Here is a 56874-nt window from a genome sequence, read left to right as displayed (position 1 = left end):
GGCCACCGAGTGGTCGCCGGGCCAGCCCTTGCCGATGTCGTGCAGCAGCGCGGCGACCAGCAGCAGGTCGGGGCGGTGGACGCGGCGGGTGAACTCGGAGGCGCGCACGGCCGTCTCGATGAGGTGCCGGTCGACGGTCCAGATGTGCACGGCGTTGCGCTGGGGGCGGCAGCGCACCCGCTCCCAGTCGGGCAGCAGCTGGGTGATCAGGCCCTCCGCCTCCAGGGCCTCCCAGACGTCGACGGTCGAGGGGCCGGAGCCGAGCAGGGTGACGAGCTGTTCGCGGGCCTCGGCGGGCCAGGGCGTGGGCAGCGGACGGGCGTGCGCCGCCATGCGTCGCACGGCGTGCAGGGAGAGCGGGAGTCCGGCCTGGGCCGCGGCGGCCGCGGCGCGCAGCGGGAGCACGGGGTCGCGGTCGGGGCGGGCGGCCCGGGCGAGGACGACCTCGCCGTCCTGCTCCACCACGCCTTCCGCGAGCGGGGAGCGCTCGGGGACCGGCTTGCCGCCGCCGAGCATGGCGCGCAGGCGCGGCCGCACGGAGCGCGACCTGAGCACGCGCCCCACCTCGCGCCAGGTGACGTCACTGGCGTAGGAGATGACCCGCGCAGCCTCGTAGACCTGGCGCAGCAGGGTGTCGGCGTCCAGCAGGCCGAGTTCGGCGGCGACCTGGTCCTGTTCCTGGAGCGCGAGCCGGTCGGTCGCGCGGCCCGTCGTCAGGTGCAGGGCGTCCCGGACGTCGAGCAGCCGGCGCCGGGCGTCGTCGAGGCCCTCGCGCGGGGCGTCGGCCAGCCAGGAGGCGGCGACGGCACGCAGGGCGGTGGCGTCCCGGAGTCCGCCGCGGGCCTCCTTGAGGTCGGGCTCCAGGAGGTACTGGAGTTCGCCCTGGCGCTCGGCGCGCTCGGCGCACAGCTCCTGGAGTTCGGGGAGGCGCTTGGGCGCCTGGTTGCGCCAGTCCGCGAGGACGGCCGTGCGCAGCCCGGCCGTCAGGCCCAGGTCGCCCGCGAGGTGCCGGGCGTCCAGGAGACCGAGCTGGACTTTCAGGTCCTCCCCGGCCGTCTTGCGGGCCTCGCCGGGCGTGCGCACCGAGTGGTCGAGGGCGAGGCCCAGGTCCCACACCGGGTACCAGATGCGGTCGGCCAGGGCGGCTACCGCGGTCGGGTCGCTGCCGTCGTGCAGCAGGACCAGGTCCAGGTCGCTGCGCGGGGACAGCTCGCCGCGGCCGTAGCCGCCGACGGCGATCAGGGAGACCCCGCGCGGCTGCTCGGAGCCCGCGGAGAACAGTCCCGCGAGCCAGTCGTCCGTCAGCTCGGAGAGGGCGGAACGGCGCGGCGGCCCGGACCGCGCCCCCTCCTGGAGGAGGCGCAGCCGGGCCGCCGCGTAGCCGCTGGGTCCCGAGTCCTCTACGTCCTTGTGCACGTCCGTGCTCGTCACCCAGCAGCTCCTGTTCTGTTCTTCGGTCAGAGCGCGTCCGGGCCGCGCTCGCCCGTGCGGACCCGTACGGCCGTCTCGACCGGCAGGGACCAGACCTTGCCGTCACCGATCTTGCCGGTGCGGGCCGCCTTGACGATGACGTCGATCAGCTGCTCGGCGTCGTCGTCCTCGGCGAGGACCTCGATGCGGATCTTCGGGACCAGGTCGACGGTGTACTCGGCACCGCGGTAGACCTCGGTGTGGCCCCGCTGACGACCGTAGCCGCTCGCCTCGGTGACCGTCAGGCCGTGGACCCCGAAGGCCTGGAGGGCTTCCTTGATCTCGTCGAGCCGGTGCGGCTTGACGACGGCGGTGATGAGCTTCATGCGTCCACCTTCTTGGACTCGGCAGCGGCCGCGACGGCGACCTTGGCGGAACCGCCACCGGCACCGCTGAAGTCGTATGCGGTCTCGGCGTGCTCGGCCTGGTCGATACCGGAGACCTCTTCGTCCTCACTGACCCGCATACCGATGGTCTTGTCGAGGAGGAAGGCGAGGATCGCGGAGGCGATCAGGGAGTAGGCGAGGACCGCGAAGACACCGGCGCACTGCTTCCAGAACTGGTCCATGCCGCCGCCGTAGAAGAGGCCCTTGACGTCGGACTGGCCCTTGCCGCTGGCGAAGAAGCCGATCAGCAGGGAGCCGATGACACCGCCGACCATGTGGACACCGACGACGTCCAGGGAGTCGTCGTAGTTGAAGCGGTACTTCAGGCCGACGGCCGCGGCGCAGGCGACACCGGCGATGGCGCCGATGCAGATCGCGCCGATCGGGGTGATCGCACCACCGGACGGGGTGATGGCGACCAGACCGGCGACCGCGCCGGAGGCGGCACCGAGGGTGGTGAACGCGCCGTGGCGGATCTTCTCGTAGAGGAGCCAGGCGAGCATGGCGGCCGCGGTGGCGATCTGGGTGTTGACGAACATCAGCGAGCCGACGCCGTCGTCGTTGCCCAGCCAGGATCCGGCGTTGAAGCCGAACCAGCCGAACCACAGGAGACCGGCACCGAGCATGACCAGCGGGAGGCTGTGCGGACGCATGGGGTCACGCTTGAAGCCGACGCGCTTGCCGATGACCAGGATCACGCCGAGCGCCGCGGCACCCGCGTTGATGTGGACCGCCGTACCACCGGCGAAGTCGATCACACCGAGCTCGAAGGCCCAGCCGCCGGTGCCCCAGACCCAGTGCGCGACCGGGAAGTACACGACCGTGGCCCACAGCAGGACGAACAGCGACCAGGCGGAGAACTTCACGCGGTCGGCGAGGGCGCCGCTTATCAGGGCGGGCGTGATGATGGCGAACATCATCTGGAAGACGGCGAAGGCGAAGACGGGGATCGTGTACCCCGACCAGATGTCCGCCTTGTCGATGCCGGTCCAGCCGAAGAAGTCGTTCTCCCAGCCGATGAGCGAGCCGTGGTCCGTGCCGAACGCCATGGAGAAGCCGTAGACCACCCACAGGATGGTGACGATACCCATGCTGATGAAGCTCATCATCAGCATGTTGAGGGTGCTCTTGACCCGGACCATGCCTCCGTAGAAGAAGGCCAGGCCCGGGGTCATGATGAGCACCAGGGCGGAACAGATCAACATGAAACCTGTGTTGGCCACGGACAGCTTGTCCGCGGCGAGCGTGATGGCTGGTGCCATCGGCGTCTCCTCGTCGTTGGTACGGCCCCGTGCGGGCAGAGCCTGAGCGGTCTTTGAGGGGGTGGACCGGTTATGCGCCATGAGATTGGCGCAGCGCGGTTTCGGTGGAAGCCCCTCGTTGTTTCGCCGCCATGACGAAGGTGCCTGGTGTGTTACGCGTCGATGAACTGGCAGATTCGGGGCGCGTCGATCGTTATCGTGGCGCAACCTTCGTAGAAGGAAAGAAACCGGCCGCGGTCGGCCTTCCGATGACCTGGCATGGGGGAGCCGAGTCGGGCAGTTCGGGAGGGCCAGCCGCGGCCGGGGTTCCGGGGATCCGCGGGCCTCAGACGGCTTCCGCGGTCTCGGGCAGTTCGACGGCGAGCTTCTCGGTCAGGTCCACGACCTCGGCGAGCTCACCGAAATCGCGTACGGCGGTGTCGACCGTCTTTCGAATACGAGTGTTGACGCGCTCGGAGCGGACTTTCTTGGCGATGTGCATGGCCTGTTCCACCAGCCCGGCGCTCTGCTCGGGCTCACGCCGCAGCAGGTGCACGGTGGCCATGCCGACGAGATTGAGTGCGTACGACCGCTGGTGCTCGGTGTCGTCGGAGAAGAGCTCCACGGCCCGCTGCATGAGGGGTTCCGCCAGCGAGGCGTAGGTCGGGCTGCGACCGGCGACGTAGGCGAGGTCGCGGTAGGAGTGGGAGTTCTCGCCGTACAGCTCGGCCTCGGAGAAGAAGCGGATCCAGTCGGGGTCCGGCTCGTCCCAGTCGTCGGCGTCGGCGAAGGTGTCCTCGGCCATCCGGACCGCCCGCTTGCACTTGCCCGGCTGCCCCATGTTGGCGTAGGCGCGGGCCTCCATCGCATACAGCATGGACTGGGTGCGCGGGCTCGCGCAGTCCCGGCTGCCGTACTGCGCGAGGTGGATCAGCTCCAGGGCGTCCTCGGGCCGCCCCAGGTGGATCATCTGGCGGCTCATGCTGGACAGGACGTAGGAGCCGAGCGGCTTGTCGCCGGCCTCCTTGGCCGCGTGCAGGGCGAGGACGAAGTACTTCTGGGCGGTGGGCTGGAGCCCGACGTCGTACGACATCCAGCCCGCGAGTTCGGCCAGCTCGGCGGCGACCTTGAACAGCTTGCGGGTGGTCGCCTCGGGCTGGGGCTCCTGGAGCAGGTCGGTCACCTCGTGCAGCTGGCCGACGACGGCCTTGCGGCGCAGTCCGCCGCCGCACTGGGCGTCCCACTGCCGGAACATCACGGTGGTGGACTCGAGGAGGTCGAGCTCGGGCCGGGAGAGCCGGCCGGCGCGGCGGGCGGCGGCCGGGTCGGGCTCGCGGTGCGGGGTGGCCCCGGGGCCGGGGACCAGCCAGCGCTGCATGGGCTCGATGAGGGACGGACCCGCGGACAGGGCCAGCGAGGTTCCGAGGAAGCCGCGCCGCGCCAGCATGAGGTCGCTGCGCGAGAACTCGCTGAGCAGGGCCACGGTCTGCGGGCCCGTCCAGGGCAGGTCGACCCCGGTCGTGGACGGCGACTGGCGGGCGGCGCGCAGTCCGAGGTCCTCGACGGAGACGACGCATCCGAACCGCTCGGAGAACAGCTCGGACAGGATCCTGGGGATGGGTTCGCGGGGGTTCTCGCCGTCCAGCCAGCGGCGCACTCGCGAGGTGTCGGTGGAGATGTGGTTGGCGCCCAACTGGCGTGCTCTGCGGTTGACCTGGCGGGCGAGCTCGCCCTTCGACCAGCCGCTGCGCGCGAACCAGGAGGTGAGCAGCTCGTTGGGTCGCTTGTCGGGCTGCGCGGCGCTCCCGGTGCCCGTCCCGCTTCCGCTGTTGCCGCCCACTGGAACGCCCCCATCCCTGAGACCACTTGTCGCCGAGTGCGCCAAGCCTTATCAGAATGCCGGTAAATACGGCCGTTCGTCCGGCAGTTGTCAGCCTTCGAACGGGGAACCTACTTGCCTCCGGCATACCCACAAGTGCATGTGCCCCCAGGACTCGTGCACTCAAAGTAATCCTACGATCACGCGTCCAGCCATGGCGATCCCGGAAACGCCACCATTCGCCACCCCTTCGAATGAACTCACGGTCGCCTCCACACGATTCACTTGACATAGACCGAGCGGGGGTGGGCGGAGCGGTGCATGCAGGGGCGCGCAGCACCCGGCACACCACCCGGGGCACTTCCGGGCGCCGCCATCGCCCGGAAGAGGAAACGGAGAGTGACCGGCCGCGTCCGTTTCGTAACCACCGGCGCGGTGAACCCGTTGGAGGGGGCATGGGCTTCACGATCGGCGGTATTCGGGAGATGCGTACCGGTACGCGCAGGCGCGGCCGCTCCTCGGAGTGCACCGCCGTCGCCGAGTTCACCGGACTCTGGGGCTGGGACGTCGTCCCGGGCGCGCGGGCCGCTGCGGGCGCCTGCTCCTGCGGACGCCCGGACTGCCGGCTGCCGGGCGCCCACCCGCTGGACTTCGCACCCCAGGTCCCGGCCGGGGCCACCCTCGACGACGTGTCCAAGGCGTGGTCCGAGTTCCCCGGCGCCTCCGTGATGCTGCCGGTCGGGCGGGCCTTCGACGTCATCGAGGTCGCCGAGCCGGCCGGGCGCCGCGCCCTGGTCCGTCTGGAGCGCATGGGCCTGCCCCTGGGCCCGGTCACGGCCACGCCCGAGGGCCGCGCCCAGTTCTTCGTCGCCCCCGGCGCCGCGGCCGACCTCGGCGAACTCCTCTACCGCATGGGCTGGGACGACGCGACCTCCCTGGACCTGCACGGCCTGGGCCCCGGTGCGTACATCACCGCTCCCCCGTCGGACCGCGGCGGTCTGGGCCCGGTGCAGTGGCTGCGGCCGCCGTCCCTGGACACGGCCACGAAGCCGCCGGCGGCCCGTCTGCTGCTCGGCACCCTGGCGTACGTGGCACACCGGTCGCGCGCGTAGCCGTACACCTCTCGCGCACACAGCCGTACACAGCGAAGCGCCCGCTCCCCACTGCACCTGGGGGGGCGGGCGCTTCTTCGCCTACAGGGGCTTCTCAGCCGCCGACAAGGTGTGTCACTCGCCGATAAGCGCATCCACGAACGCCTCCGGCTCGAACGGCGCCAGGTCGTCCGCGCCCTCGCCCAGCCCGATCAGCTTGACCGGCACGCCCAGTTCACGCTGGACCGCGACCACGATGCCGCCCTTGGCGGTGCCGTCCAGCTTGGTCAGGACGATGCCGGTGATGTCGACGACCTCGGCGAAGACGCGGGCCTGCACCAGGCCGTTCTGCCCGGTGGTGGCGTCGAGGACCAGCAGCACCTCGTCGAGCGGCGCGTGCTTCTCCACGACCCGCTTGACCTTGCCGAGCTCGTCCATGAGCCCGGTCTTGGTGTGGAGGCGGCCGGCGGTGTCGATGAGGACCACGTCGACCCCCATCTCCTTGCCCTCCTTCACCGCGTCGAAGGCGACGGAGGCGGGGTCGCCGCCCTCGGGCCCGCGCACGGTGTGGGCGCCCACCCGCTCGCCCCAGGTCTGGAGCTGGTCGGCGGCGGCGGCACGGAAGGTGTCCGCGGCACCGAGGACGACGGTCCGCCCGTCGGCCACGAGCACGCGCGCGAGCTTGCCGGTGGTGGTGGTCTTGCCGGTGCCGTTCACGCCGACGACCATCACGATGCCCGGCTTGCGGTCGTCCGGCTCGGTACGGACCGTGCGGTCGACCTCGGTGCCGACCAGCTTGAGCAGTTCCTCTCGGAGCAGTCCGCGCAGTTCGTCGGGGGTGCGGGTGCCGAGCACCTTCACCCGCTCGCGCAGGCCGTCGACCAGCTCCTGGGTGGGGGCCACGCCGACGTCGGCGGTGAGGAGGATGTCCTCGATCTCCTCCCAGGTGTCGTCGTCGAGGTGCTCACGCGACAGGAGCGTGAGCAGCCCCTTGCCGAGCGCGTTCTGCGAGCGGGAGAGCCGGGCCCGCAGCCGGACCAGACGTCCGGCGGTGGGTTCCGGGATCTCGATCCCGGCCGCCGCCGGGAGCTCTTCGGTGACGGGCGGCGCGGAGCCGTCCGGGAGATCCACCTCCTCAATGGTCCGGCGCGCTTCGTCGCGCGGCGTCTCGGCCTCGTCGCCGACGTGCGGCTCGGCCGGAGGGGCGGTGATGTCGGGCGCGGCGGGGGGCGGCGGGGGCAGCGGCTTCTTGCGCCGGCTGCCGACGACGAGCCCGCCGAGCACACCGAGCACGACCACGGCGATGACTACAGCAAGGATGACGGTTTCCATAACCCGTCCAGTATCCATCCCTGCCTCCCGGGGGAGGGTCAGCGGCCACGCCCGGACAGCGGAGCGGACGGCGGCGCAGGCCCACGGACCGGTCCACGGCTCACCCGCGGCCGTGGCCATGTCCGCCGAAGGCACCCGCGGTCATGACCATGGCCATCTGACGTACCGTCAGCTACCGTCCCCCGCACCAACCGCCCGGTGAAGGAGGCCCCCCATGCCCGTCACGGTCGTCCGGTTCAACCTCGTCGAGCCCGGCGCCACGCCCGCCTCCCTCAGCGCCCGCTACCGGGCCGCGCTGGACATGGCCGCGTACGCCGACGAGCACGGCATCACCACCGTGCAGACCGAGGAGCACCACGGCGTCGACAACAACTGGCTGCCCTCGCCGTTCGCCTTCGCCGGCGCGGTGTTCGGGGCGACCCGGCGGATCGCGGTCACCGTCTCCGCGATCATCGGTCCGCTCCACGACCCGCTGCGCCTGGCCGAGGAGATCGCCGTACTGGACCTGCTGAGCGGCGGCCGCCTGGTGACGGTCGCCGGGATCGGGTACCGCCCCGAGGAGTACGCCCTGTTCGACGTGGAGTGGCGGCGCCGGGGCCGGATCCAGGACGAACTCCTGGAGACCCTGCTCAAGGCCTGGACCGGCGAGGAGTTCGAGTACCGCGGTCGTACGGTACGGGTCACCCCACGCCCTCTGACCGACCCGCACCCGCTCCTCCTGGTCGGCGGTTCCTCCAAGGCCGCGGCCCGGCGAGCCGCCCGGCTGGGGCTGCCCTTCTTCCCCAGCGCGCATCTTCCGGAGCTGGAGGCGTACTACAAGGAGCGGCTCGTGGAGTACGGCACGGAGGGCTGGACCATGATGCCGACCGCCGAGACACCGCTGCTGCACATCGCCGAGGACCCGGACGAGGTGTGGGACCGGCACGGCGAGCACTTCCTGCACGAGGCCCGCACGTACGCCTCCTGGCAGTCCGGCGACATCCGCTCGGCGGTGCGGTCGGCGGCCAGGTCGGTGGACGAACTGCGCGCGGAGGGCGTGTACCGCATCCTCACGCCGGACCAGTGCGTGGAACTGGGCCTGGACAACCTCGTCCTGCATCCCCTGGCGGGCGGGATGCCGGTGGCGGAGGGCTGGCGAAGCCTGCGGCTGTTCGCGGAACGGGTGCTGCCGGCGCTGGGTGGCTGAGCCGGGGGTATGCGCTCGGCGTACGACGGCGTGGGGCCGGGAGTGAGTGCGTTCGCCCGGCGCGCGCTTCCTGCCGGGGAGAAGTGCGTTCGTTCGCCCGGCGCGCACTTCCTGCCGGGAGATCAGCGGCGGTGTCCTCGTCCGGTGACCCGCGCGGCCGCGGACATGACTCCGCCGGCCCCGGTCCGGGCGGTTGCCTGGACCGGGGCCGGCGGACGGTTCGGGAAGAGGGGCAGCGGGGTGTTGGCCCCTCCCCCCGGGCTCTTGGTGGGGCCGCAGGCCCCGGGCTCGGCGTGGGCCGTCAGCCCATCTCCTCCAGCTTCTTGCCCTTCGTCTCCTTGACGTACTTGAGGACGAACGGGATGGAGAGCGCGGCGAAGACCGTGTAGATCACGTAGGTCGCGGAGAGGTTCCAGTCGGCCAGCGACGGGAAGCTCGCGGTGATGGCCCAGTTGGCGATCCACTGCGCGGACGCGGCGACGCCCAGCGCGGCGGCGCGGATCCGGTTCGGGAACATCTCGCCGAGGAAGACCCAGACGACGACACCCCAGGACAGGGCGAAGAAGAGGACGAACACGTGGGCTGCGATCAGCGCGGTCCAGCCCTGCGCGGCCGGCAGCTTGCCGTCGACGAGGTCGAAGGAGAACGCCCAGGCCTCCAGCGCCAGGCCGATCACCATGCCGACCGAGCCGATCAGGGCGAGCGGCCTGCGGCCGACGCGGTCCACGAAGATCATCGCGATCACGGTGCCGACGATGTTGATGATCGACGTCGTGAAGGAGTAGAAGAACGAGTCCGTCGGGTCGACACCGACCGACTGCCACAGCGTCGAGGAGTAGTAGAACGCGACGTTGATGCCGACGAACTGCTGGAAGACCGACAGGCCGATACCGATCCAGACGATCGGCTTGAAGAAGAAGGAGCCGCCGAGCAGGTCCTTGAAGGTCGACTTGTGCTCGCTCTTCATCGCGTGCTCGATCTCGGCGACCCGGGCGTCCAGGTCGACCTTGTCGCCCTCGACCTCGGTGAGGATCTCCCGGGCACGCTCGTGCTTGCCGACGGAGATCAGGAACCGCGGGGACTCCGGGATGGCGAAGGAGAGCAGCCCGTAGAGGACGGCCGGGACCACCATGACGCCGAGCATGACCTGCCAGGCCTCGAGACCCATCAGCTTGCCGCGCTGGTCGCCACCGGCGGCGTTCAGCAGCCCCCAGTTGACCAGCTGCGAGATGGCGATGCCGACGACGATCGCGGCCTGCTGAAAGGACCCGAGACGGCCGCGGTAGGCCGGCGGGGCGACCTCGGCGATGTAGGCGGGGCCGATGACCGAGGCCATGCCGATGGCGAAACCGCCGACGATCCGCCAGAACGCCAGGTCGTACAGCGCGAAGGGCAGTGCCGAGCCGACGGCGCTGGCCGTGAACAAGACGGCGGAGATCTGCATGCAGCGGATACGGCCGATGCGGTCCGCGATGCGTCCGGCGGTCGCCGCGCCGATCGCACAGCCGATCAGGGCGATGGCGATGACCTGCGCCAGGGCCGCGGACCCGATGTCGTAGCGGTCCCGGATGGCCTCGACCGCGCCGTTGATCACGGAGCTGTCGTAGCCGAAGAGGAAACCGCCCATCGCGGCCGCCGCCGCGATGAAGATGACGTGCCCGAGATGATCGGGATGAGCCGCTCCGGCTCCTGACTTCTGCGCCTGCGCTGTGCTGGTCACGTTCAACTCCTAAGGCCATCGGCAACGCTGCCTGACAGCAAGAACAAACGATGACGACCCTATGCCTTCAAGTTCCGAAAGCAACAGCTGGAGACGTGTGAGAAAACAGGCACAGATGAGGAGGCTGAGTTCAAGGAATGAACGAATCGAAACGGGGTACCCGAAGGGGCTAGCGCAGCCGCTGGCTGATCACCTTCGACACCCCGTCGCCCTGCATCGAGACGCCGTACAGCGCGTCGGCGACCTCCATCGTCCGCTTCTGGTGCGTGATCACGATGAGCTGCGAGGCCTCCTGGAGCTCCTGCATGATCCGGATCAGCCGCTGGAGATTGGTGTCGTCGAGCGCGGCCTCGACCTCGTCCATGACGTAGAACGGGCTGGGCCGCGCCTTGAAGATCGACACGAGCAACGCTACGGCGGTGAGGGACCGTTCGCCACCGGAGAGCAAGCTGAGCCGCTTGACCTTCTTGCCCGGCGGCCGCGCCTCGACGTCCACGCCGGTGGTGAGCATGTTGTCGGGGTCGGTGAGGATCAGCCGCCCCTCGCCGCCCGGGAAGAGCCGGCTGAAGACGCCTTCGAACTCCCGGGCGGTGTCCCGGTACGCCTCGGTGAAGACCTGCTCGACGCGCTCGTCGACCTCCTTGACCACCTGAAGGAGGTCGGCACGGGTCTTCCTCAGGTCCTCCAGCTGCTCGCTGAGGAACTGGTGCCGCTCCTCCAGGGCCGCGAACTCCTCCAGTGCGAGCGGATTGACCTTGCCGAGCTGCTGGTAGGCCCGCTCGGCCGCCTTGAGCCGCTTCTCCTGCTCGGCCCGGTGGAACTGCCTCGGCCGGTTGCGGGGGTGCTCGGGGTCCTCCGGCAGCTCCTCGCCCTCGGCGGGCAGGGAGGGCGGCACCAGCTGGTGAGGGCCGTACTCCTCGACAAGGCCCGCCGGCTCGACGCCCAGCTCCTCCAGCGCCTTGGTCTCCAGCTGCTCGATCCGCATCCGCTTCTCGGCACCGAGCACCTCGCCCCGGTGCACGGAGTCGGTGAGCTTGTCGAGCTCGGCCTTGAGGTCCCGGCCCGCGGTGCGGGCGGCGGTCAACTCCTGCTCCCTGAGCGCCTTGGCGGCGTCGGCGGCGGTCCGCTCCTCGCCGGCGCGCGCGAGGGACACCTCGACGTGCGCGAGCAGCTGCCGGGCACCGGAGGCGACGGCCTCCGCGACGGCGGCCTCGTGCCGCAGCCGGGCCCTGCGCTGTTCGGCACGCGCGCGTGCGTCGCGCTCCGCGCGGGCGGCACGGTCCAGGGAGTCGGCCCGGCCCGCGAGTCCCTTAACCCGTTCCTCGTGGGTACGGACCTGGAGGCGGGCCTCCATCTCGGTCTGGCGGGCGTTGGCGCCGTCGGCGGCGAGACGGTCCCGTACCGAGGTGTCGGGCTCCTCCTCGACCGGCATCTCCTCGGCGACGGCCAGGCGCTCGGCGAGCTCCTCCACCTCTTCGAGGGCCCTCTCCAGGGACTCCTGCGCACGCGCGGCCGCGGCGGTGGACCGTTCGGCCTCACCCGCGGCACCCTTCGCCTGGCCGGCGAGCCGGCCGAGCTGCTGGGCCACGGCCGACTTCTCCCGGTCAGCGGCCCGGCGCCGCTCCCCCAGCTCCTCCACGAGGGCGGCGCCTGTCCTTCGGTTCTCCACGGCCGTGTGCTGGGCCTCGGTGAGCTCCTCGCAGCGGATCGCCAGCTCTTCGAGCTCGGCCGCGGCCTCGTCGACGGAGGCCTGTACTTCGAGGAGGCTCGGGGCGCCCGCGGAGCCGCCGTGGGCGAAGTGGGCGCCGAGGAGGTCGCCTTCGGCGGTGACGGCGGTGAGGTGGGGGTTGGCGTAGACGAGGTCCTCGGCGTCTTCGAGGGTGCCGACGACGACGATGCCGTGGAGGAGGCGGCGGACCGCGGGCACCAGGTCGGAGGGGGCGCGGACGAGGTCTGCCGCGTGCTGATGTGTGGCGTCTGCGGGGCCGTCGTGGCTGGTCGCGCCCCGCGGCGGAGCCGCAGATTCACGCAGCCCCGCGCCCCCAGAAGCGCTCTCCGGAGCGCCCGCCAAGAGGAGCGACGCCCGTCCCCCGTCCTGCTTGCGCAGCAGGCGGATCGCTTCTGCCGCTGCCGAAGGCGAGGTCACCGCCAACGCGTCCGCCGCCGCGCCGAAGGCCGCCGCCAACGCCACCTCGTGGCCCGGGGTCACCGTCAAGAGCTCTGCCGCCGGGCCCAGCAAGCCCGTAAGGCGGTCCTTCGCACCGAGAAGGGCTCCGGTTCCGTCCTTGCGACGCAACCCCAGCGCCAGTGCTTCGTGTCTCGCCTGCGTCGCCGCGCGTCTGCGTTCCGCCGCCGTGGCCGCCTCCCGGGCTGCGGTGAGGGCTGCTTCCGCCTCTGCCAGCTGCCGCTTGGCCGCCTCGTGCTGTTCCGCCAGCTCCGCGTCGCCCGCGTCGAGGCCGTCCACCTCGGCCTTGAGCGCCTCGTACTCCTCCTGCGCGGCGAACGCCCGCTCCTGGGCCTCGTCCCTCGCCGCGGCCAGGCGGTCGATCTCGGCCTGGGCGGAGGCGGCGCGCGAGCGGGCCGCGTTGACCTGGCCGTTGAGACGGGCGAGGCCCTCACGGCGGTCGGCGATGGCCCGGGCCACGTCCTTGAGCCGCCGCTCCTCCTGCACGAGCTCGCGCTCCAGTTCGGAGCGGTGCGCGACCGTGTCCTCCAGGGCGTGCTCGGCCGCTTCCAGGGCGGCCTCCAGCTCGGCCTCCTGCTCGCGGATCCGCGCGGCCTCGCGCTCCATGTCCTCGGGGTCGCGCCCCCGGCGCTCCTCGGGCGGCGTCGAGGTCGCGCTCTTCACGCGTGCGTCGGCCAGCGAGATCGTGCCGCGGACCCGCTCGGCGAGCTGGGAGAGCTCGTACCAGGTCTGCTGGGCCCGCTGGAGCCGGGGCGTGAGCTGCCGGACCTCGTCCTCCAGGAGCGCCTCGCGCTGGAGGGCCTTCTTCAGTTCCTGCTCGGCGGCCTCCTTGCGCTCCTTGAGCGCGGCCTCGTCGGCGACCTCGGTCCTGAGCGCCTGCCGCAGCCGTACGAGATCGTCGGCGAGCAGGCGCAGACGGGCGTCCCGGAGGTCCGCCTGGATGACGGCCGCCCGCCGGGCCACCGCCGCCTGGCGTCCGAGCGGCTTCAGCTGGCGGCGCAGCTCGTCCGTGAGGTCCTGCACGCGCGCGAGGTTGGCCTGCATCGCGTCCAGCTTGCGGAGCGCCTTCTCCTTGCGCTTTCGGTGCTTGAGGACACCGGCGGCCTCCTCGATGAAGGCGCGGCGGCCGGTGGGGTCGGCGTGCAGGACGGAGTCGAGCTGGCCCTGGCCCACGATGACGTGCATCTCGCGGCCGATGCCGGAGTCGGAGAGCAGGTCCTGGATGTCGAGGAGACGGCAGGTGTCGCCGTTGATCTGGTACTCGCTGCCGCCGTTGCGGAACATGATCCGCGTGATGGTGACCTCGGCGTACTCGATGGGCAGCGCCCCGTCGGAGTTGTCGATGGTCAGGGACACCTCGGCGCGGCCGAGCGGCGGGCGCCCGGTGGTGCCGGCGAAGATGACGTCCTCCATCTTGCCGCCGCGCAGCGACTTGGCGCCCTGTTCGCCCATGACCCAGCTGAGGGCGTCGACGACATTGGACTTGCCCGAGCCGTTGGGCCCCACGACACAGGTGATCCCCGGCTCGAACCGGAGCGTGGTCGCCGAGGCGAACGACTTGAACCCCCGGAGGGTCAGGGCCTTGAGGTGCACGCCGCTGGACTCTACCTTCCGGGGGTGTCTCACTCCATGAACGCGCTCTCCCCCGCGGTTTCACCGTTGAACATGCAGGGCACACCAAACGTTAAGAGGGTGAAAGGATGCGCGGGGGAAAGAAAGAAGGGACGCCGAAGCGTCCCTTGCAAACTCTGACAACTTAGCGGTTGGTACGAGCCGCTCGACCACTGCGTGAGCTGTCGTGGAGCAATGCAGCGATCAGGTGAGCGCAGGCTCCGCCTGGTGTGCGTCGATGCTCTCCATGATCCTGTCGTGAGAAGCGGCAGCCGCGAGCGCGTCGTTCTCGGCCTGGATCCGTACGAGCTCGGATTCCAGGTCCTGGACGCGCTGCTGGAGCCGTCGCATCTCGGCGAGGAGTCGAGGGTCGGAGCCGCCGACGTAACCGAGAAGCGCCTTTGCCATGATGGATGGTCCTCCACACTGAGTGACCGACCGAAGCGGTGTGGGTCGTGAGGGATTCGCACCCGCGGTGCTTGACACTTTTGAGTTCATGCTGCCGTTCAACCATGCCAAACAGCTAAGGTGCGCGGGGTGCTTTCAGCGTCTCACCAAAAAGTTTGACGGTCAACACGATCACGCCCCGTATTGGCGGCAACCCGGTCCGGCGCGGCCTGGAACGGCGGCGCGACGGCACTCTCGGGACCCCCGGGGCGTGGCGATCAATCTTAGGTGCGGAGCCTGCCATGGCGGGCGCTTCTTGGCAACCACCAGCATCTTTCCGCTGCGGGCGGGTGCCGGTGGCTCATCCCTCCGCTTCCGCCCGGGCCGTTTCGCGGAATCGGCTCATCGGATGGCGAAGCCGTCGTAACCCCCGCGAGGTGTGTCCCAGATCTCGGTGACGCCGTCCACGCGACCGGGCGTGTCGTCACCCAGGAGCCAGTCCAGGAGCCCTTGGCAGCCCGCGCGCGGTCCCTCCGCGACCACTTGGACGCGTCCGTCGTCCAAATTGAGAGCAAAACCACTCAGGCTGCCGATCTCGAGAGCCTTGGCCCGCGTGAACCAGCGGAAACCCACACCTTGGACGCGTCCGCGCACCCACGCGACCAGTCGTACATCCTCGCTCATGGGTGCAACCTAACCGGCCAATGTCTCTCCGGACACACCCTCCCCTGGCGCCATGCGGTACTGTCCGCAGCCAATGAATCTCATACGAAACTCACTCCATCGTGTGGGTTTTGTGACTTTGGTTGACCGGGGGGACGCGTCGACCTCAAGAACAGACGAGGAAGGCAAGGACATGGGACGCCACCGACGCTCCGCCGCCGGCCGCGCCGCCACGGGCCGCGCCACGGGGGTCACAGAGACGTACAGCTCCCACCGGAGCGGCTTCGACCCGCAGGACTCGTACAACTTCGCCTCGGCGAGCACCACCACTTACTCGAGCCACGTCGAGCCCGACCCCTACGCGCGCAGTGACGCCTACCTGTTCGCGTCGGAGGAGGAGTACGCGCTGTACCGGGGCGAGGACTACACGCCCGCCGACGGCGCCCGGCCCGGCCGCTCGCACCGCCGGCGCAAGAAGAGCCTCGTGACGCCGGTCAAGACCGGTCTGCTCGGGGTCTCCGCCGCCGTCGCGATCGGCACCGTCGCGGTCGCCACCGGGGTCGTGCCCGGCCTGGACAACTACAAGATCGGCGGCAGCACCAAGACCGGCGGCGATGTGCAGGCGGCCGGCTCGCCGACCAATACGCCCGCCGAGCAGGGCGGCGCCTCCGGCGGCGCCGCCGAGGGCCGTGAGGACGGCAGCTCCACGAGCCGGGACGCCCAGCGTGCCCCCTCCCCCGCGCCGTCCTCCCCGTCCGCCTCGACGGCCGCGCCGACCGAGAAGCCGACGGAGAAGCCGCAGGCCACGCCCAGCAAGAAGCCGGAGGCGACGCCCTCCCAGAAGGAGCGTGAGCCGGCCAAGAAGGAGACCACCGCGCCGGTGGAGGTCTCCACGGAGGCCGCTGCCGCCGCCGAGGTCCTCCAGCTCGTGAACGTCGAGCGGGCCAAGGTCGGGTGCAGCCCGGTCTCCGCCAACAGCGCGCTGGCGGGCCTGGCCGAGGACTTCAGCAAGGCCATGGCCGCCCAGGGCTTCTTCGACCACACCGACCCGAGCGGCGCCTCGCCGTGGGACCGGGCCGCACTGGCCGGGATCACCAACCTCGGCGGCGAGAACATAGCCAGGGGCCAGTCCGACCCGGCGGCGGTCATGGAAGCCTGGATGAACAGCCCGGGCCACAAGGCCAACATCCTGAACTGCGACTTCAAGACGCTCGGCGTAGGCGTCCAGTTCGGGACCGGCGGTCCCTGGTGGACCCAGGACTTCGGCTACTGACGGGATCCCCCTCCCAGGTTGCACTAACTATTGGTTAGTGCAACCTGTGGGTTAGCGCTGTACGCTGGTGATATGGACACCACGCAGCAGCCCGTGGAGCCGCAGCTCCCGTACGACGTGTTCGCCAAGGCCTGTCCCTCGCGCGGCACCCTGGAGCATGTGACGGGCCGCTGGGGCGCGCTCACGCTCGGCGCCCTGTACGAGGGCTCGCTGCGCTTCAACGAGCTGCGCCGCCGGGTCGACGGCGTGAGCGAGAAGATGCTCTCCCAGACCCTCCAGTCCCTGGAGCGCGACGGCCTGGTGCACCGCGAGGCCCAGCCGACCAACCCGCCCCGGGTGGACTACGAACTGACCCCGCTCGGCCACGAGGTCGCCGAACGCCTCCTGGGCCTCATCCACTTCGTGGAGGGCCGCATGGACGACGTCCTGGCCGCCCGGGAGCGCTACGACGTGACGCGCGGCGCCCGCTGACACTGCGGGCAGAAGTAGCTGGACCGGTTCATCCAGGGCCGTCGGCGCATCGGCGTACCGCACCGCTTGCAGGGCAGCCCCTCACGGCCGTACGCGTCGAGGGACCGGTCGAAGTACCCCGACTCCCCGTTCACGTTGACGTACAGGCTGTCGAAGCTGGTGCCGCCGACGTCCAGGGCCGCGGTCATCACCTCCCGCACATGGCCGAGGAGTTCGGCCGTGCGCGGGCGCGTGAAACCGGCGGTCGGGCGCTCGTAGTGGATGCGGGAGCGCCAAAGCGCCTCGTCCGCATAGATGTTGCCGACCCCGCTGATCAACGACTGGTCCAGCAGGGCCCGTTTGATGGTGGAGCGCTTGCGGCGCAGGGCCTGGTGGAAGGCCTCGTCGTCGAAGAGCGGGTCGAGGGGGTCGCGGGCGATGTGCGCGATGACGTCGGGCAGCCCGTCGGGGGTGTTGTCGTGCAACGACAGCCCACCGAAGGTGCGTTGGTCCACGAAGCGCAGCTCGGTGGCGCCCGCCGCGGTGGCGGCTGTTGTCAGCGTGTCGGCGAACCTGACGCGGATCCTGAGGTGCTTCTCGTCGGGCGCGGCGTGCGGCTGCACCAGCAGCTGACCGCTCATGCCGAGATGCGCCAGGATCGACTGGTCGGTGTCCTCCAGCGGCAGCCACAGGTACTTGCCCCGACGGCTCGGGGTGCCCAGGCGGTGCCCCTTGAGGCGGTGCGCGAAGTCGTCGGCGCCGGCCAGGTGACGCCGTACCGCACGCGGATGCAGCACCTCGACCTCGGCGACCGTGCGGTGGGCGACCCACCGCTCGAGACCGCGCCGTACGACCTCGACCTCGGGCAACTCGGGCATGGGGCTCCCCCGTCACGGACCGGTGTATGAGCCGAGCGCCCGCCCCGGTGTACCGGGACAGGCGCTCGACTGCGCTGTACTTCCAGACGCTCTGTTTCCCGGCCGCCTTGTCTCAAGGCGCCCTGTTTCCAGGCGTCAGGCGGAGACGGACGACGGACCCTCGTCGTCGGCCTCGGAGGCTTCGACTGCTTCGGCGACTTCGACAGCCTTCGCTGCCGCCGCCTTGGCGCGCTCGTCCGCGGCGGCCCGGATGGACCTCCAGGCGGACTCCGCGGCCTGCTGCTCCGCCTCCTTCTTGCTGCGGCCGGTGCCGGTGCCGTACGAGACGCCTCCGACGCGGGCGGCAGCAGTGAAGGTCTTCTCGTGGTCGGGGCCGGTCTCCGTGACCAGGTACTCGGGCACGCCGAGTCCTTCGGTCGCGGTGAGCTCCTGGAGACTGGTCTTCCAGTCCAGGCCGGCACCGAGGTTGGAGGACTTCTCGATCAGCGGATCGAAAAGCCGGTGGACGAGCTCGCTCGCCGCATCGAGACCCTGGTCGAGATAGACAGCGCCGATCACCGCTTCCAGGGTGTCGGCGAGGATGGACGCCTTGTCCCGGCCGCCCGTGCCCTCTTCACCACGGCCGAGCCGGATGAAGGAACCCAGGTCGAGCCCACGGCCGACCTCCGCCAGCGCACGCGAGTTGACCACCGCGGCCCGCAACTTGGCCAGCTGGCCCTCGGGCAGGTCGGGGTGGGTGGTGTACAGCGTGTCCGTGACCACGAGCCCCAGCACGGAGTCCCCGAGGAACTCCAGGCGCTCGTTGGTCGGCAGACCGCCGTTCTCGTACGCGTAGGACCGGTGGGTCAGCGCACGCACCAGAAGGGCGGACTCGAGCTTGTACCCGAGCCGCCCTTCCAACAGCGTGTGGGACGAGGCCTGATTGTCGACCGAGTTCTTCTTCGGAGTGGACACAGTGCCTCTCACCAGCCGCTCAGACCTCGAGGACCTGGCGCTTGTTGTAGGTGCCACAAGCGGGGCACGCGATGTGCTGCAGCTTGGGCTCGTGGCAGCGCTCGCACGCAACCAGGGTGGGGACCGCAGCCTTCCACTGCGACCGGCGGTGGCGCGTGTTGCTGCGCGACATCTTCCGCTTCGGAACAGCCACGGCTACTTCTCCTGCTTCTCGTCGACGCCCGCTTCCGCGTCAGCGCCGCTCATCTCGTCCTTCTCGCCGTCTTCGAGTGAACCGGCGAGTCCCTGCAATGCCGCCCAACGGATGTCGACGGCGTCATGGTGGTGGTCCGGGTCGTCCGTGAGCCGCGCTCCGCACTCGGAGCACAGACCCAGACAGTCGTCCTGGCACACCGGCTGCATCGGCAGTGCGAGCACCACCGCATCACGCAGCACGGGTTCGAGGTCGAACAGGCCGTCCTCGATGAAGAGCCTGTCCTCGTCTTCCTCGGCGTCGTCGGCCGGTTCCGCTTTCACACGGCCCCGGTCGTCGGCGTCAGGGTACGAGAACATCTCCTGGAAGTCCGCTTCGAGCGCCAGCTCCAGCGGCTCCAGACACCTTACGCACTCCCCCTTGGCCTGTGCACGGGCGGTGCCTGTGACAAGCACCCCTTCCATGACCGACTCCAGGCGGAGTTCGAGCTCGACCGGGGCGCCTTCCGGCACTCCGATCACTCCCTGGATCCCGAGATCCTTGGGAGCGTCGATCTCGCGGGTCAGGCGCTGGAGCGCGCCAGGACGCCGCCCCAGCTCGTGTGTGTCGAACACGAGAGGGTTGCGGTGGTCGAGGCGCGCGTTGGGAGCCATTCCTGCTTTCGATCTTCGAGCTCAGAGGGACGCCGCCCTTCGGTGTTCCCGGGCAGCGTTGATCGCGGACGTACGCGCGACCGAAGAGCCAGGATACTGGACCTTTCGCTCACGGCCCAATCCGGTGCTCTCCTACCGGTTCCTCACTGGCCCCGACCCTGCTCGTAGGCCCTCAGCTGCTCCGGCGTGATCATGCCGGTGTCGAAGAGGCTGGTCTCGTCCAGGGCGTAGGACTGGTGCGCCTGCTGAGCCTGCTGGACCTGGTTCGGGTCGTAGGCCTGCTGCTGGTCGTACCCCTGATAGCCGGCGGCGTACGGGTCGGCCTGCTGGTAGCCGTACGGGTCCTGCTGCTGGGCGTACGGGTCGGGCTGCTGCTGGTAGCCCGCGTAGGCGTCGGTCTGCTGCTGGTAGCCGTACGCCGCCTGCTGGGCGTAGTCCTGCTGCTCGGCCGCGGCGCCTGCCGCCTGGGCCGCCGCCTGGCTGTCCCGCTCGGCGAGGGCGGCGAGGTCGGCCAGGTAGTCGGCGTCGCTGGAGTGCTGGACCGTGGACAGGTCGTCGGCGAGGGCGCCGAGGTCGTCCGTGGCGATACGGCCGTGCAGTTTCTGCCGGCCCCGGCCGACCGCCTCCAGGGTCTTGGCCAGGACCGCCTCGAAGGCCCCGAGCTTGGCGTCGACGTAGGTGTCGGCGTCCTTGCGCAGGGTCTCGGGGTCGTGGCTGCGCTCGGGGGCGTCCTCGTCCTCGTAGCCGTTCTCGTCGAGGCCGGGACCGGTGCCGAGGAGCTTCTCGCGGCCGCGGCCCACGGAGCCGAGGGTCTTGGTGAGGACGACCTCGAAGTTGGCGAGCTTGGAGTCGACGTAGTCGTCGGCCTCGGCGCGGACCTCCTCGGCCTCCTGGCGGGCCTCGTTCAGGATCCGGTCGGCCTCGGCCTGGGAGCGGCGGGCCACCTCGGTGTCGGAGATCAGCGAGCCGCGCTCCTGGTGTGCCTGCCCGATGATCCGCTCGGCCTCCTGGCGGGCCTGCTCGACCAGCTGCTCGCGGTCACCGATCAGCTCCTGGGCCTGCGCGAGGGAACCCGGCAGGGCCTGGCGCAGCTCCTCCAGCATCGCGAGCAGTTCGGCGCGGTTGACCATCACCGAGGCCGACATGGGCATCGACCGGGCGCCGGAGACCGTGGCCACGATCTCGTCGAGCTTCTTCTGCACGTCCACCTGTGCTCGCCACTCTCTACAGCTGTGTTGGAGACGGACGGGACGACTGTAGCCCCATCAGCCTTTGCGGAGGCGCTCGTTCAGCGCTTCCAGGACCCTCGGGGGTACCAGGTGGGAGACGTCTCCGCCCCAGGTGGCGACCTCCTTGACGAGCGAGGAGGACAGGAAGCTGTAGGTGGGATTGGTCGGCACGAAGAGGGTCTCGACACCGCTGAGGCCGTTGTTCATCTGGGCCATCTGGAGTTCGTAGTCGAAGTCGCTGACCGCGCGCAGGCCCTTGACGATGGCCGGGATGTCGCGCTCCTTGCAGTAGTCGACGAGGAGGCCGTGGAACGCCTCCACGATCACGTTGCCGTACTCGGCGGTGACCTCGCGGATCAGGTCGATCCGCTCGTCGATCTCGAAGAGGCCCTTCTTGGACTTGTTGATCATCACCGCGACGTAGACCTCGTCGTACAGCCTGGAGGCGCGGGAGATGATGTCGAGATGTCCGTTGGTGATCGGGTCGAACGACCCGGGACAGACGGCGCGGCGCACTTGAGATCCCTCGCTCTCCGGTCCGGTCATCGTGCGTCTTCGCACGTAGAGGCGTTGTCGCCCGTGGCGGCGCGACCGTACCAAAACGTTCCCTCGCCGTAGCGACGGGCCTTGACCGCCTCGAAGCCGGGCGGCCAGGCGAATTCGCCCCCTCTGGTACTGCGCTCAACGGTGACCAGGGCCTCCGGCGCTAGCCAGTGTTCCGCCCGGAGTGTGAGGAGAATCTCCCGAAGATCGTGATCCGTGACGCGGTACGGCGGGTCGAGGAACACGATGTCGTACGGCTGCGCCGGCGCCGGTTGCTGGATGATCTGTTCCGCTTTGCCCGCGCGCACCTCGGCGCCGGGGAGACCGAGGCTCTTGACGTTCTCCCGGATCGTGCGGGCGGCTCGCGCGTCGGCCTCGACCAGGAGGGTGTGGCTCGCGCCGCGGGAGAGGGCCTCCAGACCCACCGCGCCCGAGCCCGCGTACAGGTCGAGGACCCGCTCGCCGTCCAGGGGGCCGCCCAGGAGGGACTGCCAGGTGGAGAGGAGCCCTTCTCTGGCGCGGTCGGAGGTGGGGCGGGTGCCGTTGCCCGGCGGGACTGCGAGTCGGCGTCCGCCGGCCCGGCCGGCGATCACGCGGGTCATCTTCGGTCCTTGTTCGGGGAGTGGTTACGGAGTCAGTTTCTCAGCCCTTCTCCAGGTACTGCTCCCTCTCCTCGTCCAACAGCGCGTCCAGGGCCGTGCGCAGACCGGGCAGGCCCTTCAGCTCCGGGTCCGCCTCCACCACCGCGGTCGCCTCCTCCCTCGCCTCCGCGATGATCTCCTCGTCCTCGATCACGGCGAGGACGCGCAGGGAGGTCCGGGCGCCGGACTGGGCCTGGCCCAGGACATCGCCCTCCCTGCGCTGTTCCAGGTCGATGCGGGAGAGTTCGAAGCCGTCCAGGGTGGAGGCGACCGCGTTCAGGCGCTGGCGGGCGGGGCTCGCCTCCGGCATCTCCGTGACCAGCAGGCACAGGCCCGCCGCGGAACCGCGGCCGACCCGGCCGCGCAGCTGGTGGAGCTGGGAGACGCCGAAGCGGTCGGCGTCCATGATGACCATCGCGGTGGCGTTCGGGACGTTGACGCCGACCTCGATGACCGTGGTGGCGACCAGGACGTGGGTCTCCCCGGCGGCGAAGCGGCGCATGACCGCGTCCTTGTCGTCCGGGTGCATACGGCCGTGCAGGACCTCGACCTTGAGTCCGCTGAGCGGGCCCTTGGTCAGCTGGTCGGCCACCTCCAGGACCGCGAGCGGCGGGCGCTTCTCCGCCTCGTCCTCGGCGGACTTCTTCCGGCCGGACTTCTTCGGGTCGTCCTCCTCGTCGCCGATGCGGGGACAGACGACGTAGGCCTGGTGGCCGTTCTCCACCTCTTCACGGACCCGCTCCCAGGCGCGGCTGAGGAAGTGGGGCTTGTCGGCGGCGGGGACGACATGGCTGGCGATCGGGGAGCGGCCGGCCGGGAGCTGGTCCAGGACGGAGGTCTCCAGGTCGCCGAAGACCGTCATCGCGACGGTGCGCGGGATGGGGGTGGCCGTCATGACGAGGAGGTGGGGCGGTTGTTTGCCCTTGCCGCGCAGGGCGTCCCGCTGCTCGACCCCGAAGCGGTGCTGCTCGTCGACCACGACCAGGCCGAGGTCCTCGAACTGCACCTTGTCCTCGATCAGCGCGTGCGTGCCGATCACGATGCCCGCCTCGCCGGTGACCAGGTCGAGCATCGCCTGCCGACGCGCGGCCGTCCCCATCGAACCGGTGAGCAGCACGACCTTGGTGGCGTGCTCGGCCCCACCCAGCATGCCGCCCTCGGCCAGCTCCCCCATCATCTCGACGATGGACCGGTGATGCTGCTGGGCGAGCACCTCGGTGGGAGCGAGCATGGCGGCCTGCCCACCGGCGTCGACCACGGCGAGCATGGCGCGCAGGGCCACCATCGTGTTGTGGGTCACTGTGAAGTTGTCGGTGACGTAGGCATGGCTGGGATGGGCGACGCTGATGCACTGCACGGGCTTACGTCCCACGTACTCGACCGCCCGAACACCCCGTCGAAACGTGTTGTATTTCGGGCGAGGGCCCACCCGTTCGGCCTTGCGCCTCAGCCTGAACGGGACGTACTCGTCGGGCAGAGAGACGAAGACGTTGAACGCGCTCCGCCTCGGCAGGATTCGCGCCCGTCCGCCCAAGGAACGGACCAGCCACGCGACGTCTTCCGCGAGCCTCCGTGAAGCGGAGCAGAACGAGATGCTGAGGCCGGCCTTGTCGACAGTGCCGTCCGTGTCCATGAGCCCTTGCAGCACGGCAAGACGGTTCTTGATCGACGTGTTCTTGAACTCTCCCGGAATGAACTTGCCGTGCGACGTGACGCCCCAGAGGTTCAGGTCCCGCAGGGCCTGAATCACCGAATTGCGCACGCCACCCGCGCGGCGGGTCAGCTGGATCGTGTAGTCGCACCGGGAACCGCTCACCGGGACCAGTCGGCATTCCGGTGCCACGGCGGTCTCGACCGCGTCGCGGATCTCGGCATCGACCGTGAACAGACGCAGGTTGTGCCGGAAGGAGCCGTCGCCCAGAAGAACGCCGAACAGGTACGGGTCAAGGGGCAGCCCGCAGTCGTCTCCGAGATCGACAGGGGTGGCGGCCGGGAGGTACCACTTCGCCGATCCGTTGGCCTTGAAGGTGTCCAGCCGAATCTCGCGAGTCGTCATGACCTTGGGGGCCTGACCACGATGCCACCCGCAACTCGTGCCGACGATCCACAGATGCTCGTCGTCGCACTCGACGGAACTGCCGTCCGAGAGAACCAGCCGCCAGACATCGCGCTCGCCTTGTGGGAAGACGCCGTCGACCAGGGCAATCTCCCCGTCAGGAACGACGATCTTGTCACCCACCCTCAAGTCCCCCATACGGCGGAAACCGACAGGTGTCAGGACGAGCGAGTCGAGGGGCTGGGCCTTGCCCGATCCGACCTCTCCCTGGAGCAGGCGGTGCATCGGGTGGGCTGTCGCCAGGTCGTCGAAGATCTCCTTGGAGACCTTCTGCTGGCCTTCGGTGAGGGTGAAGGGGAGGCGGTCATCGAAGGCGGTCAGGAGGCCGTCCGGGGACGGTTTCCTTGGGACCGCGGGGAGTTGGGCGTCCGCGTGGCGGCGGCGGGCCAGGGCCACCTGGAGGACGAAGGCCTCGTCCCACTTGAGGCGGGCGTGGGCGTCGGCGATGTCGGCCTTGGTGTGCGGGCGGTGGATCTTGAGGAGGGCTTCGGGGAGGGTGACCAGGCCCCGGCCCTCGCGCAGGGACTCCGGAAGGGGGTCGAGCGCCTCCTGCACACTCGGCAGGACGGTCTGGATCGCCTTGCCGATCTTCCAGGACTCCAGTTTGGCGGTGGCGGGGTAGATGGGGATCAGGGCGCCCGCCCAGGTCTCCACCGACTCCGCCGCCTCGTCGTCGGCGCCGCGCAGCAACTCGTAGGCGGGATGCGCCAGTTGGAGGCGGCGGTTGAAGAGGGAGACCTTGCCGGCGAACATCGCGCGGGTGCCCGGCAGGAGTTCCTTGTGGGGCTTGTGGACTCCGCTGCCGAAGAAGACCAGTTGGAGGCGGCCGCTGCCGTCCGTGATGGTGACCTCCAGTCGCTGGCCCTTGCCGCGCGGCGCCTTGGCGGAGGCGAAGCTGTGCAGCCGGGCGTCGGCGACCTGGGCGACCACGGTGACGTGCTCGTCCAGGGGGAGGTCGGCGAGGTGGGTCAGCTGCCCCCGCTCCTCGTATCGGCGCGGGTAGTGGTGCAGGAGGTCGCCCACGGAGTGCAGGCCGAGGTGCTCGGCCATCACCTTCGCGGTGGCGGGGCCGAGCACCTTCTTCAGTGGTTCTTCCAGTGCGGGCACGAGATCCATTGCACACCACGCCACTGACATTCCCGTATACGTCCTGGGAAACCCCTGGTCAGACGGCTGGTTGGGGACTTAGGATGACGCGCTCCGGCCATCCCCCGCGGTCACCGCCCCACCCGGGACCGCCCGACCCCGCGCCGCGCGAACGTTCCCCCCACCGGCGCTGCGACGATGGATTCCCAGACCTCACAGTCATCACAGACACCCCAGGTACCTCAGCAACCTCATACGTTCCAGGTCGACCTGCGCGGTCTGGTGGACCTCCTCTCCCATCACCTGTACTCCAGCCCCAAGGTCTACCTGCGCGAGCTGCTCCAGAACGCGGTGGACGCCATCACGGCCCGGCGGGCCGAGGAGCCGGACGCCCCGGCCAGAGTGCGGCTGTACGCCGGGGAGGGCACCCTGCGGGTCGAGGACTCCGGGGTCGGGCTCACCGAGGCGGACGTGCACAACCTGCTGGCCACCATCGGGCGCAGCTCCAAGCGGGCCGAGGGGCTCCAGGAGGCGCGCTCGGACTTCCTCGGGCAGTTCGGCATCGGTCTGCTGGCCTGTTTCGTGGTCGCCGAGCGGATCCGGGTGGTCAGCCGCAGCGCCCGTACGCCGGACGCCCCGCCCGTGGAGTGGACGGCGAGCGACGACGGTTCGTACCGGGTGCGGACGTTGCCCGCCGACGCCCGTCCGGAGCCGGGGACGACCGTGTACCTGGTCGCGCGGGCGGGCACCGGTGAGTGGCTCGCACCCGAGCGGGTGCTCCAGCTGGCGCGGGACTTCGGCTCCCTGCTGCCGTACGACGTCCGGGTCGGCGAGGAGGCGGTCACCGATCTGCCCGCGCCCTGGGACCGTCAGTACCCGTCCCCGGCCAACCGCAGGGTGGCCCTGGCCCGGCACTGCCACGACCTGTTCGGCTTCACCCCGCTGGACTCGATCGAGCTGAACGTGCCGCTGGCGGGCGTCCGTGGCGTCGCGTACGTGCTGCCCTCCGCCGTGAGTCCCGCCCAGCGGGCGACCCATCGCGTGCACCTCAAGGGCATGCTGCTGACGGAGCGGGCCGAACAGCTGCTGCCCGACTGGGCGTTCTTCGTGCGCTGCGTCCTGGACACCGACAGCCTGCGGCCCACGGCCTCGCGCGAGTCGCTGTACGAGGACGAGACGCTGGCCGCCGTACGGGAGGCGCTCGGGGAGCGGATCCGGTCCTGGCTGACGGGGATGGCCGCCGGGGACCCGGAACGGCTCGGGGCCTTCCTGTCCGTGCACCACCTGGGCGTGAAGTCGCTCGCGCGGCACGACCGGGAGATGCTGCGCACGATGCTGCCCTGGCTGCCGTTCGAGACGACCGACGGGCGGCTGTCCCTGGAGGAGTTCGCCCAGCGGCATCCGGTGGTGCACTTCACGCGGACCGTCGAGGAGTACCGGCAGGTCGCGCCGATCGCCTCAGCGCAGGGCATCGGGGTCGTCAACGGCGGCTACACGTACGACAGCGACCTGGTCGAGGCGTTGCCCTCGGTGCGGCCGGGGACGGTCGTCACCGAGCTGGACGCGGACACCGTCACGGCCCACATGGACCTGGTCGATCCGGCGGAGGAGCTGGCGCTGTCCGGGTTCCTGGCGGCCGCGCGGGCCAAGCTGGATCCGCTGGGCTGTGACGTGGTCCTGCGCGCCTTCCGGCCGCTGTCCGTGCCCGCGCTGCACCTGGACGACCGGGACGCACGGCACGAGCAGGCGCGGGCGGACGCCGAGGAGCAGGCCGACGACCTGTGGGCGGGCATCCTCGGCTCGCTGCGCGGCAGCGCCCCCCGCGCGCGTCTCGTGCTGAACCACCTGAGCCCTCTGGTACGGCGGATCGGTGCGCTCGGCGATCCGGAACTGATCGGCACCGCCACCGAGTCCCTGTACGGGCAGGCGCTGCTGATGGCCCAGCGCCCGCTCAGGCCCGCGGACTCGGCGTTGCTGAACCGAGCCTTCATCGGCCTCCTGGAGTGGGCCACGAACGGCGAGGAGGGCCGCTGATGAGCGGATTCGACGGGGCGGCGGCGTTCGACGGCGAGGCCGCGTTCGACGCGCTGCGCCGCGCGATGGCGGAGAACTCCGAGGAGCCGGAGGGTCCCGCCCGCAACGCGCGCGCGGAGCAGCTGCTCGCCGAGGCGGAGAAGCTGAACATCCCGCTCGCGGTGATCGAGGCGCTCGGACACCAGCTGAAGGTCTACAACTACAGCTCCGAGAAGGCCAAGATGTTCGTCCCCTTCGCGCGGCTGCTGCGCATGTGGGACGAGCGCCCCGAGGACTTCGACGAGTACGAGACGCACTCGCTGCACTGGGTCTTCAAGTGGATGACGGCCGGGATGCTCGACCAGCCGCACATCCCGCTCGCCGCGATGGAGAAGTGGCTCGGCGAGATGGAGCACCGCTACCGGCTGGCGGGACACTCCGAACGGGCCGTGCGCAGCGCCGAGTACAGCGTGGCCGCGCACATCGGGGACCGGGCGCGGGCCGAGCGCGCGTACGCCGCGTGGCTGGCCGCGGACCGGGACGCCATGGCCGACTGCCACGCCTGCGAGCTGCACGAGCAGGGCTGGTGGCAGGTGCGGCAGGGCCGGGACGCGGAGGCGCTCGACCTGTGGGCGCCGGTCCTGGAGGGCGAGTTCACCTGCGCCCACGAGCCGCACGCGGCCCTCGCCTCCTCACTGGCGCCGCTGCTGCGGCTGGGGCGCCTCGAGGAGGCGCGCGCCAACCATCTGCGGGGCTTCCGGCTCGTGCGGTCCATGGAGAGCATGCGCGGCGCCTACGCGGACCATGTCGAGTTCTGCGCGCTCAGCGGCAACGAGGCGCGCGGCCTGGAGCTGCTCGCGGAGCGTCCCGCGTACTTCACGGACGACGGTCATCCGCGCAGCAGGCTGGACTTCATGGCGGTGGTGGCGCTGCTCATGGACCGTCTCGTCGAGCTCGGTCCGGCCGACCGGCCGGTGCCGGGGCCTTCGGGCCGGTCGTGGACCGCGGCCGAACTCGCCGCCCACGCGCGCGAGGAGGCCCTCGCGCTGGCCGCCCGCTTCGACGAGCGCAACGGCACGTCCCATGTCGGCGAGCGGGCACGCGCGCGCATGGCGCAGCGGCCGCTGGTGGACCGGCTGCCGCTCGGGGTGCGGGCGGTCCGGACGGTCGCCGCTCCCCCGCCGGCTCCCCCGGCCCCCGTCCTCGCGCAGGAGCCCGATCTGCCCGCGCTGATCGCCGAGGCCCGACGGTTGTCGGACACCCTCCAGCCGAACGCCGTGGAGGCGTGGGCGGCGGTCGCACGGGCCGCGCAGGACGTCGAACTGGACCCGCGCGACCGTGCCGAGATAGCCGACCACGAGGCGATGGACCGCGGCCCCGAGGGCACCGGGCTCTTCGAACAGGCCGCCGAGCTGTACGCGCAAGCGGGCGACCCCGGCGAGGCACTGGCCGCACACGCGCGTGCGGCGTACGTCCGGGCCCTGGCCGGAGAGATCGACGAGGCACTCACGGCGGTCGCCGGGCCGTACGACGAGGTCCTCGCGCTCTACGCGGCGGACGGCACCGGCGTACGGCAGACCGCGTCCGTGGTGATGTCGCGGGCGCGGATCCTGATGCGGCAGGTGCAGGAGGCCGGAGAGGGCGGTGAGGGCGAGATCCTCTCCGAGGCCGAGCGGGCCGTGCGGGAGGTGCTTGCCCTCGTGGAGGGGCGCACCGAGGACGACGTACGGCTCGCCGCGCGGGTCGCCGAGGCCCAGGCGATGCTGGCGGAGCTGGCCGCGCGGACCGGGGACGTGGAGTCGGCGGCGGAGCTGTTCACCTGGGCCGCGGTCGGGTTCGTGGAGGCGGGGCTGCCGTGGTTCGCGGTGGAGTACGAGGCCCGTCTGGCCGGACTCCTGCACCACCTGGGCGACCTGGCCGGGACCGAGCGGGCGCTGCGGGCGGCCCTGGAGCACGGCGGGCCGCATCTGGAGCCGGTCGGGCGGGCCCAGCTGCGGCTCCAGCTCGCCGAGGTCGTCGGGGGCCGGGGACTCGCCGAGGAGGCCGCCGAGCACGCCCTGGAGGCGGCGCACTGGGCCGACGAGGCCGGGGAGGGCCGGACGCTCGGGGCCTGGGCCCGGCACCAGCTGGGTGGCTACCTGGTGCGGCTGGGGCGGTGGGCCGAGGCCGCGGAGGTCCTGGAGTCGGCGCTGCCCGACCTGCGCCCCGAGACGCACGGCGACGGGGTGGTCGTCCAGACGCAGTGGTGGCTCGGTGACTGCCTCAGTGAGCTGGGCGAGCACCGGGAGGCGGCCGAACGGCGTCTTCAGGCCGCGGAGATCGCCCGGCACTGGCCGGAGCAGCACGACCACGCGACGCTCGCCCACCTCGCCGCCGAGTCCCTCGGGGCCGCGGGGCTGCCGGCCGAGGCGGACCGGGCGTACGCCCGCGCGGGTGGCCTGTGGCGCGAGATCGGCAATGTGCACGGCCTGATCCGCTCCCTGCGGGCCCGGGCGTGGCTCGCGCTGCGGGCCGAGGACGGGGCGGACGCGGCGCGGGAGTTGATGGCGCAGGCGGTCCAGGAGTGCGAGGCCGCGCTGGGTGACGTGGGGAGCGACGAGGAGGCCCGGGCCCGGCTGGTCGGCGAACTCGGGCACACCCACCGGCAGTTCGGTGACCTGCTGGCCCGTTCGGTGTCCGAGGACGCCGAGGACGACTCGATCCGGGCGGTGCTGGAGGAGGCGCTGACGCAGGTGGCCGAGTCGATCGTGCTGTTCGCCTCGCTCGGCGGGGACGCCCTGGACGCCCGGACCGGCGCCGAGCTCGCGGCCGGCTGGCTGGCGGCCGACCTGAGCCGCCCGGAGGAGGCGGCGGCACGCGCGCGTGCGGTGCTGGCCGCCTACGGCTCCGACGGCTCTCCCTCCGGCGACGACACGACGGGACGGGATCGTCGCGACGCCGACGGTGGGACGGAACCGACCCGTCGCGACGCCGGCGACGCGACGGCACAGGCCCGTCGCGCCGAGGCCGCCCAGATGCTGGCGCTCATGGAGGAGCAGATGGAGGAGCAGCAGGACTGACCCGTGCCGCCTTCCGGTCCCGGCTCCCGGCCTACTCGACCCCGATGAGCAGCACGGCCCCCTGCCGCCCGCCCCGGTACACCACGGTGTCCACCGCGAGGTACGCCTCCCGCACCCGTGTCTCCAGGTGGTCGGCGACGGTCTCGGGGGCCTCGTCGCCGAGGACGAGGGTGACCAGTTCACCGCCGGCCGAGAGCATGCGGTCGAGGACGCTCTCCGCGGTGGCGGTGACGTCCGAGCCGATCACGGCCACGTCCCCGTCGATGAGACCGAGGACGTCACCGGCCTGGCAGATGCCGGCCATGGTCCAGGACTGGCGTTCCGCGACGACGACCTCGGCATGGCGGGTCGCGCCGGCCGCCGAGGTCATCTGGACGACGTCCTCGTCGAACCGCCGCTCCGGCTCGTGCACGGCGAGCGCCGCGATGCCCTGGACCGCGGACCGGGTCGGGATCAGTGCGACCCGGATGCCCTCCGCGCGGGCCTGCTCGGCCGCCGCGGCGGCGGTGTGGCGCAGGTCGGCGTCGTTGGGCAGCAGCACGACCTCGCGCGCGTGGGCGCGCCGTACGGCCTGCACGAGCTCGCCGCTCGCGGGCGGCTCCCCGGGCCGGGCGAGCACGGTGGTCGCGCCGGCCTCGGCGTAGAGCCCGGCCAGGCCCTCGCCGGGCACTACGGCGACGACGGCCCGCTGGGCGCGCTCGCGGGGCGGCCGTTCGGCGCCGGTGGTGTGGACGTCGCCGACGCCGAAGTGGGTGATCCGTATCCGGTACGGCCGGCCGGCCTCCACGCCCGCCTCCACGGCGGCGCCCGCGTCGTCGACGTGCACATGGACGTTCCACAGTCCGTCGCCGCCGACCACCACGAGGGACTCGCCGAGCCCGTCGAGCCGCTCCCGCAGCCGCGCCACGGCGGTGTCGTCGGCCTCCAGGAGGTAGATCACCTCGAAGGCGGGGCCGCCGGTCTCCGGGCCGTCGGCGCACTCGTCCAGGGGGGTCGCGGGGACGTCGGACACCTCCGCGACGATCTCGGGGGACGTGACGGCCGTAGCGCCCGCCCCGCGCGCGTGCTCCGGACCGGCCGCCCCGCGCGCGTGCTCCGGACCGGCCGCCCCGCGCGCGTGCTCCGGATCGGCCGCCACAGGAACGGCCCTCGGCGTCTCGCCGGTGAACGTCTCCACCAGGGCCGCCAGTACCGCCACCAGCCCGCGTCCGCCGGCGTCCACCACTCCGGCCCGCCCCAGGACTGCCAGCCGGGCCGGGGTCTCGGCGAGGGCGGCGCGGGCCCCGTCGTAGGCGGCCCGTGCGACCGTCCCGCAGTCGCCGTCCGTGCGCTCGGCCGCGTCGGCGGCGGCCGAGGCGACCGTGAGGACCGTGCCCTCCACGGGGTGGGCGACGGCCTGGCGGGCGGAGTCGGCGGCCTGCCGCAGGGCGAGTCGCAGTCCCTCGCCGTCCGTGTGAGGCGTCTCACTGTCGGCGGCCAGCACCTGGGCCATGCCGCGCAGCAACTGGGCGAGGATCGTGCCGGAGTTGCCGCGGGCGCCTATGAGGGCGCCGTGCGCCATCGCGCGCGCGGCGTCGGCGAGTGCGGGTTTCCCCAGCTCATGGGCAGTGTGGGCCTCGAAGACGGCCTCCACGGCCGCGGCCGCCGACTCCGCCGTCAGATACAGGTTGGTGCCGGTGTCCCCGTCGGCGACGGGATAGACGTTGATCGCGTCGATCTCCTCGCGCGCCCGACCCAGCGCCCGCAGCGCGAGACCGCACCAGGTGCGCACCGCGAGAGCATCGAAGAATGTCTGCGGCACCTGCGCCACCTGCGCCTCCTCGGGCTGCTGGACTGGACGCAGCGTAGACCCCGGGCGGGCGTCCGCCGGAAGAGGGCCGGGAGCGAGTGCCTGATCAGCCATGGTAGTTTCGTTCTACTGGCGCAGTCGTTGTATGCTGCTCCGGTTGCCCGATCCCGATCGGGCCATTCCCCTGGCAGCGCCACTCAGATCTTTGATCCTGCGATCTCGATCCCGGCCCGCCGGGATCCCACCGTAAGTGCATCTGAAGTCTTTGGAGTGACCCGTGGCTGCCAACTGCGACGTCTGTGGCAAGGGGCCGGGCTTCGGCAACAGCGTGTCCTTCTCGCACCGCCGTACGTCCCGTCGCTGGAACCCGAACATCCAGCACGTCCGTACCGTGATCGGCGGGACGCCTAAGCGCCTGAACGTCTGCACCTCGTGCATCAAGGCCGGCAAGGTCTCGCGCTGACGCACCGCTGAAGCGCGCGGCCACTGCTGGTTCGCTGCAGAGCCGGTCCACCGGAAGGTGGGCCGGCTTTTTGCTGTGTTCATGGACTCCGTGGTCATGGACTCCGTATTCATGTATTACGCGTCGGTGTCCTGACGGAACCGCCATCCGTGATCCACCGGTCCGATCCCGCCGCCCAGCGCGAAGCCGGACGCGATCGCGCCGGTGACATAGTCCTTCGCGTCCGCCACCGCCTCCGGGACGGACCGGCCCTTCGCGAGCTGGGAGGCGATCGCGGAGGCGAGCGTGCACCCCGTGCCGTGCGTATGGCGGTTGTCGTGGCGGGGCGCGCGCAGCCAGTGCTCCTCGGAGCCGTCGGTGAGCAGGTCGACGGCGTCCCCGCTCAGATGGCCGCCCTTGATGAGCACCCAGGCCGGCCCGAACGACAGGACGGCGTCGGCGGCCTCCCTCATGCCGGACTCCGACTCGACGCGGACGCCGGTGAGTTGGGCCACCTCGTCGAGGTTCGGAGTGGCGACCGTGGCCACCGGGAGCAGCTTGCGCCGCATGGACTCCAGGGCGGTCGACGCCAGCAGGGAGTCCCCGTGCTTGGAGACACCGACCGGGTCGACCACGGTCGGGACACCGGTAGAGCCGAGCAACTCGGCGACCGTCTCGACGAGTTCGGCCGAGGCGAGCATCCCGGTCTTGACGGCCTGGACGCCGATGTCGTCCACGACACTGCGGTACTGCGCCCGGACCGCCTCCACCGGCAGCTCCCAAGCACCCTGCACACCAAGGGAGTTCTGCGCGGTGACGGCGGTGACCACGCTCATGCCGTGTACACCCAGCGCGAGCATGGTCTTCAGGTCGGCCTGGATGCCGGCCCCGCCGCCGGAGTCGGAGCCCGCCACCGTGAGCACCAGCGGCGGCCTCACGGCTCGATGTCCTCGCCGAAGTGGTCCCAGCCGCCCTTGCTCGTCCAGGGGGCGCCGTCCACCGTCACCTGGGGCAGCGCCGAGGGGTTGAGGACCTCGCCGATCACCTTCCAGCGGGCCGGCAGCTTCACGTCCGGGTGGAAGGTCGCCACGATCGCGTGGTCCTCTCCCCCGGTCAGCACCCACTGGAGGGGGTCGACCCCGACGGCCTGCCCGATGTCGTTCATCTGCGAGGGGATGTCGATCGCGCCGGAGCGCACGTCGATGCGGACCTTGCTGGCCTCGGCGATGTGTCCGAGGTCGGCGATCAGCCCGTCGCTCACGTCGCACATCGCGGTCGCGCCGAGCGCCGCGGCGGCCGGGCCCGCGTGGTACGGCGGCTCGGGGCGCCGGTGCGCCTCCACGAACGCGCGGGGCGAGCGGAAGCCCCGGGCGAGCACCGCGTACCCGGCCGCGGACCAGCCCAGCCAGCCGGTCACCGCGACGAGGTCGCCGGGCTGGGCGCCGGCCCGGGTGACGGGCTCCTGGCCCCGCAGATCGCCGAGGGCGGTGATGGAGACCATGATCGTGTCCCCTCGTACGACGTCCCCGCCGACCACCGAGGCGCCGGCCACCTGGCACTCGTCGCGCAGGCCGTCCATGAGCTCCGAGGGCCAGGTCACGGGGAGTTCGGCGGGCACGACCAGGCCGAGCAGCAGGGCGGTCGGCACCGCGCCCATGGCGGCGATGTCCGCGAGGTTCTGCGCGGCGGCCTTGCGGCCCACGTCGTAGGCCGTGGACCAGTCGCGGCGGAAGTGCCGGCCCTCCAGGAGGATGTCGGTGCTCGCGACGACCCTGCGGTCGGGTGCGGCGACCACCGCGGCGTCGTCGCCGGGGCCCACCCGGACCGCCGGGGTGGTGGTGAGACGGGAGGTGAGCTCCCTGATGAGCCCGAACTCCCCGAGCTCACCAACAGTGCCCTTCATGGCGCTTACGCCCCTTCTGTGCCGTGTCGTGCCCGGTCGCGCGTCATCAGTGTCCTCGATACGGTCGAGGGGACCGTGAACTTCTGTCGTGTCCGCACCCCGGCGCGGGCGTCCACGCCCCCGCGGGTCTCCCCGTGGTGAGCGACGACGCGATACCGTGGCGTTCCTTTTCCCCACATGATCCTCGTGGCCGCCCTGGAGGTTCCGTGGTACAGGCGTACATCCTGATCCAGACGGAGGTCGGCAAGGCGTCGACCGTCGCCGAGACGATCAGCAAGATTCCTGGAATCATCCAGGCCGAGGACGTGACAGGACCGTATGACGTGATCGTCCGCGCGCAAGCCGACACCGTAGACGACCTGGGCCGGATGGTGGTCGCCAAGGTCCAGCAGGTGGACGGCATCACTCGCACCCTGACCTGCCCGGTGGTCCATCTGTAGCCCCCGTCTACCCTTGGCCGGTGATTGATTTCCGTCGCCGGCTCATCGGCCTGCCCGCGCTCCTCACGCTGATCACCATTGCGGGCTGCTCCTCAGCAGACGACGGCACCCGGGCCGCGGTTCCCAGCCCGGGCACGGAAGTCACCGAGCTGTGCGAGAACCTCGACAAGGCGCTGCCGTCCAAGGTCGACGGTCAGGATCGCCGGGACCCCGAGCCGGCATCCGCGCTGACCGCGGGCTGGGGTGACCCGGCGATCATACTGCGGTGCGGTGTACAGCGGCCCTCGAAGATGGACGATCCGGAGGCCGACGGCGTGGAGGTCAACGGGGTGGGGTGGCTGCTGGAGAAGCAGGACGACGGCTCGTTCCGCTTCACCACGACCCTGCGCAAGGCGTACGTCGAGGTGACGATCCCGAAACAGCGCACCGGGAACGGCATGGCACCGCTCGTGGACCTGGCACCGGCCGTCAAGAAGACGATCCCCGAGGGAATCGCCGACTAGCCACCGAGGCCGGCCCACGGCATCTGCTGCGCCGATCGGCCGCGGGCCCGCGGACAGCGGTGACGGTTACTGGCCGAGGTGGACCGCTCGGACGCCGGTGCCGATCAGTCGAGGGCCTCGGTCAGCTTCGGCTGTGTCAGTTCCGCGGCCTCACGTGGCAAGTGCTCCGCCGAGGTCACAGGGAGGTCCAGGTCGAAGGAGACGTCGTTGAGGGCCCGTAGCACGACGCGCTGCCGTCTGACGCGGGGTCCGGGCCGGCCGAGCGGCTGACTCCGGGTCCGGACCGGCCGAGCGGGTCACGGAGGGCTGACGCGAGAGCGCACTGGCCGAGCGGGGGTCACAGACGGCTGACGTGAAGCCAGACTGTCCGAGCGAGTCACGGACGGCTGACACGGGGCACGGCCCGACCGACCCGAGCCGCAAAGCGGTCAGACGCGAACCCTGCCGACGACGTCGCCGGCTCGAACTCTCGGCCGACGGACAGGAGCCCACCGCCCAGCCGGCACAAGGCCCGCCGACCCAGCCGAACCGAACCCTCGACCAGCCGACGCACGACCCGCCCATCGGCGGCCGCAGACCTGCACCCGCCCGACGCGAGCCTCGACCGGCAGCCGCAGACCTGGCACCACCCGACACGATCCGCCGACCGGCGCCCCAGACCCGCCAACCCGGCTGCCCCGCACCCAAGACCGCGACCACGACCAGCCCACACGAGCCCACCGCCCAGCCGACGCCACGCCCAACCCAGCCGACGCCAGGCCCAACCCGGCCGACGCAGGCCCAGGCGCAGACCCAGCCCCAGGCCCACGACCCGCCGGCCGAGCCCCCGCTACCGCAGCCCCGTAGACCTCCGCAGTGCCGCCTCGATCAGCCTGCTCACCAGTTCCGGGTAGCTGATCCCGCTCTTCTCCCACATCTGCGGGTACATCGAGATCGGCGTGAAGCCGGGCAGGGTGTTGATCTCGTTGATGACGAACTCGCCGTCCTCGGTGAGGAAGAAGTCCGCACGGACCAGCCCCTCGCAGGAGGCCGCGTCGAAGGCGTCGACCGCGAGCCGCTGGACCTCGGCCGTCTCCTCGGGCGTGAGCGGCGCCGGCACGATCCCCGGGGTCGAGTCGATGTACTTCGCCTCGAAGTCGTAGTACGCGTGCTCCTGCGGCGGCGGGATCTCGGCCGGGACCGACGCGCGCGGGCCGTCCTCGAACTCCAGGACACCGCACTCGATCTCGCGCCCCCGCAGCGCCGCCTCGACGAGGATCTTCGGGTCGTGGCTCTGCGCCTCGGCGATCGCCTCGTCCAGGCCGGAGAGGTCGTCGACCTTGGTGATGCCGATCGAGGAACCTGCGCGCGCGGGCTTCACGAACAGCGGCCAGCCGTGCTCGCCCGCGAAGTCGACGATCTTCTTGCGGGCGGCGGACTCGTCCCGCTCCCACTCGCGCGGCCGGATCACCACGTACGGGCCGACCTTGAGCCCGAAGGAGGTGAACACCCGCTTCATGTACTCCTTGTCCTGGCCGACGGCCGAGGCGAGCACGCCCGAGCCGACGTACGGGACCCCGGAGAGCTCCAGAAGGCCCTGGAGGGTGCCGTCCTCGCCGTAGGGGCCGTGCAGGACGGGGAAGACGACGTCGACCTCGCCGAGCGCCTTGGGCACCGATCCGGGCTCGCTGTAGACGACTTCGCGGTTCGCGGGGTCCACGGGGAGCACCACACCGCCCTCGTGCGACTCGGCGAGCTCCGTGACGTTCGGCGTACGGCGATCGGTGATCGCCATGCGTTCCGGTTCGTCGGCGGTGAGCGCCCAGCGGCCGTCCTGGGTGATGCCGATCGGCAGGACGTCGTACTTCGTCCGGTCGATGGCCTTGAGGACGGCGCCGGCGGTGACCACGGAGATCCCGTGTTCGGAGCTGCGCCCGCCGAACACGACGGCCACGCGCGGCTTGCGAGGCGGCTGCTCAGGGCTCTGGGGGAGGTTCTCGGTGCTCATATCGCGTTGAGAGTACCCGTTGGTAGTGCCCCGATACAGCGTCCGCCCCGGTGGTGGACGAGGCGAACGGCGAGGTCGTAGCTCAGTGTCGCTCGGGCTTCGCGCTGCGCGACATCAGCTCCTTGACGGCGACCACCGGGGACTTGCCCTCGTGCACGATGCCGACGACGGTCTCGGTGATGGGCATGTCGACGCCGTGCCTGCGGGCCAGATCCAGCACGGACTCACAGGACTTGACGCCCTCGGCGGTCTGCTTGGTGACCGCGATGGTCTCCTGGAGGGTCATGCCCTTGCCGAGGTTGGTGCCGAAGGTGTGGTTGCGCGACAGCGGCGAGGAGCAGGTCGCCACCAGGTCGCCGAGACCGGCGAGTCCGGAGAAGGTGAGGGGGTCCGCGCCCATCGCCAGGCCCAGACGGGTCGTCTCCGCGAGACCGCGCGTGATGAGCGAGCCCTTGGCGTTGTCGCCGAGCCCCATGCCGTCCGCGATGCCGACGGCGAGGCCGATGACGTTCTTCACGGCACCGCCCAGTTCGCAGCCCACCACGTCGGTGTTGGTGTACGGGCGGAAGTACGGCGTGTGGCAGGAGGCCTGGAGGCGGGTGGCGACCGTCTCGTCGGTGCAGGCGACCACGGCGGCGGCCGGCATCCGGGCGGCGATCTCCCGGGCGAGGTTGGGCCCGGTGACCACGGCGATGCGGTCCTGGCCCACCTTGGCGACGTCCTCGACGACCTCGCTCATCCGCATGGCCGAACCGAGTTCGACGCCCTTCATGAGCGAGACGAGGACGGTGTCGGGGGCGAGCAGCGGGGTCCACTCGGCGAGGTTGGCGCGCAGGGTCTGCGAGGGGATCGCGAGGACGGTCAACTCGGCGTCGCGCGCGGCCTCGGCGGCGTCCGCGGTCGCCCGGAGGTTCTCCGGGAGTTCGACGCCGGGGAGGTAGTCCGGGTTCGTACGCGTGGAGTTGACCGCTTCCGCGAGTTCGGGACGCCGCGCCCAGAGGGTGACCTCGCACCCCGCGTCGGCGAGCACCATGCCGAAGGCGGTACCCCATGAACCGGTGCCGAAGACGGCCGCCTTGACGGGCTTGCTCACTTGCTCTTCTCCCCCTCGTGACCGCTCTGGGCCTGGGTCCGGCGCCGCTGCTCGATCCGCTCGCGGCGTGGGTCGTACGCCGTCCCGGGCGCCTTCTCGCCCCGGATGATCTCCAGCTGGGCGGTGATGGCGGCCATGATGACCTCGGTGGCCTCCTTCAGGAGGTCCTGGGTCATGTCCTTGCCGTAGAAGCGCGAGAGGTCCACGGGCGGGCCGGCGAGGACGTGGTGCGTCTTGCGCGGGAAGAGGTGGAGCTTCTTGGCGTAGGGCGGCAGCACCTCGTTGGCGCCCCACTGGGCGACCGGGACGACCGGGCACTTGGTCTGAAGGGCCACGCGCGCGGCGCCGGTCTTGCCGATCATGGGCCACTGGTCGGGGTCGCGGGTGATGGTGCCCTCGGGGTAGAAGGCGACGCATTCACCGCGCTCCACGGCCTCGATCGCGGCCCGGAAAGCGCTCAGCGCGTCGGTGCTCTCGCGGTAGACGGGGATCTGACCGGTGCCGCGCATGACGGCGCCGACGAATCCCTTCTTGAAAAGACCGCTCTTCGCGAGGAATCGCGGAACGCGCCCGGTGTTGTACTGAAAGTGCGCGTACGCGAAGGGATCGATGTGCGAATTGTGGTTGACCGCGGTGATAAAACCGCCGTCGGCCGGAATGTTCTCCAATCCGCGCCAGTCCCGCTTGATCAGAACCACGAGCGGCGGTTTGGCGATCACCGCTGCCAGGCGGTACCAGAAGCCGATTCTGCGGCGGGGCACGCGGACACCTTCCTCTTGGGCCGGGGGGCCGCACAAGTGTCGCCCCGGGCCGTCTGTCTGTCGAGAACACCGTACGCCCCGCCGCCGACACCGCCAGATGGGCCGCGTGACGACTGAGTGACAATGACCGTGAGAAGAGAAGGACGGAACGCTCGTGCAGTGGACGTTGGTCATCCCGCTGAAACCCCTGGCGCGGGCCAAGAGCAGGCTCTCGGACACGGCCGGGGACGGGGTGCGTCCGGGTCTGGCCCTCGCCTTCGCCCAGGACACGGTGGCGGCGGCGCTGACCTGCCCGGCGGTCCGCGATGTGGCGGTCGTCACGGACGACGCCCTGGCCGGCCGTGAACTGGCGGCCCTGGGCGCCCGCATCGTCCCCGACGAGCCCCGGGGCGGCCTGAACGCGGCTCTGCGGCACGGAGCGTCCGCCGTGCGCTCCGCGCGCCCCGAAAGCGCCCTGGCGGCCCTGAACGCCGATCTGCCGGCGTTGCGCCCCCTGGAATTGGCCCGGGTCCTGGACGCGGCCGCGGAATTCCCGCGCGCTTTTCTCCCGGACGCGGCGGCCCTCGGCACGACCTTGTTGGCCGCGGCGGCGGGCGAGGAATTGCGTCCGGCCTTCGGTCCGGATTCCCGGCGCCGCCACCACGCCTCGGGAGCCGCGGAACTCCGTCTCGACGATGTCGATTCCGTACGGCAGGACGTGGACACCGGTGAGGACCTGCGGGCGGCGCTGGCGCTGGGGGTCGGCCCCCGGACGGCTGCCGCGGCGGCGCGGTTGCTGATACCCGGGCAGTAGGCTGCGGCCATGCAGGCGACCGCGTACACGTACGACCCCGAAAGCCGCAGCGGGCAGGTGCTGCTCGACGACGGCACCCCGGTGCCCTTCGACGCGCCGGCGTTCGACGCGGGCGGCCTCAGACTGCTGCGTCCCGGTCAGCGCGTGCGCGTCGAGACGGACGGCGAGAAGATCACCCTGGTGACCCTCCAGACGTTCTGAAAACCCTTCGAACCTCCTTGAAGGGCCCTCCGAACCCCTTGCACACGCCGCGGGCCGGACTCCGTCACGGAGTCCGGCCCGGCGCGTGAGTGCCCCTGTGCCCTTACCTCTTGCGGGCCGTGGCCTTCTTGGCGGTGGTGGTGCGGGCGGCCGACTTCTTGGCGGGCGCCTTCTTGGCGGTCGCCTTCTTCGCCGGGGCCTTCTTGGCCGTCGTCTTCTTGGCGGCGGTCTTGCTCGCGGCCGTGGTCTTGGCGGCGGTGCCGGTCGCCTTCTTGGCGGGGGCCTTCTTCGCCGTCGTCTTCTTGGCGGTGGCCGTGGTCTTCTTGGCCGTCGTCTTCTTCGCGGTGGTCTTCTTCGCGGCGGCGGTCTTGGCGGTGGTCGCCTTCTTCGCGGCCGCCTTCTTGACCGTGGCCGAAGCCCCGCCGGTCAGGCTGCCCTTGGGCGCCTTCTTGACCGCGACGTCGTTCTTCGGGAGCTTCTTCGTGCCGCTGACCAGGTCCTTGAAGCCCTGGCCGGCGCGGAAGCGGGGAACGGAGGTCTTCTTGACCCGAACCCGCTCGCCCGTCTGGGGGTTGCGGGCGTAACGGGCCGGGCGGTCGACCTTCTCGAACGAACCGAAGCCGGTGACCGAGACACGGTCGCCAGCGACCGTCGCGCGGACGATGGCGTCCAGGACCGCGTCGACCGCGTCGGCGGCCTGCTGGCGGCCGCCCACCTTGTCGGCAATCGCTTCTACGAGCTGCGCCTTGTTCACGTCTTCCCCTTCGGAGACATTGCCCGAACGAAAGTGTTCAAGCGTTTTCGCACGTTAGGCAGATATATACCGCAAATCAAACACGAAACGGGCTTATCACCCTTGTGCCGCAACGAACTCGGCCGCTCTGGACTTGTTCAGCGTTCCTCTTCCGGGATTCGACCCGCGTCGAGGTCAGCGGTGAACCGCTCCAGACGCCTTGTCGCTTCGACGACGTCGTGCTTGGCCGCGGCCGTAATGACCAGCAGCTTCCGGGTCAGCGCCATCCGTACGCCCTCCGGGACTTGCAGTGCGCGCACTCTTGCGTGCGCTTCCTTGAGTTGGTCCGCGACTGCCGCATAGAGCTCGAGTTGGCCGTCGTGTTCCATGCACAGATTGTGCCATCTGGGGCGAGTTGTCGCCTGCTAGGGGTGCAACTGCCGCCTGAAACGGCCTTCCGGGCACATGGGGAAGCCACGGTGACAAGGGACGCGTACCCCGACAACACCCTTCTTAACGTGGGAAGTTGAGCGGGCGTGTCGCACCGCGCGGGGCCGTCCGGGAGCAGACACGGCCGTACCCCCGATCGGGCTGATCGGGGGTACGGCGGGGGTGTTGGAGTGGCCGAAACTCGACCTGTTCAGTTGCTCCGAAGGAGGGGCGGCGCCACCCCGGGAGGGGCGCCTCCGGGGTCAGACCTGAAGCGTCCGCGGCTTGAACGAGGGCCGCTTGGCCTCGTACGCCGCGATGTCGTCCTCGCTCTGGAGGGTGATGGAGATGTCGTCCAGGCCGTTCAGCAGCCGCCAGCGGGAGTTCTCGTCCAGCTCGAAGCTCGCCGTGATGCCCTCGGCGCGCACCTCGCGGGCCTCCAGGTCGACGGTGATCTCGGCCTCGGGGTCCTTCTCGGTCAGCTCCTGGAGCGCGTCCACGATCTTCTGGTCCAGAACCACCGTGAGCAGGCCGTTCTTCAGCGAGTTGCCGCGGAAGATGTCGGCGAAGCGGGAGGAGATCACGGCCTTGAAGCCGTAGTTCTGCAGCGCCCACACCGCGTGCTCACGGGAGGAACCGGTGCCGAAGTCGGGGCCGGCGACCAGGACCGTGGCGCCCTCGCGCTCGGGCTGGTTGAGGATGAATTTCTCGTCCTTGCGCCAGGCCTCGAACAGTCCGTCCTCGAACCCGTCCCTGGTCACCTTCTTGAGCCAGTGAGCAGGGATGATCTGGTCGGTGTCGACGTTCGAGCGACGCAGCGGAACGGCCCGGCCGGTGTGTGTGGTGAATGCTTCCATGACTCTCAGACTCCAGCGGCGGCAGGGGCGTCGGACAGGTCGGCGGGCGAGGCCAGGTGGCCCAGTACGGCCGTGGCGGCCGCGACCTGCGGCGACACCAGGTGCGTACGGCCGCCCTTGCCCTGCCGGCCCTCGAAGTTGCGGTTGGAGGTGGACGCGGAGCGCTCACCCGGGGCCAGCTGGTCCGGGTTCATGCCCAGACACATCGAGCAGCCCGCGTGCCGCCATTCGGCGCCGGCCTCCTTGAAGACGACGTCCAGGCCCTCGGAGACGGCCTGGAGACCGACCCGCGCGGAGCCGGGGACGACCAGCATCCGTACGCCGTCGGCGACTTTGCGGCCCTTGACGAGCTCGGCGGCCGCGCGCAGGTCCTCGATGCGGCCGTTGGTGCACGAACCTACGAAGACGGTGTCCACCTTGATGGAGCGCAGCGGCTGTCCGGCCTCCAACCCCATGTATTCCAGGGCCTTTTCGGCGGCGAGGCGCTCCGAAGCGTCTTCGTACGAAGCAGGATCGGGGACGTGGGCCGAAAGCGGCGCGCCCTGGCCGGGGTTGGTGCCCCAGGTGACGAACGGCGACAGTTCGGCGGCCTCGATGACGACCTCGGCGTCGAACTCGGCGTCCTCGTCCGTCTTCAGGGTCTTCCAGTACGCGACGGCCGCGTCCCAGTCCTCGCCCTTGGGGGCGTGCGGACGGCCCTCGAGGTAGTCGAAGGTGGTCTGGTCGGGGGCGATCATGCCCGCGCGGGCACCGGCCTCGATCGACATGTTGCAGATGGTCATGCGGGCCTCCATCGAGAGCTTCTCGATGGCGGAGCCGCGGTACTCCAGGACGTAGCCCTGGCCGCCGCCCGTGCCGATCCTGGCGATGATCGCCAGGATGAGGTCCTTGGCGGTGACGCCGTCGGGCAGTTCGCCGTTGACCGTGATCGCCATGGTCTTGGGGCGGACCAGCGGCAGCGTCTGGGTGGCCAGCACGTGCTCCACCTGGGAGGTGCCGATGCCGAACGCCAGACCGCCGAAGGCGCCGTGCGTGGAGGTGTGGGAGTCGCCGCAGACCACGGTCATACCGGGCTGGGTCAGGCCCAGCTGCGGGCCGACGACGTGCACGACGCCCTGCTCGACGTCGCCCAGCGGGTGCAGGCGCACACCGAACTCGGCGGCGTTCTTGCGCAGCGTCTCCAGCTGGACCCGGGAGACCGGGTCGGCGATGGGCTTGTCGATGTCGAGGGTCGGGGTGTTGTGGTCCTCGGTCGCGATGGTCAGGTCGAGCCGGCGCACCTGGCGTCCGCTCTTGCGCAGTCCGTCGAAGGCCTGCGGGCTGGTCACCTCGTGCAGCAGGTGCAGATCGATGAAGAGGAGGTCGGGCTCGCCCTCGGCGCGCCGGACGACGTGGTCGTCCCAGACCTTCTCCGCGAGTGTCCTACCCATCGCTTTCCCTCCGGCCGGCGAGATCGTCCACCGGCCCAACTAGAGATCTTGAGGAGACGGCACCCGGCCCCAGTTCACGGGCGCCCGTCACCAGGCCCGTACGGTCACCGGGCCGCTGTGCCTACAAGGGTTGCGCGTCTCACGGAAAAAGGAACTTGCGTTTCACAGAGTGAGACGTGAGTATCGTTTCATGGACAACAGTAGCGGCGTCGGCGTTCTGGACAAGGCAGCCCTTGTCCTCAGCGCCCTGGAGTCCGGTCCGGCCACCCTCGCGGGTCTGGTCGCGGCGACCGGACTGGCACGACCCACGGCCCACCGGCTGGCCGTGGCTCTGGAACACCACCGCATGGTGGCACGCGACATGCAGGGCCGTTTCATCCTGGGCCCCCGGCTGGCCGAGCTGGCCGCCGCGGCGGGCGAGGACCGCCTCCTGGCGACCGCCGGCCCGGTGCTCACGCATCTGCGGGACATCACGGGCGAGAGCGCGCAGCTCTACCGCCGCCAGGGCGACATGCGTATCTGCGTCGCCGCGGCGGAGCGCCTGTCCGGCCTTCGGGACACCGTCCCGGTCGGTTCGACGCTCACCATGAAGGCGGGCTCCTCGGCGCAGATCCTGATGGCCTGGGAGGAGCCGGAGCGCCTGCACCGCGGCCTCCAGGGCGCCCGCTTCACGGCCACGGCCCTGTCGGGCGTACGGCGCAGGGGCTGGGCCCAGTCGATCGGCGAGCGCGAGCCGGGCGTCGCGTCCGTCTCGGCGCCCGTACGCGGTCCGTCCAACCGCGTGGTGGCCGCGGTCTCCGTCTCCGGCCCGATCGAGCGCCTCACGCGCCACCCGGGGCGCATGCACGCGCAGGCGGTCATCGACGCGGCGGCCCGCCTCTCCGAGGCCCTGCGCCGCACGGGTTGAGGGCGCTCCCCCCGCCGGATCCGGGCCGGCCTCAACGCCGCGGCAGGCCTGGGCACCGACGGGGACATGGCTCACCTTGTCCGGCGGCGCGGAGAACCGCGCCCCCGGACGAGTCATCTGCGTCGCCCTGCCAGCCAAGAGCCGAACAGCTCGTGCCGTGCGCCGAGTTGGTGCACCGGGCGGCGAGCCTGGACCACGTGATCCCGGACGCAGCGAAGGCCCTCCGCCGAAGCGAAGGGCCTTCATCTCGTACCCCCGACCGGATTCGAACCGGCGCTACCGCCTTGAGAGGGCGGCGTGCTAGGCCGCTACACAACGGGGGCGTGGAGCCTGTAGGCGATGATCACTACACCGCCACAGGTCCGAGCTGGTCTACCTGGACTCGAACCAAGACTAACTGAACCAGAATCAGTCGTGCTGCCAATTACACCATAGACCAATGTGGTTTAGACCAGTGCGTACCCCCGACCGGATTCGAACCGGCGCTACCGCCTTGAGAGGGCGGCGTGCTAGGCCGCTACACAACGGGGGCCCTAGCGATCCTGCATGAGAGTCAGCGGGTGCGACCCTGACTGACCCTCCGGGAAGGATCTGTACCCCCGACCGGATTCGAACCGGCGCTACTGCCTTGAGAGGGCAGCGTGCTAGGCCGCTACACAACGGGGGCTTCGCGGAGTTGATCTCCGCTTGCAGATACTGTGTTCACTTCAAAGCATCTGCGAGCTGGCCTACCTGGACTCGAACCAAGACTAACTGAACCAGAATCAGTCGTGCTGCCAATTACACCATAGGCCACTGGAACGCAAGCCCCTGCGGGGATCTTGTTCTAGTTCTGCTCCTCCGGTTCCGGCCTTTCGGCCCGCTCCCCGGCGGCGCAGGAAGAACATTACCCGAAGGTGGACGGGGCTCCAAAACGGGTATCCGCGCCGAGGATCGTGGGGAGTTCGGCGAGGGAAGCGATGCGGTGGGTGCCGTCGGGGGCTTCCACGGTCGCGTACAGGCCCTCGCGGGCGATCCAGACCGAGAGCAGCCCGGCGTCCGCGGCACCCCGGCCGTCGATCTCCGGGTGGTCGCCGACGTACGCCACCTGGTGCGGATCCAGCTCCAGGGCGTCGCAGGCCGCGAGGAAGGCGCCGGCCTCGGGCTTGGAGACGCCCAGCTCGGCGGCGCACAGGATGACCTCGAAGCGGTCGTGGACCCCGAGCACGCGGAGCTTGTGGTCCTGGACGTGGATGCTGGAGTTGGACAGCACCGCGTGCCGGTGGCTGGCGGCGAGGGCGTCCAGCGCGGGCAGGACGTCCGGGAAGAGGGACCAGGCGGTCTCGTAGTGAGCGATGTAACGCTGGAACCAGGCGTCGGCCTCGGCGTCGGTCAGCTCCTCGCCCAGGAACACCCGGACCCGGTCCCGCCGCTGGCCCTGGAAGTCGACCTCCCCCGCCGAGAAGCGCGCCCACTGCGCGTCGGTGACCTCCCGCCACCGGTCGATGGCCTGCTCGACGCTCTCGTGGGCCGCCAGCAGACCCTCGGCCGCCAGGTGCAGCCCCATTCCGATCCGGTCGGCCCCCCTGTAGTCGAAGAGGGTGTCGTCGACGTCCCAGACCACGGCCCGAATGCTCATGACCCGACGGTAACCCGGGGCACGGAGGCGCGTCCGGGGATTGCCGCCCCTCAGGATCCGGGGATCGCCGCCCCTCAGAAAGGGTCGGGCGCGACGAAGAAGTCGGTGAGGAAGCAGGTGACCTCGCCGGAGGCCGAACGCCCGATCCAGGTGGGGTAGAAGCCGTCGCCCCAGCCGGAGGTGAACGCGACGAGGGTGTGACCGGTGGAGGGGGACGTCACCAGGTGCGGGCCCGGGGACCAGTCACTGTTCTCGAAGGCGTCCCACAGCGGTCCCTCGTCCTCATCCTCCTGCACCTCCGGGAAGGCCTCCTCGGCCGCGGCGTCGTAGAAGCAGCCGGTCCCGGCGTCCACGCCGTAGCCGTAGAACTCGTCGTCCCCCAGCTCGGCGGGGTCCTGGTCGGGGCGCAGGGCCAACTCCCAGGTGGTGGTGGGCTCGGTGCGTATCACCAGACGAGCGGCGGCCACCCGCAGATGAGGCCGGTCGGCCGGGGGTTCGTCGGGTCGGCTGAGGGTCGCGACGGCCGCCTCCACGCGGTAGCGGCCGGGAGGCACGGAGACCGTGAACGGCGCGATGTCCCCCGAGCCGAGATAGACGAACGGATCACTGGCGACGACCTGTCCGGTGGGCAGATCGAGCTCCCCGCCGCCGGCCACGTGGATCACACCGGTGAGCCCCGACTCGTAGGCGAAGGTGCTGCCCGGCGTGAACAGCCAGGTGTAGTCGCGGGGGGACATCGGCATGACGGGGCCTTCCGGATCTTGTGTGCGGGCGAGCCGGAACACTAGTGGCCACCACTGACACCGACGCGTGAGGGGCGGCGACCGGGTTTCCGGTCGCCGCCCCTCACGGGTGCCCTCGTCAGGCGGCCAACTTCTCCAGGGCCGCGTCGATCCGGGCCAGTGTCGTGTCCTTGCCCAGGACTTCGAGGGACTCGAAGAGGGGGAGGCCGACCGTGCGGCCGGTGACGGCCACGCGGACCGGGGCCTGGGCCTTGCCGAGCTTGAGGCCGTGGGTCTCGCCGGCGGCCAGGACGGCCTCCTTGAGGGACTCCGGCGAGGTCCAGTCGGCCGACTCCAGCTTCTCGCGGGCCGTGCGCAGCAGGGCGTCCGAGCCCTCCTTCATCGCCTTGGTCCAGGACGGCTCGTCGAAGACCGGCTCCGGGAGGAAGAGGAAGTCGACGTTGTCGGTGATCTCCGAGAGGACCTTGAGGCGGGTCTGCGCGTGCGGGGCGATCGCCTGCCACTTCGTCTCGTCGAAGTCCTCCGGCGCCCAGGGCGCGAAGGGGGCCTTCAGCCAGGGCGCGCAGCGCTCGGTGAAGTCCTTCACGTCGAGCATCCGGATGTGGTCGGCGTTGATCGCCTCGCACTTCTTCAGGTCGAAGCGCGCCGGGTTGGGGTTGACGTCCGCGATGTCGAAGGCCGCGACCAGCTCGTCGGTGGAGAAGATGTCCTTGTCCGCCGAGAGCGACCAGCCCAGCAGGGACAGGTAGTTGAGCAGGCCCTCGGGCAGGAAGCCGCGCTCGCGGTAGAGGTTGAGGGACGCCTGCGGGTCACGCTTGGAGAGCTTCTTGTTGCCCTCGCCCATGACGTACGGCAGGTGGCCGAACTGCGGGATGCCCTTGGCGACGCCCAGCTCGATCAGCGCCTTGTAGAGGGCGATCTGGCGGGGGGTGGAGGAGAGCAGGTCCTCGCCGCGCAGGACGTGGGTGATCTCCATGAGAGCGTCGTCGACCGGGTTGACGAGGGTGTAGAGCGGGGCGCCGTTGGCGCGCACGATGCCGTAGTCCGGGACGTTCTCCGGGGTGAAGGTCAGCTCGCCGCGGACCAGGTCCGTGAAGGTGATCGTCTCGTCGGGCATGCGGAAGCGGACGATCGGCGTGCGGCCCTGGGCGACGTACTCGGAGACCTGCTCGGCGCTCAGGTCGCGGCAGTGGCCGTCGTAGCCGGACGGCTTGCCGGCGGCGCGGGCGGCCTCGCGGCGGGTGTCCAGCTCCTCCTGGGAGCAGTAGCAGTGGTAGGCGTGGCCGGCGTCCAGGAGCTTGGCGGCGACGTCCTTGTAGAGGTCCATCCGCTGCGACTGGCGGTACGGCGCGTGCGGGCCGCCGACCTCGGGGCCCTCGTCCCAGTCGAAGCCCAGCCAGCGCATGGAGTCGAGCAGCTGGTTGTAGGACTCCTCGGAGTCGCGGGCCGCGTCGGTGTCCTCGATGCGGAAGACGAGCGTGCCCTGGTGGTGCCGGGCGAAGGCCCAGTTGAACAGGGCGGTGCGGACCAGGCCCACATGGGGGTTACCGGTGGGCGAGGGGCAGAAACGTACGCGGACGGGTGCGCTAGCCACGCTTGACAACCTTGTTGGTGAGAGTGCCGATGCCTTCGATGGTGACGGCGACCTCGTCGCCGACGGTGAGCGGCCCGACGCCTGCCGGGGTGCCCGTGAGGATCACGTCGCCGGGGAGCAGCGTCATGGCCTCGGAGATGTTGACGATCAGATCCTCGATCGGGTGGATCATCTCGCTGGTGCGGCCGAGTTGGCGCTGCTCGCCGTTGACGGTGAGCTGGATCGTCAGGTCGGCAGCGGTGCCCAGGTCCAGGCCGGTCTCCACCCAGGGGCCGAGCGGGCAGGAGGTGTCGAAGCCCTTGGCCCGCGCCCACTGCTTCTCGCGCTTCTGGACGTCGCGCGCGGTGATGTCGTTGGCGCAGGTGTAGCCGAAGATCACGTCCTTGACGCGCTCGCGCGGGACCTCGCGGCACATGCGGCCGATGACGACGGCCAGTTCGGCCTCGTGGTGGACGTCCGCGGAGAAGGAGGGGTACTGGATCTCGTCGCCGGGTCCGATCACCGAGGTGGACGGCTTGAAGAAGGCGAACGGGACGTCCGGGACCTCGTTGCCCAGTTCCTTCGCGTGGTCGGCGTAGTTACGGCCGTACGCCACGACCTTGTTGGGGAGCACCGGGGGCAGCAGCCGCACCTTGCTCAGCGGGACCTTCGTACCGGAGAGCTGGAAGTCCGCGAACGGGATGCCCTTGATGATGTCGAGGACGAGTTCGTCCGGCTTGTCGCCCTCGACCGCGCCGAAAGCGACATTCCCGTCGATGGAGAATCTGGCGATGCGCACGGGATCTGGGCGCCCCTCACTGAGAACTGTGCGTACGTGGGCCGGCCGGCGGGTGCGACGGCCGACTCTGGACGGCTCCAGGCTAACCGGTCCGGGGCCTGCGTCGTCGGGCGGCGGGGCGGGTGGACGGGCCGCGACCACCCGTCACTCCTCGGCCATCCCGTGGCCAGAAACCGCTTGTCGTGATCGCTTCATCCTCTTTAGGGTGATCTCCGCGAATGCCGCTCAGCGCATTCACACAAGAGGGGATTCCATGAAGTCGAAGCGCAGGACTCTTTCTCTCGCAACGGCGGTTCCCGCTGCCGCCGCGGCGGTTCTCGGCGTGGCCCCCATGGCGCACGCGGAGGCCAGGGAGAGTTGCCCCACCTGGGCGAACGACTGCGCCGTCTTCTATTACAACAGCGGCTTCTCCGGATCGCGCACCGCTTTCACGAATGACGGCGTCCCCAATCTCGCCGGGTACACCTATCTGTCCTCCGGGAGCGGCAAGGGGCAGACCGTCAAGAACAACGCGGCGTCGTTCTGGAACGCGAGCGTCGACCACATCGCCACGGTCTTCTTCAACAGCAACTTCAGCGGCGCCTGCGACACGTTCGCCCCTCTGGCCGACGCCGACAAACTCGCCAGGACGTACAACGAGAACGCCTCTTTCGATTTCAACCGGAACGGCACGAACTGCTACAAGTGGAACTGACGTTTCAGGGAAATCCGTCATGAGACGTTCGGCGATCCCCGTCCTGCTCCTCACGCTGCTGGTCGGCTGCGCCCCGCACGAGCCGTCGGCCGGAGACGCCTCCAGCACCTTCCCCTCGGTACCGCAGAGCACCCCGAGCCCGAGCCCGTCGTCACCGGCGAGCGAAAGCTACACCTTCCGGCTCCCCCTCGCCGTGTACAGCTACAGCGACGCCGACTACGAGGTGATCCGGTCGGCCGAGCAGGTCCTGGCCCGTGACTGCATGAGGGACTTCGGCCTCTCTTATCGGCCCGCGAGGAATCCGGCCCCGGCCGAGGCGCAGGATCGCCGGTACGGGCTGACGGACAGGGCGAGCGCCGAGCGGTACGGATACCGGATGCCGCCGCAGCCGGAGACGCCGAAGGCGAAGCTCACGGAGGACCAGATCAAGGTCCTCTACGGAAACAGGTCCACCCCGGCCGCCGCCGTGAAGAACTCGGAGCTTCGGTACCGGGGAAAGAAGGTGCCGGACGAAGGCTGCCTCGGCGCGGCGGTGCTCGGATTCCGCAAGCCCTACGAGGACGAGGCCGGAGCCGAGGTGGCGAGCCGGATAGCGACGGCGAGCTACGAGAATTCCCAGAAGGTCCCGGAAGTCCGGGCGGTCTTCGGGAAATGGTCCTCCTGCATGAAGCAGAAGGGATACGCCTACGCCTCCCCCCTGGAGGCGATGGCGGCGCCCGCATTCGTTCGGGGCAAGGTGTCGGCTGTCGAGAAGGACACCGCCGAGGCCGATGTCTCCTGCAAGGAGAGGACCCGACTCGCGGAGGTCTGGTTCGCCGCGGAGTCCTCGATCCAGAAGGACATGATCAAGGCCGAGGCCGGGGCACTGCGGAGACTGGGCGAGCTGCACGAGAAGAAGCTGCGCGCGGCGCGGAAGATCCTGGCCGGGGCCTGACCCGAAGAGGGCGTCCCCGGCACAGGAGGCGCCCTGACACCCGGCACAGGAGGCGCCCTGACACCCGGCACAGGAGGCGTCCTGGCACGAAGAAGGCCCCCCGGCCTACCGGGGAGCCCCTTCGCGGGCCCGTGGGCCTCGTCGACTACTCTGCGGCTGCGGAGACCGGGATCTCCATCAGGACCGTCCGCCGCGGGTTGGCGGTCTGGGCCGGGAGATCGAGGGTGTGCTCCGGCTGCTCCGGGGTGTGCAGTTCGCCGGCGTCCTTGACGTGCACCAGCGTCGTGCGCCGCGGGTTGGCAATGTTGCGGAACATCATCGTCGTCTTCACGGTTGTACTCGACCTCGGAATGTGGTGGGTTCGACAGAAGTGTCACTCTTGTAAAGCGTCAGGCTATGCGCGCCATTCCCCTCTGCCGTCACGAAGACTCAATGATCGGCATGTGAGTTTGCTCACTGACGTGTGGGCAAACCGGACAATTACGAGCCTCAATCCACCCCAACGAAACGGACATTGACTCCCTGAAGCCCTCATTCCGCTCCTGATCATGGCGACTGGGACACCCTCGACCGGGGTGGGACTCGCGGAGGGATGTCCGGTTTCCACCAGAACGGTTTCCACGCCCGGTGACTCAGCCTTCACTTGGTGTCACCTAGGTCACGGTCTGACCCATGGACCTTGTTGGAGATCCGGCACTGTGCTGGAATTCCACGGACCGCTGCGGGATCGAGCCGGCGCACAGGGGGCGCAGGGAAGCGCCGAGCGGCGGTGAGACAGGGGGAGCAGCGCCGGGTCACTCATGATCCACCGGGGTGCGCATTCAGGGCGCTCCCCACAACGCCGACACCGTGCTTCTCCGTTCTGCGGAGAGGTGCCTGGTCCAGAGGTTGCGACGCTAGTGCAGGGACGTTTCAAGAGGGATGGCAGCGCTTCGGCCGAGCCGGAGCGGCACGGCGGGACTGGCCCCAATGTCGGCAGTTCCTCCCCCCAGCACGCCCAGAACCCGGGCCCGGCTCCGTCGGCTGACGGCGGTTCCGGCGGCCCCGGCCGTCTCGGCTCGTCGGCGTCCTCGGGCCCGGCGGCTGCGGCGACACCACCGGTGAAGCCCCCGAAGGGCCCCACCGGCCCCGGATCGCGAATAGCCCTGCGCAACTGGCGGATCTCCACCCGCCTGGTGTCGCTGCTCGCGCTCCCCGTGGTGGCGGCCACCTCGCTGGGCGCGCTGCGCATCAACGACTCCATGGACGACATCCAGCAGCTCGACAACATGAAGCTGCTGACGGAGATGACCAAGCAGGCCACCGAGCTGGCGGCCGCGCTCCAGGACGAGCGCGACCAGTCGGCGGGCCCGCTGGCGCACGACTCCACGGCGAGCAACATCACGGTCAAGGGCTACCGGGACAAGACGGACCGGGCCGCGACCAACTTCGTCAACGCCGCCGAGGACATCGACACCTCCAGCAAGGACGGCAACCTCCAGGGTGTCCGCGACAGCCTCGTCGGCCTGGTCCGCGACCTGGACACGCTGAACAAGATCCGCACCGACGCCTACGACACCAAGGGCAACGCGACCCAGACGGTGGAGTCGTACCACCGGCTGATCACCCACCTGCTGGACCTCTCCCAGGACATGGCCGAGGCCACCAGCAACCCGGACATGATCCAGCGCACGCGTGCCCTGGCGGCCTTCTCCTCCGCCAAGGAGTACGCGTCCATCCAGCGCGCGGTCCTCGCCGCGGCCCTGCCGGACAACAACAAGACCCTGGGCAACCTCTCCGAGAACGACCGGCTGTACGCCCAGGGCGCCCTCGACAGCGAGGAGTCCGATCTCAGCACCTTCCGGAGCATCTACGGCGACGACGACGCCGAGGCGCTCCTGAAGCCCATCGAGAGCGGCAACTCCACCATCGAGGCCTCCGACCAGTACGCCGACCGCGCCTTCGGCCGGCCGGAGGGCCTGGCCGACCTGGACCGGCGCTCGTACAAGGACTGGGTCGACGACAGCACGACCAAGATCCAGGAGATGGGCCGCATCGAGCACACCCTGCTCGAGGACATGGAGCAGAAGGCCCGCGAGCTGCGCAACGCCACCGAGCGCGACGCGATCATCGCCGGTGCCCTGATCCTGCTCGTGCTCGGTGTCTCCCTGGTCGGCGCCTTCGTCGTCGCCCGGTCCATGATCCGCTCGCTGCGCCGCCTCCAGGAGACCGCCACCAAGGTCGCCCAGGACCGGCTGCCCGAGCTGGTCAAGCAGCTCTCCGAGTCCGACCCGCAGGACGTCGACACCTCCGTCGAGTCCGTCGGTGTGCACTCCCGGGACGAGATCGGCCGCGTGGCCGCGGCCTTCGACGACGTGCACCGCGAGGCCGTCCGCCTCGCCGCCGAGCAGGCCCTTCTGCGGGGCAACGTCAACGCGATGTTCACCAACCTCTCGCGCCGCTCGCAGGGCCTCATCCAGCGTCAGCTCTCGCTCATCTCCGAACTGGAGTCCCGCGAGGCCGACCCGGACCAGCTGTCCTCGCTGTTCAAGCTCGACCACCTCGCGACGCGTATGCGCCGTAACGGTGAGAACCTCCTCGTCCTCGCCGGTGAGGAGCCGGGCCGCCGGTGGACCCGTCCGGTCCCGCTGGTCGACGTGCTCCGCGCCGCCGCCTCCGAGGTGGAGCAGTACGAGCGCATCGAGCTGGCCGCCGTGCCGACCACCGAAGTGGCCGGCCGCGTGGTCAACGACCTCGTGCACCTGCTCGCCGAGCTGCTCGAGAACGCGACCTCGTTCTCCTCGCCGCAGACCAAGGTCAAGGTCACCGGTCACGCGCTGCCCGACGGCCGCGTCCTGATCGAGATCCACGACACCGGCATCGGCCTCTCCCCCGAGGACCTCGCGGCGATCAACGAGCGGCTCGCCTCGCCGCCCACCGTGGACGTCTCGGTCTCCCGCCGCATGGGTCTGTTCGTGGTCGGCCGGCTGTCTCAGCGGCACGGCATCCGCATCCAGCTGCGCCCCTCCGACTCCGGTGGCACGACCGCGCTGGTCATGCTGCCCGTCGACGTCGCCCAGGGCGGCAAGAAGCCGCAGCCCAAGCCCGGCCAGGCCGGCCCCGGCGCCCCCGCCGCGGCCCAGGCCGCCGCCGGTGTGGCGTCGGCCCGCCGTGGCGGCAACGGTCAGGGCGGCGGCGCCCTCGGCGGTGCGCCCGGTGGCGCGGGCGCGGGTGCCCTCGGCGCCGGTGCCCCCTCGGGCGGCCGACTGAACGCCGGTCAGGGACCGCGGGCCGCGCTGCCCGGCAGTGGCCAGGGCGGTCGCCCCGGTGCGCCGGGCGGACCGCAGGGTCCGGGTGTCCCCCCGCAGGGCCGGCCCGCTCCGGCGGGTGCCGGGTTCGGCGGCCAGGCGCCGGGCGCCCCGCAGGGCCTCCAGGCCGCGGGTACCGGTGGGCCGGGCCAGGACGCCTTCAGCGCTCAGGACGCCTTCGGCGGCCAGGACTCGTTCGGCGGCCAGAACTCCTTCGGCGCCGGCCAGGACGCCTTCGGCTCCCGCACTCCGGTCCCGCCGCAGGCACAGGCCCCGAAGGGCGGCCAGGCTCCCGAGCAGGGCTCCCGGCGCCGTCGGCCGCAGCTGCCGGGTCGCGGTGGTCCGCGGGCCGAGCTGCCCGGTGGCAACGACCAGCCCCGCACGCCCAGTTGGAGCGACGAGAACGCGCAGCCGCCGGTGCCGCGCGCCTCCCTCGACGTTCCGCGCGGCCACGACGAGCAGGACCCGGCGGCCACCTCCCGCATGCCGCGGATCGAGGAGCACCAGAGCCCCGCGGCCACCTCGGAGTTCCCCCGCCCGGACTTCGGCGCCCCGCAGAACACCGGCCAGTTCCCGCGGCCCGGTGCGATCGCTCCCCGGAACGACCTCCCGCGGCCCGGTGCCAACGGCTCCCAGGGCACGGGGCAGTTCCCGCGGCCCGGTGCCAACGGCTCTCAGGACACGGGCGAGTTCCCCCGCCCGGACGCCAACTCCCAGCAGAACACCGGTTCCTTCGTCCGCTCGGACGTCTACGGGAATCCGGTCGGGCAGAACGGCGGCTCGGGGCAGTTCCCCGGCCCCCAGGCGTACGACAGCGGTTCGACGGGCCAGTTCAACATGCCGGGCTTCGACGGCAGCTCGACCGGGCAGCACTCCCTGCCGGGCCGTCAGGATCCCGCGCACACGGGCCAGTTCGAGCGTCCCCAGGCGGGCGGTCCCGACTTCGGTGCCCCGCGGCCGCCCATGCCGCCGCGTCCGCAGCAGCGGCCGGTCCGCCAGGAGCCGGAGGCGCTGCCCCCGGCCTCGGGCCCGGGTGACGGCCGTACTCCGCTGTACGACACGCTGGAGACCAACTGGTTCCACGGCGGTCAGGGCGGTCAGGGACAGCAGGCCAACGGCAACGGCTCCTCCGCCGCCGCGGCCCCGCGGCCGCCGCAGCAGGCGCCCGCCCCCCAGAGTTCCGCTGCGGCCCCGCAGCGGCCCACGGCCTCCTCGGCCTGGCGTTCCTCGCCGAACGACGATCTCGTCCGGCAGGCGGAGCGCGTGCGGCAGCCGGCGGCGGGCGGTGTCACCACCTCCGGTCTCCCGCGCCGGGTGCCCAGGGCGAACCTCGTCCCGGGAACCGCACAGCAGCAACAGCACCAAACCGGTCCGCAGGTCTCGCGTGCGCCTGACGACGTACGCGGTCGGCTGACCAATCTCCGTCGGGGTATCGCACAAGGTCGTCAGGTCGGCGGCAACGGCCAGACGGGCAGTTTCCCGAACCCCACTCACCAGCAGGAGCGTTAGTTGAGCCCGATGAGCCAGGCGGCACAGAACCTCAACTGGTTGATCACCAACTTCGTGGACAACACCCCCGGGGTGTCCCACACCGTCGTCGTGTCCGCCGACGGTCTCCTGCTGGCGATGTCCGAGGGCTTCCCGCGCGACCGTGCCGACCAGCTGGCGGCCGTCGCGTCCGGACTCACCTCGCTGACCGCGGGTGCCTCGCGGATCTTCGAGGGCGGCAGCGTGGCCCAGACCGTGGTGGAGATGGAGCGGGGATTCCTGTTCCTCATGTCCGTCTCGGACGGTTCCTCGCTGGCGGTCCTGGCCCACCCGGAATGCGACATCGGCCTCGTCGGGTACGAGATGGCACTGCTGGTCGACCGCGCGGGCGCCGTGCTCACGCCAGACCTGCGAGCCGAGCTGCAAGGCAGTCTGCTCCACTGACCCGCCCCGGATCCACCCGTCTCACCAAACCACCGTCCGGCCGCCACAATCCCCCCACCGGCCTCACCAGACGGCTTGCCCGACCGACTTGCTGTCCCGCCCGGAGGATTCATGACCCCGCCCACCGCCTCTCATGATCCGTACGCGGAGCCGTACGAGGATGAGGGCGACCAGCCGCTGGTACGTCCGTACGCGATGACCGGCGGCCGGACCCGGCCGCGCTACCAGCTCGCCATCGAGGCCCTGATCAGCACCACGGCCGACCCGGCGGCGCTCATGGGGCTGCTCCCCGAGCACCAGCGCATCTGCCACCTGTGCCGCGAGGTGAAGTCGGTCGCCGAGGTCTCGGCGCTGCTCGCCATGCCGCTCGGCGTGGCTCGGATCCTCGTCGCGGACCTCGCCGAGGCCGGCCTGGTGGCCATCCACCAGCCGGGCGGCGACGAGAACAACGGCGGCGCGCCCGATGTGACGCTGCTCGAAAGGGTGCTCAGTGGACTTCGCAAGCTCTGACGCGGGGCGGGCCACCACCTCCGCGAAGATCGTGGTGGCGGGTGGCTTCGGCGTGGGCAAGACCACGTTCGTCGGCGCGGTCTCCGAGATCAACCCGCTGCGTACCGAGGCCGTGATGACGTCCGCGAGCGCGGGCATCGACGACCTGACCCACACCGGGGACAAGACGACCACCACGGTCGCCATGGACTTCGGCCGCATCACGCTCGACCAGGACCTGATCCTGTACCTCTTCGGTACGCCCGGTCAGGACCGCTTCTGGTTCATGTGGGACGACCTGGTCCGCGGCGCGATCGGCGCGGTGGTCCTGGTCGACACCCGCAGGCTCGCCGACTGC

50 protein-coding genes and 5 tRNA genes (2 of these 55 only partly in view) are annotated in these 56874 nt (G+C 70.7%); 18 read left to right on the top strand and 37 right to left on the bottom strand.

The features are described from left to right. The 4 genes from AQJ54_RS05980 to nsdA all read right to left on the bottom strand — a co-directional run. Positions 1-1431, bottom strand: the 5' portion of a protein-coding gene (locus AQJ54_RS05980; protein WP_062234530.1) for a [protein-PII] uridylyltransferase. 1023 nt of this gene lie to the left of the window's left edge; 1431 of the gene's 2454 nt are visible here — the first part of the coding sequence; it begins with the start codon at positions 1429-1431; the stop codon falls past the left edge of the window. 26 nt (positions 1432-1457) lie between these two features. Then, positions 1458-1796, bottom strand: coding sequence for a P-II family nitrogen regulator (locus AQJ54_RS05975; protein ID WP_003997576.1), 339 nt, complete (start codon positions 1794-1796; stop codon positions 1458-1460). After that, positions 1793-3118 (bottom strand): ammonium transporter, encoded by a 1326-nt coding sequence (locus AQJ54_RS05970; protein ID WP_062026750.1) that lies wholly within the window; start codon positions 3116-3118, stop codon positions 1793-1795. The genes AQJ54_RS05975 and AQJ54_RS05970 overlap by 4 nt, the downstream gene beginning before the upstream one ends. Before the next feature lie 325 nt (positions 3119-3443). After that, the gene (gene nsdA / locus AQJ54_RS05965; protein WP_062026751.1) at positions 3444-4937 is read right to left on the bottom strand and encodes a transcriptional repressor NsdA; all 1494 of its coding nucleotides are present in this window, start codon (positions 4935-4937) and stop codon (positions 3444-3446) included. Between the two features lie 434 nt (positions 4938-5371). Here nsdA and AQJ54_RS05960 point away from each other — a divergent pair, with 434 nt between their 5' ends. Continuing rightward, positions 5372-6028: a bifunctional DNA primase/polymerase gene (locus tag AQJ54_RS05960; protein ID WP_062234527.1), complete on the top strand. Its 657-nt coding sequence runs from the start codon at positions 5372-5374 to the stop codon at positions 6026-6028. A gap of 114 nt (positions 6029-6142) precedes the next feature. On the opposite strand, the gene ftsY is transcribed toward AQJ54_RS05960, so the two are convergent. Further along, positions 6143-7339, bottom strand: coding sequence for a signal recognition particle-docking protein FtsY (ftsY, locus tag AQJ54_RS05955; protein WP_062026753.1), 1197 nt, complete (start codon positions 7337-7339; stop codon positions 6143-6145). Positions 7340-7553: 214 nt separating this feature from the next. Between ftsY and AQJ54_RS05950 the strand changes: the two genes are divergently transcribed. Beyond that, the gene (locus tag AQJ54_RS05950) at positions 7554-8525 is read left to right on the top strand and encodes an LLM class flavin-dependent oxidoreductase (RefSeq protein ID WP_062234524.1); all 972 of its coding nucleotides are present in this window, start codon (positions 7554-7556) and stop codon (positions 8523-8525) included. A gap of 301 nt (positions 8526-8826) precedes the next feature. Here the strand turns inward: AQJ54_RS05950 and AQJ54_RS05945 are convergent, their stop codons facing one another. From AQJ54_RS05945 to AQJ54_RS05930, 4 genes are all read right to left on the bottom strand, one after another. Then, complete coding sequence (locus AQJ54_RS05945) at positions 8827-10245, bottom strand: sugar porter family MFS transporter (RefSeq protein ID WP_062234521.1); 1419 nt, start codon at positions 10243-10245, stop codon at positions 8827-8829. A 169-nt stretch (positions 10246-10414) separates the two neighbouring features. Beyond that, a complete protein-coding gene (gene smc, locus AQJ54_RS05940) occupies positions 10415-14023 on the bottom strand; it encodes a chromosome segregation protein SMC (protein WP_062234519.1) in 3609 nt (1202 codons plus the stop codon). 222 nt (positions 14024-14245) lie between these two features. Continuing rightward, positions 14246-14449 (bottom strand): hypothetical protein, encoded by a 204-nt coding sequence (locus tag AQJ54_RS05935; RefSeq protein WP_016432419.1) that lies wholly within the window; start codon positions 14447-14449, stop codon positions 14246-14248. 381 nt (positions 14450-14830) lie between these two features. Continuing rightward, entirely contained in the window at positions 14831-15112 is a 282-nt protein-coding gene (locus AQJ54_RS05930) for an acylphosphatase (RefSeq protein WP_028809831.1), read from the bottom strand. Between the two features lie 172 nt (positions 15113-15284). On the opposite strand from AQJ54_RS05930, the gene AQJ54_RS05925 reads away from it, so the two are divergent. Beyond that, positions 15285-16364 carry a CAP domain-containing protein gene (locus AQJ54_RS05925; RefSeq protein WP_062234518.1) on the top strand — a complete coding sequence of 360 codons (1080 nt, stop codon included), beginning with the start codon at positions 15285-15287 and terminating at the stop codon, positions 16362-16364. Positions 16365-16436: 72 nt separating this feature from the next. Continuing rightward, positions 16437-16835, top strand: a complete 399-nt coding sequence (locus AQJ54_RS05920; RefSeq protein WP_020138737.1) for a winged helix-turn-helix transcriptional regulator — start codon at positions 16437-16439, stop codon at positions 16833-16835. On the opposite strand, the gene mutM is transcribed toward AQJ54_RS05920, so the two are convergent. The 8 genes from mutM to AQJ54_RS05880 all read right to left on the bottom strand — a co-directional run bounded on the left by mutM (position 16808) and on the right by AQJ54_RS05880 (position 25137). Further along, positions 16808-17692 carry a bifunctional DNA-formamidopyrimidine glycosylase/DNA-(apurinic or apyrimidinic site) lyase gene (gene mutM / locus AQJ54_RS05915; RefSeq protein ID WP_062234515.1) on the bottom strand — a complete coding sequence of 295 codons (885 nt, stop codon included), beginning with the start codon at positions 17690-17692 and terminating at the stop codon, positions 16808-16810. The two genes, AQJ54_RS05920 and mutM, sit on opposite strands and share 28 nt — an antisense overlap. A gap of 135 nt (positions 17693-17827) precedes the next feature. Beyond that, on the bottom strand, positions 17828-18646 hold the full coding sequence (gene rnc, locus AQJ54_RS05910) for a ribonuclease III (RefSeq protein ID WP_062026759.1): 819 nt from the start codon (positions 18644-18646) through the stop codon (positions 17828-17830). A 19-nt stretch (positions 18647-18665) separates the two neighbouring features. Next, positions 18666-18839 carry a 50S ribosomal protein L32 gene (gene rpmF, locus AQJ54_RS05905; protein WP_006139588.1) on the bottom strand — a complete coding sequence of 58 codons (174 nt, stop codon included), beginning with the start codon at positions 18837-18839 and terminating at the stop codon, positions 18666-18668. A gap of 2 nt (positions 18840-18841) precedes the next feature. Continuing rightward, the gene (locus AQJ54_RS05900) at positions 18842-19492 is read right to left on the bottom strand and encodes a YceD family protein (RefSeq protein ID WP_020138734.1); all 651 of its coding nucleotides are present in this window, start codon (positions 19490-19492) and stop codon (positions 18842-18844) included. A 143-nt stretch (positions 19493-19635) separates the two neighbouring features. Then, the gene (locus AQJ54_RS05895) at positions 19636-20700 is read right to left on the bottom strand and encodes a F0F1 ATP synthase subunit B (RefSeq protein ID WP_062234512.1); all 1065 of its coding nucleotides are present in this window, start codon (positions 20698-20700) and stop codon (positions 19636-19638) included. Positions 20701-20757: 57 nt separating this feature from the next. Next, complete coding sequence (gene coaD / locus AQJ54_RS05890) at positions 20758-21237, bottom strand: pantetheine-phosphate adenylyltransferase (RefSeq protein ID WP_020138732.1); 480 nt, start codon at positions 21235-21237, stop codon at positions 20758-20760. Between the two features lie 26 nt (positions 21238-21263). Then, positions 21264-21866 (bottom strand): 16S rRNA (guanine(966)-N(2))-methyltransferase RsmD, encoded by a 603-nt coding sequence (gene rsmD / locus AQJ54_RS05885; RefSeq protein WP_062026761.1) that lies wholly within the window; start codon positions 21864-21866, stop codon positions 21264-21266. A gap of 40 nt (positions 21867-21906) precedes the next feature. Further along, the gene (locus AQJ54_RS05880) at positions 21907-25137 is read right to left on the bottom strand and encodes a helicase-related protein (RefSeq protein WP_062234508.1); all 3231 of its coding nucleotides are present in this window, start codon (positions 25135-25137) and stop codon (positions 21907-21909) included. A 168-nt stretch (positions 25138-25305) separates the two neighbouring features. On the opposite strand from AQJ54_RS05880, the gene AQJ54_RS05875 reads away from it, so the two are divergent. Together AQJ54_RS05875 and AQJ54_RS05870 are read left to right on the top strand one after the other, a co-directional pair. Continuing rightward, positions 25306-27141, top strand: a complete 1836-nt coding sequence (locus AQJ54_RS05875) for an HSP90 family protein (RefSeq protein ID WP_079069749.1) — start codon at positions 25306-25308, stop codon at positions 27139-27141. Continuing rightward, a complete protein-coding gene (locus AQJ54_RS05870) occupies positions 27141-30179 on the top strand; it encodes a hypothetical protein (RefSeq protein WP_062234502.1) in 3039 nt (1012 codons plus the stop codon). Before AQJ54_RS05875 ends, AQJ54_RS05870 begins: the two co-directional genes overlap by 1 nt. Before the next feature lie 31 nt (positions 30180-30210). Here the strand turns inward: AQJ54_RS05870 and AQJ54_RS05865 are convergent, their stop codons facing one another. Further along, the gene (locus AQJ54_RS05865; protein ID WP_062234499.1) at positions 30211-31989 is read right to left on the bottom strand and encodes a DAK2 domain-containing protein; all 1779 of its coding nucleotides are present in this window, start codon (positions 31987-31989) and stop codon (positions 30211-30213) included. A gap of 256 nt (positions 31990-32245) precedes the next feature. Here AQJ54_RS05865 and rpmB point away from each other — a divergent pair, with 256 nt between their 5' ends. Beyond that, on the top strand, positions 32246-32431 hold the full coding sequence (gene rpmB, locus AQJ54_RS05860) for a 50S ribosomal protein L28 (protein WP_020138726.1): 186 nt from the start codon (positions 32246-32248) through the stop codon (positions 32429-32431). Positions 32432-32547: 116 nt separating this feature from the next. On the opposite strand, the gene thiD is transcribed toward rpmB, so the two are convergent. Together thiD and AQJ54_RS05850 are read right to left on the bottom strand one after the other, a co-directional pair. After that, positions 32548-33348 carry a bifunctional hydroxymethylpyrimidine kinase/phosphomethylpyrimidine kinase gene (thiD, locus tag AQJ54_RS05855; protein WP_062234496.1) on the bottom strand — a complete coding sequence of 267 codons (801 nt, stop codon included), beginning with the start codon at positions 33346-33348 and terminating at the stop codon, positions 32548-32550. After that, entirely contained in the window at positions 33345-34313 is a 969-nt protein-coding gene (locus AQJ54_RS05850) for a thiamine-phosphate kinase (protein WP_030315884.1), read from the bottom strand. Before AQJ54_RS05850 ends, thiD begins: the two co-directional genes overlap by 4 nt. Before the next feature lie 206 nt (positions 34314-34519). On the opposite strand from AQJ54_RS05850, the gene AQJ54_RS05845 reads away from it, so the two are divergent. Together AQJ54_RS05845 and AQJ54_RS05840 are read left to right on the top strand one after the other, a co-directional pair. Continuing rightward, entirely contained in the window at positions 34520-34753 is a 234-nt protein-coding gene (locus tag AQJ54_RS05845; protein WP_020138723.1) for an Lrp/AsnC family transcriptional regulator, read from the top strand. A 20-nt stretch (positions 34754-34773) separates the two neighbouring features. Next, positions 34774-35256, top strand: a complete 483-nt coding sequence (locus AQJ54_RS05840) for a DUF3515 domain-containing protein (RefSeq protein ID WP_062026767.1) — start codon at positions 34774-34776, stop codon at positions 35254-35256. 829 nt (positions 35257-36085) lie between these two features. Here AQJ54_RS05840 and AQJ54_RS05835 read toward each other — a convergent pair. The 3 genes from AQJ54_RS05835 to AQJ54_RS05825 form a co-directional block, all read right to left on the bottom strand. Further along, complete coding sequence (locus AQJ54_RS05835; protein ID WP_062026768.1) at positions 36086-37243, bottom strand: D-alanine--D-alanine ligase family protein; 1158 nt, start codon at positions 37241-37243, stop codon at positions 36086-36088. An 82-nt stretch (positions 37244-37325) separates the two neighbouring features. Continuing rightward, positions 37326-38336 carry an NAD(P)H-dependent glycerol-3-phosphate dehydrogenase gene (locus tag AQJ54_RS05830; RefSeq protein WP_062234493.1) on the bottom strand — a complete coding sequence of 337 codons (1011 nt, stop codon included), beginning with the start codon at positions 38334-38336 and terminating at the stop codon, positions 37326-37328. Then, positions 38333-39097 (bottom strand): lysophospholipid acyltransferase family protein, encoded by a 765-nt coding sequence (locus tag AQJ54_RS05825; protein ID WP_062234490.1) that lies wholly within the window; start codon positions 39095-39097, stop codon positions 38333-38335. The genes AQJ54_RS05830 and AQJ54_RS05825 overlap by 4 nt, the downstream gene beginning before the upstream one ends. Before the next feature lie 154 nt (positions 39098-39251). On the opposite strand from AQJ54_RS05825, the gene cofC reads away from it, so the two are divergent. Both cofC and AQJ54_RS05815 read left to right on the top strand, forming a co-directional pair. Then, on the top strand, positions 39252-39890 hold the full coding sequence (cofC, locus tag AQJ54_RS05820) for a 2-phospho-L-lactate guanylyltransferase (RefSeq protein WP_062234487.1): 639 nt from the start codon (positions 39252-39254) through the stop codon (positions 39888-39890). 9 nt (positions 39891-39899) lie between these two features. Continuing rightward, positions 39900-40091, top strand: a complete 192-nt coding sequence (locus AQJ54_RS05815; RefSeq protein WP_030315894.1) for a hypothetical protein — start codon at positions 39900-39902, stop codon at positions 40089-40091. Positions 40092-40194: 103 nt separating this feature from the next. On the opposite strand, the gene AQJ54_RS05810 is transcribed toward AQJ54_RS05815, so the two are convergent. The 4 genes from AQJ54_RS05810 to leuC all read right to left on the bottom strand — a co-directional run bounded on the left by AQJ54_RS05810 (position 40195) and on the right by leuC (position 43540). Beyond that, positions 40195-40845 (bottom strand): HU family DNA-binding protein, encoded by a 651-nt coding sequence (locus AQJ54_RS05810; RefSeq protein WP_020138716.1) that lies wholly within the window; start codon positions 40843-40845, stop codon positions 40195-40197. 137 nt (positions 40846-40982) lie between these two features. Next, positions 40983-41213, bottom strand: coding sequence for an SCO5555 family protein (locus AQJ54_RS05805; protein WP_028809826.1), 231 nt, complete (start codon positions 41211-41213; stop codon positions 40983-40985). A gap of 303 nt (positions 41214-41516) precedes the next feature. Beyond that, the gene (gene leuD / locus AQJ54_RS05800) at positions 41517-42110 is read right to left on the bottom strand and encodes a 3-isopropylmalate dehydratase small subunit (protein ID WP_062234485.1); all 594 of its coding nucleotides are present in this window, start codon (positions 42108-42110) and stop codon (positions 41517-41519) included. Between the two features lie 5 nt (positions 42111-42115). Continuing rightward, entirely contained in the window at positions 42116-43540 is a 1425-nt protein-coding gene (leuC, locus tag AQJ54_RS05795) for a 3-isopropylmalate dehydratase large subunit (RefSeq protein WP_062026772.1), read from the bottom strand. 190 nt (positions 43541-43730) lie between these two features. On the opposite strand from leuC, the gene ndgR reads away from it, so the two are divergent. Then, positions 43731-44447, top strand: a complete 717-nt coding sequence (ndgR, locus tag AQJ54_RS05790) for an IclR family transcriptional regulator NdgR (RefSeq protein WP_007384919.1) — start codon at positions 43731-43733, stop codon at positions 44445-44447. A gap of 250 nt (positions 44448-44697) precedes the next feature. On the opposite strand, the gene AQJ54_RS05785 is transcribed toward ndgR, so the two are convergent. From AQJ54_RS05785 to AQJ54_RS05745, 9 genes are all read right to left on the bottom strand, one after another. Continuing rightward, positions 44698-44770, bottom strand: a tRNA-Glu gene (locus AQJ54_RS05785). Positions 44771-44814: 44 nt separating this feature from the next. Further along, positions 44815-44886: transfer RNA gene (locus tag AQJ54_RS05780), tRNA-Gln, on the bottom strand. A gap of 20 nt (positions 44887-44906) precedes the next feature. Then, a tRNA-Glu gene (locus AQJ54_RS05775) sits at positions 44907-44979 on the bottom strand. 62 nt (positions 44980-45041) lie between these two features. Further along, positions 45042-45114 (bottom strand) — tRNA-Glu (locus AQJ54_RS05770). Positions 45115-45170: 56 nt separating this feature from the next. Continuing rightward, positions 45171-45242, bottom strand: a tRNA-Gln gene (locus AQJ54_RS05765). A 91-nt stretch (positions 45243-45333) separates the two neighbouring features. Beyond that, positions 45334-46065 carry an HAD family hydrolase gene (locus AQJ54_RS05760; RefSeq protein ID WP_062234482.1) on the bottom strand — a complete coding sequence of 244 codons (732 nt, stop codon included), beginning with the start codon at positions 46063-46065 and terminating at the stop codon, positions 45334-45336. 74 nt (positions 46066-46139) lie between these two features. After that, positions 46140-46808, bottom strand: a complete 669-nt coding sequence (locus tag AQJ54_RS05755) for a DUF4241 domain-containing protein (protein ID WP_062234478.1) — start codon at positions 46806-46808, stop codon at positions 46140-46142. A 118-nt stretch (positions 46809-46926) separates the two neighbouring features. After that, positions 46927-48411 (bottom strand): glutamate--tRNA ligase, encoded by a 1485-nt coding sequence (gene gltX / locus AQJ54_RS05750; RefSeq protein ID WP_079069748.1) that lies wholly within the window; start codon positions 48409-48411, stop codon positions 46927-46929. Further along, the gene (locus AQJ54_RS05745) at positions 48395-49180 is read right to left on the bottom strand and encodes a fumarylacetoacetate hydrolase family protein (RefSeq protein WP_062026776.1); all 786 of its coding nucleotides are present in this window, start codon (positions 49178-49180) and stop codon (positions 48395-48397) included. Before AQJ54_RS05745 ends, gltX begins: the two co-directional genes overlap by 17 nt. A gap of 253 nt (positions 49181-49433) precedes the next feature. On the opposite strand from AQJ54_RS05745, the gene AQJ54_RS05740 reads away from it, so the two are divergent. Together AQJ54_RS05740 and AQJ54_RS05735 are read left to right on the top strand one after the other, a co-directional pair. Further along, positions 49434-49874, top strand: a complete 441-nt coding sequence (locus tag AQJ54_RS05740) for a peptidase inhibitor family I36 protein (RefSeq protein WP_062234472.1) — start codon at positions 49434-49436, stop codon at positions 49872-49874. Positions 49875-49893: 19 nt separating this feature from the next. After that, the gene (locus tag AQJ54_RS05735) at positions 49894-50808 is read left to right on the top strand and encodes a hypothetical protein (protein ID WP_062234471.1); all 915 of its coding nucleotides are present in this window, start codon (positions 49894-49896) and stop codon (positions 50806-50808) included. Between the two features lie 145 nt (positions 50809-50953). Here the strand turns inward: AQJ54_RS05735 and AQJ54_RS05730 are convergent, their stop codons facing one another. Further along, positions 50954-51139 carry a hypothetical protein gene (locus AQJ54_RS05730; RefSeq protein ID WP_020138705.1) on the bottom strand — a complete coding sequence of 62 codons (186 nt, stop codon included), beginning with the start codon at positions 51137-51139 and terminating at the stop codon, positions 50954-50956. A 568-nt stretch (positions 51140-51707) separates the two neighbouring features. On the opposite strand from AQJ54_RS05730, the gene AQJ54_RS05725 reads away from it, so the two are divergent. From AQJ54_RS05725 to AQJ54_RS05710, 4 genes are all read left to right on the top strand, one after another. Then, the gene (locus tag AQJ54_RS05725; protein WP_062234468.1) at positions 51708-55604 is read left to right on the top strand and encodes a sensor histidine kinase; all 3897 of its coding nucleotides are present in this window, start codon (positions 51708-51710) and stop codon (positions 55602-55604) included. A 9-nt stretch (positions 55605-55613) separates the two neighbouring features. Beyond that, the gene (locus AQJ54_RS05720) at positions 55614-56027 is read left to right on the top strand and encodes a roadblock/LC7 domain-containing protein (RefSeq protein ID WP_003993189.1); all 414 of its coding nucleotides are present in this window, start codon (positions 55614-55616) and stop codon (positions 56025-56027) included. 111 nt (positions 56028-56138) lie between these two features. Continuing rightward, positions 56139-56537 (top strand): DUF742 domain-containing protein, encoded by a 399-nt coding sequence (locus tag AQJ54_RS05715; protein ID WP_003973454.1) that lies wholly within the window; start codon positions 56139-56141, stop codon positions 56535-56537. Then, positions 56518-56874, top strand: partial view of a GTP-binding protein gene (locus AQJ54_RS05710; protein WP_007384912.1) — the 5' portion only. It continues 219 nt past the right edge of the window; the window shows 357 of its 576 coding nt (coding positions 1-357); its start codon is at positions 56518-56520; the stop codon falls past the right edge of the window. The genes AQJ54_RS05715 and AQJ54_RS05710 overlap by 20 nt, the downstream gene beginning before the upstream one ends.

Source organism: Streptomyces griseorubiginosus (assembly GCF_001514195.1).
Taxonomy (GTDB): domain Bacteria; phylum Actinomycetota; class Actinomycetes; order Streptomycetales; family Streptomycetaceae; genus Streptomyces; species Streptomyces griseorubiginosus.
This window is presented reverse-complemented; position numbering and strand designations above follow the sequence as displayed.

Excerpts from the sequence above, each read along its gene's own strand:
- AQJ54_RS05975 (WP_003997576.1), bottom strand. The coding sequence starts at position 1,796 with ATGAAGCTCATCACCGCCGTCGTCAAGCCGCACCGGCTCGACGAGATC.
- AQJ54_RS05970 (WP_062026750.1), bottom strand. The coding sequence starts at position 3,118 with ATGGCACCAGCCATCACGCTCGCCGCGGACAAGCTGTCCGTGGCCAAC.
- AQJ54_RS05960 (WP_062234527.1), top strand. The coding sequence starts at position 5,372 with ATGGGCTTCACGATCGGCGGTATTCGGGAGATGCGTACCGGTACGCGC.
- ftsY (WP_062026753.1), bottom strand. The coding sequence starts at position 7,339 with ATGGAAACCGTCATCCTTGCTGTAGTCATCGCCGTGGTCGTGCTCGGT.
- AQJ54_RS05950 (WP_062234524.1), top strand. The coding sequence starts at position 7,554 with ATGCCCGTCACGGTCGTCCGGTTCAACCTCGTCGAGCCCGGCGCCACG.
- AQJ54_RS05935 (WP_016432419.1), bottom strand. The coding sequence starts at position 14,449 with ATGGCAAAGGCGCTTCTCGGTTACGTCGGCGGCTCCGACCCTCGACTC.
- AQJ54_RS05930 (WP_028809831.1), bottom strand. The coding sequence starts at position 15,112 with ATGAGCGAGGATGTACGACTGGTCGCGTGGGTGCGCGGACGCGTCCAA.
- AQJ54_RS05925 (WP_062234518.1), top strand. The coding sequence starts at position 15,285 with ATGGGACGCCACCGACGCTCCGCCGCCGGCCGCGCCGCCACGGGCCGC.
- AQJ54_RS05920 (WP_020138737.1), top strand. The coding sequence starts at position 16,437 with ATGGACACCACGCAGCAGCCCGTGGAGCCGCAGCTCCCGTACGACGTG.
- mutM (WP_062234515.1), bottom strand. The coding sequence starts at position 17,692 with ATGCCCGAGTTGCCCGAGGTCGAGGTCGTACGGCGCGGTCTCGAGCGG.
- AQJ54_RS05900 (WP_020138734.1), bottom strand. The coding sequence starts at position 19,492 with ATGGCTCCCAACGCGCGCCTCGACCACCGCAACCCTCTCGTGTTCGAC.
- rsmD (WP_062026761.1), bottom strand. The coding sequence starts at position 21,866 with ATGACCCGCGTGATCGCCGGCCGGGCCGGCGGACGCCGACTCGCAGTC.
- AQJ54_RS05880 (WP_062234508.1), bottom strand. The coding sequence starts at position 25,137 with ATGGATCTCGTGCCCGCACTGGAAGAACCACTGAAGAAGGTGCTCGGC.
- AQJ54_RS05875 (WP_079069749.1), top strand. The coding sequence starts at position 25,306 with ATGGATTCCCAGACCTCACAGTCATCACAGACACCCCAGGTACCTCAG.
- AQJ54_RS05870 (WP_062234502.1), top strand. The coding sequence starts at position 27,141 with ATGAGCGGATTCGACGGGGCGGCGGCGTTCGACGGCGAGGCCGCGTTC.
- AQJ54_RS05850 (WP_030315884.1), bottom strand. The coding sequence starts at position 34,313 with ATGAAGGGCACTGTTGGTGAGCTCGGGGAGTTCGGGCTCATCAGGGAG.
- AQJ54_RS05835 (WP_062026768.1), bottom strand. The coding sequence starts at position 37,243 with ATGAGCACCGAGAACCTCCCCCAGAGCCCTGAGCAGCCGCCTCGCAAG.
- AQJ54_RS05815 (WP_030315894.1), top strand. The coding sequence starts at position 39,900 with ATGCAGGCGACCGCGTACACGTACGACCCCGAAAGCCGCAGCGGGCAG.
- AQJ54_RS05805 (WP_028809826.1), bottom strand. The coding sequence starts at position 41,213 with ATGGAACACGACGGCCAACTCGAGCTCTATGCGGCAGTCGCGGACCAA.
- leuD (WP_062234485.1), bottom strand. The coding sequence starts at position 42,110 with ATGGAAGCATTCACCACACACACCGGCCGGGCCGTTCCGCTGCGTCGC.
- leuC (WP_062026772.1), bottom strand. The coding sequence starts at position 43,540 with ATGGGTAGGACACTCGCGGAGAAGGTCTGGGACGACCACGTCGTCCGG.
- ndgR (WP_007384919.1), top strand. The coding sequence starts at position 43,731 with ATGGACAACAGTAGCGGCGTCGGCGTTCTGGACAAGGCAGCCCTTGTC.
- AQJ54_RS05760 (WP_062234482.1), bottom strand. The coding sequence starts at position 46,065 with ATGAGCATTCGGGCCGTGGTCTGGGACGTCGACGACACCCTCTTCGAC.
- AQJ54_RS05755 (WP_062234478.1), bottom strand. The coding sequence starts at position 46,808 with ATGCCGATGTCCCCCCGCGACTACACCTGGCTGTTCACGCCGGGCAGC.
- AQJ54_RS05740 (WP_062234472.1), top strand. The coding sequence starts at position 49,434 with ATGAAGTCGAAGCGCAGGACTCTTTCTCTCGCAACGGCGGTTCCCGCT.
- AQJ54_RS05735 (WP_062234471.1), top strand. The coding sequence starts at position 49,894 with ATGAGACGTTCGGCGATCCCCGTCCTGCTCCTCACGCTGCTGGTCGGC.
- AQJ54_RS05720 (WP_003993189.1), top strand. The coding sequence starts at position 55,614 with ATGAGCCAGGCGGCACAGAACCTCAACTGGTTGATCACCAACTTCGTG.
- AQJ54_RS05715 (WP_003973454.1), top strand. The coding sequence starts at position 56,139 with ATGACCCCGCCCACCGCCTCTCATGATCCGTACGCGGAGCCGTACGAG.